The following is a 56,063-nucleotide window of genomic DNA, read 5'->3' as shown; positions in this document are numbered from 1 at the left end:
GAAGCCGCACAAACCGGCGGCGAAGCTGGCTGGCGGCGCGCCCAGTGCGTATTCGAGCGCACTGGCGAGCGCCGTGCCGCCGAGCGCATAGGCCGCCGCACGTCGCGACGACCACGCGAGGCCCGCAAGCAGCACGAGACCGGGCAGCGCGCCGGTGGCGAACACCGTTTGGGCGACGCCGCTGAGCACGCCTGCCAACGCGTCAGACGCGTCAGACGCGCCGCTGATGGCCGTGGCGGGCGATCCGGCTGCCACGCGTTCGCCGCCTGCGCCCAGCGTCATCCAGAGCCACGTCGCGGCCAGGCAGGGGGCCGAATACACGGCCAGGCGCGCGCGGCCCAGCGCGCGCACGAGCGGCGTGCCCAGCCAGGCGCTGAACGCCGCTGCGAGCAGCGCGAGCGCGAAGGCCGTGGCGGTATCGGCGGCGAAGGTGAAGGCGGCGAGGCCCGCGAGCGCACCGTTGAAACCGGCCAGACCGTCGCGGATCGCATCGAATGGCGCACGGCCGAGCAGCGCGCAGACATTGGCGGCCGTCGCGCCGATCAGCGCCGCGCAGGCCAGTCGCAGGTCGCAGAGCGCGAGCGCCGCGAGCACGCAGGCGCCGGTGCCCGCATGCTTTTGCAGCACGATCTGGCCGAGGCTGCGCAGCAGCGTGCGTAAGGGCTCGGCGAGGCTGGCGGCGGAGTCGGGCGAAGCGGCGCGGGCGGGCGCGTGGGTGGACATGGTTGGCAAGGACGGAAGCGGAGCAGATCGACGATGCAGCGCCGTGCGCGCCGCATCGCGCAGGATAGGCGAAGCGGGCCCGCTTGCGCATGCGCGGGTGTTGATAGTCGCTATTTGCGGGCCTGAGCTACGATAGCCGCCATTGCCGAACAGCAGAGTTGGGATCGATCAGTGTCTACTTAACAGTCACTAGGCAGCGGAGACGAACCATGCGTGAAGTGCGTTGGGCTTCGGAGGAAGGCGAGGGCATCGAGCATCTGGCGTTCGATGCGAGCGGCGGGGTGATCCGCGCGGAAAGCGTGGTGGTCGGGCAGCGTTACGGCAAGGCTTACGGCCTGTGCTACACCGTGCACTGCGATATGCGCTGGTGCGTGACCTACGCGGCGTTTCGCGTGATGGGCGGTGCGAGCTTCGCGATGCACGGCGACGGCCGCGGCCATTGGCGCGACGCGCAAGGACGCGCGCTGGACGAGATCGAGGGCTGCATCGATATCGATATTGCCGCCACGCCGTACACCAATACGCTGCCGATGCGCAGGCTCGGCCTCACGCGCGGCGAGCGCCGGCCGATCGAAGTGGCGTATATCGCCGCGCCGGAACTCGTGCCCACGCGTGTCGCTCAGGCGTATGTCTGCATCGAGCCGGATCGGGAATATCGCTACGAAGGCATTTTTCGCGACTTCACGGCGAACCTGAAGATCGACGCAGACGGGCTTGTGCTCGACTATCCCACGCTGTTTCGCCGTTTGCCTGCGCTGGCGTGATTACGGCGTCTGTTGCGTGGCGGCGGCATCGGGCGCATCGGGTGCATCGGCGGCGCGTTGATCGCTCTGCACGATATGCAGTTCGCGCGTGCGCAGCGGCAGCGCGAACTGTGCGTCGTTGAGCGTCTGGCGCACCTTGCGCGACAGTTCCCAGCGCATTTCCCAGAACGTGTCGATATTCGACCAGACGCGAATGTTCAGCACTGCGATGCTATCGTCGAAACGCGTCACCATCACTTGCGGCGCGGGCGCGGCCAGCACGCGCGGATCGGCCAGCGCGAGCGTGCGCAAGGCCTCGATGGCGCGGTTCACGTCGTCGCGCACGGAGATTTCCACTTCCAGATCGAGACGGCGCGTGGGATTGCGGCTGAAATTGCGGATCGAATTGCTCCACAGCGCGCTGTTCGGCACGTATTCGCAGATGCCGTCGGGCTTGGTGAGGCGCGTGGTGAAGAGATTGACTTCCTCGACGGTGCCCGCGACATTCCCGCCGCCGCCATCGATATAGTCGCCCACCTTGAAGGGGCGCAGCAGCAGCAACATGATGCCGGCCGCGATATTCTGCAGCGTGCCTTGCAGCGCGAGGCCGATCGCCAGACCGGCGGCGCCCAGCACGGCCACGATGCTCGCGGTCTGGATGCCGATCTGCGACAACGCGCCGATGATCGCCACGAGGCGCACGCCCCACACGGCGCTGTCACGCGCGATCGGGCGCAGCGTGGCGTCGATGCTGCTCTGGCGCGAGAGCCAGTGGGCCACGCGCCGGGAGATCCACCAGCCGATCCAGATGATCGCCACGGCCGCGCACAGGCGCAGCGCGAAGGCGGTGAGCGCGTCCCAGAGGAAGCTCCAGTTGGTCGGATGAACGTGCACGAGTAGCGATTGCATGGGCCGAAGGTCCTCGAAGTATGCGGCCGGGCCGGCGCGCAGCCGGCTCGTGGAGAGGACCTATTTTACGGGCGCACGTACGGATTAGCGCTTCGTCGCGACGATAAAGAGGCGTGGGAACGGTAGCAGGACCGTGCCATCGGCCAGAGCAGGATAGGCCTGTGCAATTGCCTCGCGATAGCGCGCCGTGAAGGCGGCGCGTTCGTCGTCACTGGCGAGGGCAGCGAGAAACGGCCGCAAGGCACTGCCCTTGAACCACTCGACGACGGCATCCGGGCCGCCCGCGAGCGGATGGTGATAGGTCGTGCGCCACACCTCCACGCGTGTGCAAAGCGGCGCGAGCAGCGCGTAATAATGCCGGGCGTCGAAGCGGGCGGTGCGCTCCACGCCTTTGAGTTGTTGCGCCCAGGGCCCGGACGCCGCGATGTCCCGCAACAGGCGATGCGCCGGTTCGTCGAGATTGTCGGGCATCTGTACCGCCAGATGTCCACCCGACGCGAGTCGCTGAACCAGTTGCGCGAACAACGTGTTGTGATCGGGCAGCCATTGCAAAACGGCATTCGCGAGGATCAGATCGTAACCGGGCGCATCGCGCTGCGCGCCCGCGCTCCATTGCGCGATATCGGCGAGTGTGAAGCTGGTTTGCGGCAGGCGCTGGCGTGCCGCATCGAGCATATCCGCCGATGCGTCGAGCCCGCTCACTTGCGCTCGAGGCACATGAGCGATCAGTAGTTCGGTGGAATTGCCCGGCCCGCAACCGATGTCGATGGCGCGCCGGACCGCCGTTGCGGGAACGGCAGCCAGCAGGTCGCGCACGGGCCGCGTGCGCTCGCTTTCGAACTGCACGTATTGCTGCGCGTAGCCGTTGCGGCCGGTATCGGTTGCGCCCGTCATGGTGTTCTCCTGATGGCTGCTGCGTCGTGGGATGCGCGTATTCTGGCCGCCGGCGGGAAATCAGTAAAATGAAATAAGTTGACCGATTGATTCAAAATTCTGATGAAAATTGACACGCTCGGCGTGCAGGCATTCGTGGCGATTGCCGAAGGCGGCAGCTTCCGGCAGGCCGCGCAAACGCTCAATGTCACGCAAACAGCTATTACGCAGCGCCTGCTCAAGCTCGAATCGTATCTGGGTGTCGTGCTGATCGAGCGCACCACGCGGCATTGCGCGCTCACGGAAATCGGCGCGCGTTTTTTGCCGCAGGCGCGTCGGCTGCTGGGCGAGCTTTCCGATGCGCTCACCGAAATCCGCGAGACCGGCATGAGCCAGCGCGGCGATGTGTCGATCGCCTGTGTGCCGACCGTCGGCGTGCAGTATCTGCCGCGTGTGTTGCGGCGCTTTTCGGCGAGCCGTCCGCACGATCGCGTGCGCATACTCGATCACGCGTCGGCGCATGTGCGTGCCGCGGTGCTGCGACGCGAAGCGGAATTCGGCATCGGCGTGGCGGGCGAGCAGCATCCCGAACTGGCAAGCGTGCCGCTCACCACCGATCCTTATGTGCTGGTTTGCCGCGACGATCATCCGCTTGCGAAGCGCAGACGTGTGAAATGGTCGGCATTGGGCGCGCACGCCCTGATTTTTGCGGGCGAGGTGAGCGCGAATCGTGGGCTGCTCGATGTGGCGCTCGAAACGAATGGCGTGAATCTGCGGGCGTTTTACGAGGTGCAGCGCAGTTCGACTGCGCTGGGTCTGGTCGCGGAAGGTTTAGGCGCGGCGGTCGTGCCGCGCCTCGCGGTACAGAAAGACGTTTTTCCGATGGTGCGCGTGATCGAACTGATCGAGCCGGCCGTGTCGCGCACACTGGTGCTGCTCACACGCAAGGCGGCGCATCTTTCGCCCGCGGCGCAGGCGCTCTACGACATGCTGCTGGACCAGTGAACGACGTGCAAACGGTGCACGCGGCACGGTGATTGCGCAAGACTTGTTCGTGCAGGCGCTGTTTGCCTGCGTCGTTCTGCCTTTCCAGTCAAGGAGGCATTCAAGGAGGAATCGATCATGAACAAGGCAAGCAGCACGTTAATCGCGGCGCTCGCCGCATTGGCCATGTCGGGCGGCGCCTATGCGCAGACGAGCGCGGGCTCGAACGGCAGTACCGGCAGCACGGCCAGCCCCGCGACGAATCAGATGAACGGGACATCGAGCGGCTACGGCATGCCCGGCGCAGCACGGTCGGACAGCGGCATGGGCAGCAACGCGCCCGGCTGGAACCAGCAGAACAACATGACGAATCAATCGACGACGCCCACGCCGCCGCCCAAGACCAACAACACGCTGGCGACGCCTAGCGTGGTCTCGCCGGTGGGCCATCAGTAAATGCCATCGGTAAATCAGTAAGCCGCAGACGCTGGGGTTTTCCCCGCCGTTCTCCTTTATCGGTCGCATGAAAGCGCCGCTGCGCCGCAAACGCAGCGGCTTGTTGTGTTATCGAATCGGAACCTTATTTTTCTGAAATTGAGTGACATATGATATTGAAGTGCGGCGAGGCAGAAGCCGCTAAAATTCGGGTGTAGCCGTTCGCATGCCATTCACTCTCTCGCAGCCGGGAAAGAACCATGAATCTAGCGGACTTTATCGAAGCGGATCTCGACGGAATCATCGACGACTGGACCGACTACGCGCGCGCCATCAGCCCAGCGGACAGTCATCTCCAGGACGTGCAGTTACGCAATTCCGCGCGCGAACTGCTGCTGGGAATCGCCGCCGATATGCGTGTCTCGCAGAGCGCCGCGCAACAGGAAGCAAAATCGCACGGCGAGCGTCCCGATCCAGACTCGACATTCAATCAGATTGGTCGTGGCCACGCCGATGACCGGCAGGCGCACGGCTTTGGCATCAACGCGCTGGTGGCCGAGTATCGCGCGCTGCGTGCGAGTGTCCTGCGCCGTTGGCAACGTACCGGCTCGCTCGACATCACCGCGTGTCAGGACATGATCCGCTTTAACGAGGCGATCGATCAGATGGTGGCGGAGTCGGTCCGGCAATTCGCGCAGCGCACCGAACGCATTCGCGATCTGTTCGCCGGCGTGCTGGCGCACGATATGCGCTCGCCCGTGGGGGCGATCCTGAATTCGGCGCAAGTGGTGTTGCGCGATGAAAATCTCGCGCCGCTGAGCTTGCGGGCAACAACGAATCTGCAACGCAGCGCGGAACGTCTGAAACTGCTGATCGACGATCTGTTTGTTTTTACGCGCGTGCGTCTGGGCGATACGTTGCCGGTTGAATTCACGCAGCAGGATTTTGGCCGACTGTGTCGCGGGGTGGTCGATGAAGTGCTGGCGGCAAGGCCCGATGCGCAAATCGAAACGCAAACGGCGGGCGAATTGACGGGCGTGTGGGATGCTGCCCGCATGAATCAACTGATTGCCAATCTGGTCACGAATGCGGTTCAGTACGGCAGTGGGATGGTGCGCGTGAAAGCGGCCGGCGACGGTCAGCAAATCGTGCTGACGGTTTCGAACGAAGGCGCGCCTATTCCGGCGAGGGCGTTGCCCACTCTTTTCGATCCCTTGACGCGCGCCGATCCACTCAATGATTCAGCACGCGCATCATCGGGCGTTGGCCTTGGGCTCTATATTTGCCGCTGCATCGCGCAGGCTCATCACGGCACGATAGGCGTCGAATCGGATGAACACGCCACGGCATTCACCGTGAAGATTCCGCGCTTCCCTGCTAAAGCGTAATAACGGCATTCGACGTTTGATTCGTGATCCGGATTAATTGTCGGGCGAACTGGCTGAGCCGTCGCCCAGCGTGCGCTGCATGAGCGCCGTATCGCGCCACGCGCCGTGCTTGAACCCCACCGCCCGCAACGTCCCCACGGGCTCGAAACCCAAACTCGCATGCAGCGCCAGCGAACCGCCTTGCGGGTCCGCCACCACAGCGATCATCTGCCGCCACGGCCCGGCCTCGCAACGCTCGATCAGCGCCGCGAGCAACATGCGGCCCAGTCCACGGCCGCGAAAGGCTTCGTCGATATAGATGGAATCTTCGACGGTATAGCGATACGCCGGTCTCGGCCGATACGGCGTGGCGTAGCAATAGCCGGCCACGCGCGCGTCGATTTCGGCGACGATCCACGGCAGGCCGTGTTCGCGCACGGCGGCGTGACGGCGCAGCATTTCGTCGAGCGAGGGCGGCGTTTCCTCGAATGAAGCGGCGCCGTATTGCACGTGATGCGCGTAGATGGCCGCGATGGCGGGGAAGTCGGCGGGCGTGGCGTCGCGCAGCAGCGGCGCGGCAGTGTGCGGTGCGTTCATGATCGGCATGCGGATTGGGTGCGCCGCGCGGTGAGCGCGGCGCTCGCGTCCACTATGCCCTGCGCGCGTGCCGAAATGAAGCGCGTCAAAATTCGCGCATCGGCGAGATCAACCCGCGCGCGCCGGGGCGACCGTGGCGCGTCCGAAACGCCGCGCGCCCGCCACGCAGGCGATCACGATAGCCGTCACCGCGATCATCGCGGGCGGCACGGCTTCGTGGAGCAGCAACGCGGCCAGCACGAAGCCGAAAAACGGCTGCAGCAACTGCAACTGGCCGACGCCCGCGATGCCGCCCAGCGCCAGGCCGCGATACCAGAACACGAAGCCGATCAACATGCTGAACAGCGACACATAGCCGAGTCCCCACCACGACGCCGCGCTCACGGACGCAAACGAGGCGGGCATGAGCCACCACGCGAGCGGCGCCATCACCGGCAGCGAAATCACGAGCGCCCAGCAGATCACCTGCCACCCGCCGAGCCGGCGCGACAGCCGCGCGCCTTCCGCATAGCCCAGCCCGCAGACGACGATGGCCGCGAGCATCAGCGCATCGCCGATGGGCGAAGCGTTGGCGCCGTGGCGCAGCGCGAAGGCGACCACAGCGGCGCTGCCGAGCGCGGAAAACAGCCAGAACGCCGCTTGCGGACGCTCGCCGCCGCGCAGCACGCCGAACAGCGCCGTGGAAAGCGGCAACAAGCCGACGAACACGATCGCATGCGCCGAGCTGACATGCTTGAGCGCCAGCGCCGTGAGCAGCGGAAAACCCACCACCACGCCCAGCGCCACGATCACGAGCGGCCAGACTTCGCGGCGTTCGGGCCGCGCCGCGCGAAACAGCACGAGCAGCAAGGCGCCGAGCACGCCCGCGAGCGTCGCGCGCGCGCCGGTCAGAAAGAGCGGATCGAGGCCGAGCACGGCCAGCCGCGTGGCCGGCAGCGAGCCGCTGAAGATGAGTACGCCGGCGAGGCCGCAGAGCCAGCCATCGGTGGAGGCATCGAGGGTTTTGCGCATGAAGTCAGTATGAGGGATGGCCTGAGCCGATCGGCCGATCATGCGCGCGCGCGGGCAAACCGGTAAGCTAAGCATCAGTACAATTTCGACAAACTGTATTGAATACGGAGCAGTACAGATGGAAGACACGCACCCGACTGTGTACCAGACAGCGCATGCGGCGCTCACCCGCGTCGAGCAGGTGATGCAGGCCGTGCGCGAGCGCATCGCCACGCGCGCGCTCGCGGCTGGGGCGCGCGTGCCGTCGATCCGCATGATGAGCGAGCAGATGGGCGTGTCGAAGTCGACCGTGGTGGAGGCTTACGAGCGTCTGGTGGCCGAAGGCGCGCTGGCGGCGCGGCGCGGTTCCGGGTTCTTCGTGGCGGGCCACGCTGCTGCGTTGGTGCGGGCAACCGGTAGCGCGCCCGGCCCGAACATGGACCGTGAAATCGATCCGCTCTGGCTCACGCGCCAGTCGCTCGAAACCGATGCGCGTGCGCTGCGTCCTGGCTGCGGCTGGCTGCCCGCCTCGTGGCTGCCGCAGGACGCCGTGCGCCGCGCCTTGCGCGCCATCGCCCGCGACCCGCGCGCGCAACTGACCGATTACGCCACGCCGCTCGGCTCGCCCGCGCTGCGTCAGCATCTGGCATGGCGGCTCGGCCAGCACAGCATCGACGCCGCGCCCGAACAGATCGTGCTGACCGACGGCGGCAGCCAGGCGCTCGATATCGTCTGCCGCTTTCTGCTCGAACCGGGCGATACGGTGGTGGTCGACGATCCGTGCTACTTCAATTTTCAGGCGCTGTTGCGCGTGCATCGCGTGCAGGTCGTGAGCGTGCCGTACACGCCCACCGGCCCCGATCTGGCGGCGTTCGAGCGCGTGCTCGCGGCGCACCGGCCGCGTCTTTACGTGACGAATTCGGCGATCCACAACCCGACCGGCGCGACGCTCGCGCCCACGGTCGCGCACCGGCTGCTCAAGCTCGCGGAAGAACACAATCTGCTGATCGTCGAGGACGATATTTTCGCCGACTTCGAGACCGATCCCGCGCCGCGCCTCGCGGCCTTCGACGGCCTCGCGCGCGTGGTGGCGATCGGCAGTTTCTCGAAGACCATGACGGCGGCCGCGCGCTGCGGCTATATCGCGACGCGTGCGGACTGGGTCGAACCGCTCGTCGATCTCAAGCTGGCGGTGTCGTTCGGCAATGGGGAACTGGCCGCCGATCTCGTGCAGCGTCTGCTGGTGGACGGCACGTATCGGCGCTATCTGGATGGCCTGCGCGCGCAACTGGCGGATGCCATGGGCGACACGCTGCGGCGACTGGCATCGGCGGGCTTGACGGCGTGGACGCGCCCGCAGGCCGGCATGTCGTTGTGGGCGCAACTACCGGATGGACTCGATGCCGCGCAGGTCGCGCGCGAGGCGCTGGCGGACGGCGTGGTGCTCGCGCCGGGCAATGTCTTCAGCGTGTCGCGCAATGCCGGCAGCTTTCTGCGTTTCAACGCTTCGCAGTGCAACCGGCCCAAGGTCTACGAGACCTTGCAACGCGCGATGGAGCGCGCTGCTACGCCCGCTTGAGCGAAATCGCCAGCGGGCGGCGCAACACAATCGCGCCTCGAAACATCAAGGCTCGTGACGCAGATAGCCTTCCTTGCTCGGATCGCGCATGCGCCACGAAACGATCAGCGAGATCGCGCACAACGCGCTCACGTACCAGTAGAACGTGGTTTCGCTGCCGATCGACTTGAACCACAGCGCGACGTATTCCGCCGTGCCGCCGAACAGCGCGTTCGCAACCGCATACGAAAGGCCCACGCCCATCGCGCGTACGGCGGGCGGGAACATTTCGGCCTTGATGAGCCCGCTGATCGACGTATAGAAGCTGACGATGGCGAGCGCAAGCGTGATGAGCCCGAATGCGGCGAATGGGCTCGACACATCCTTGAGCGCGTGCATCAACGGCACCGTGCCGATGGTTGCGCACACACCGAAAAGTATCATCGACTGACGACGGCCGATGCGATCCGAAAGCGCGCCGAACAGCGGCTGCATCAGCATGTAGACGAACAGCGCGCCGGTCATCACGTTGCTGGCGGTTTTCGCGTGCATGCCCGCCGTGTTGACGAGGTACTTCTGCATGTAGGTCGTGAACGTGTAGAAGATCAGCGAGCCGCCGGCGGTGAAACCCACCACCGTGAGGAACGCGCCCTTGTGCTGCCACACGCCGCGAATCGTGCCGGCGTCTTTGCTGTGGCGCGATTCGCTGGTCGAGGTTTCGTCGAGCGATTTACGCAGATAGAGCGAGATCAGCGCGGCCGCTGCGCCCACGACAAAGGGAATGCGCCAGCCCCACGCCTTGAGTTCTTCGGTCGAGAGCGTCTGTTGCAGGATCACGAGCACCAGCAGCGCGCAAAGCTGGCCGCCGATCAGCGTGACGTACTGGAACGACGCGAAGAAGCCGCGGCGGCCTTTCAGCGCTACTTCACTCATATAGGTCGCGCTGGTGCCGTATTCGCCGCCGACCGAAAGGCCCTGGAACAGGCGCGCGATCAGCAGCAGCAGCGGTGCGAACGCGCCAATTTGCGCGTAGGTCGGCAAAACGGCGATGACGAGCGAACCGCCGCACATCATCAGCACGGAAATCATCATCGCGGTGCGGCGGCCGTGGCGGTCGGCGATACGGCCGAACAGCCAGCCGCCGATCGGGCGCATCAGGAAGCCTGCCGCGAACACGCCGGCGGTGTTCAGCAACTGCGTCGTGGTGTTGCCGCTCGGGAAGAAGGCGGGCGCGAAATAGAGCGCGCAGAACGAGTAAATGTAGAAGTCGAACCACTCGACCAGATTGCCCGATGAGGCGCCGACGATGGCGAATACGCGGCGGCGGGTGTCGTGCGCGTCCGGGACGACGGGGGGAGTCTTGACGTCCATGAGGGGTCTCCTTTTGTCTGTCTGTCATAGCGCCGGCCGCTGCGATATTGCGGATATTGCGGCAGGGCAATGGCGGATTGTAATTTATGGAATGGAAAATGAAAGAAAAAGCCCGGCACGCAGGCCGGGCAGGGGATAAAGGGGACGATCGGGCGGCTATCGAAACCGCCGCCGATGTGCGCTTATTGATGCGTACGCAGCGGCGCGTTGCGCATGAACCACGAGAGCGCGAAAGCCAGCACGACCACGCACGCCGCCGCGAGATAAACGGTATGCAGCGCGCCTGCGAAGGCGTCGAGATACTGCGCGTGCAGTGCGGGCGGCAGATGGCGGATAACTTCGGGCGTGAGCGGCTGGGGCAGTTCGACATCGGCGCTGATGAGGGCGGCCAGGCGCGTATGCAGCCCGTGCGAGAACACCGCGCCGAACGCGGCCACGCCCACCGAGCCGCCAATCGAGCGGAACAGCGTCGCGCCCGAGGTCGCCACGCCCATGTGGCGAAACTCCACCGTGTTCTGCACGGCCAGAATCAGCACCTGCATCACCATGCCGAGCCCGCAGCCGAGCAGCCCCATGTACAGATACATATGCGAGAGCGGCGTGGCGATTTCGAGCCGCGCGAGCAGCATCATCGCCACGGCCACGCAGGCGGTGCCGGCGATCGGAAACGCGCGGTACTTGCCGATCTTGCTGATGATGCGGCCTGCCACCATCGACATGATCAGCACGCCGCCCATCATCGGCAGCATCTGCACGCCGGCCTGCGAAGGCGTCGAACCTTTGACGACCTGCAGATACAGCGGCAGGAACGTGACCGAGCCGAACAGCGACACGCCCACAATGAAGCCGATCAGGCTCGACAGCACGAAGGTGCGCTCGCGAAACAGCGCCAGCGGCATGATGGGTTCGACCGCGTGTTTTTCCTCGTGGATGAAGCCCGCGACAGCGACCACGCCCATCAGCAAGGTCAGCCAGAGTTGCGGCGAATTCCACGGCAGCAGCGAGCCGCCTTCGCTGGTAAAGAGGATCAGGCAGGTGAGCGCGGCGGCCAGCCAGCCCGCGCCCATATAGTCGATCACGTGTTTGACCTGCGCGACGCGCGGCTTGAACACGGCGCCGATCACCACCAGCGCAAGCGCGCCCAGCGGCAGGTTGATATAGAAAATCCAGCGCCAGGACAGATGCTCGACGAGAAAACCGCCCAGCAGCGGCCCGACCACGGTGGCGAGACCGAACACGCCGCCAAACATGCCTTGATACTTGCCGCGCTGCGCGGGTGGAATGACGTCGCCGACGGCCGCCATCGTCACGACCATCAGGCCGCCGCCGCCGATGCCTTGCAGCGCGCGCAGCGCAATCAGTTGCGGCATGTTCTGCGCGACGCCGCACAGCGCCGAGCCGATCAGAAAGATGACGATGGCCGTCTGCAGCACGATCTTGCGGCCGAACAGGTCGCCAAATTTGCCGTACAGCGGCACGACGATGGTGGACGTGAGCAGGTAAGCGGTCACGACCCACGAAAGCCGGTCGAGCCCGCCCAGTTCGCCGACGATGGTGGGCAGCGCCGTCGACACGATGGTCTGGTCGAGCGCGGCCAGCAGCATGACGAGCAGCAGCGCGGGAAACAGCAGGCGCAGCGGCGGGTGAGACTGCGCGGCGCTATCGGCTAACGCAGGCTCGTTCGCGGTGGGCTGAGTGGTGGTTTGCATCGGGGAATCTCCAGCCTTGTGAAGCTTTGAAGGCATCGGGAATCTTGAAATTAATTAACGCGACGATTAATATTAGGATAATTCCGGTTGCCGGTCAAAGCCATTAGAAGTAACGAGATGAAAGAGTCGAACGAAACGAAGGTGAAGAAGCCGGCTGTTCACGCCGATGAGGCTGCGGAACACGTTCAGGCACCCAAAACCGCGGTGCGCCGCCCAGGGCGTCCGAGCGGCAGCGCGGGCGGCGGGGCCGAGCAGCGCGAGCGCCTGCTGGACGCCGCGCTGGCGCTGTTCGCGCGCCAGGGCATTCTCGATACGACGCTGGCCGCCATCGCGCGCGAGGCGGGCGTGACGTCGGCGATGGTGCACTATTACTTCAAGACGCGCGACCAGCTGATCGACGTGTTGATCGACGAGCGTTTCATTCCGCAGCGCGCCGCGTTTGGCGGCTGCTTCGAGGCGCATCCCGACGATCCCGTGGCGGCGCTCACGGCGCTCACGCGCCGCTTTGTCGAAGTGGGGCAGGCCAATCCGTGGTTCGCGCCGCTGTGGGTGCGCGAGGTCATCAGCGAAGGCGGGCTGTTGCGCCAGCGCATGCACGAACGTTTCGGCCAGGCGCAGCAGCATCGCGTGCACGAAGCCATCGTGCGCTGGCAGCGCGAGGGCAAGCTCAACCCGGCGCTGGAGCCGTCGCTGCTGTTCCAGTCGCTGCTCGGCCTCACGCTGCTGCCGCTCGCCACCGCGCCGGTCTGGCGCAACGACGTCGTGCCGCGCACCGTCGGCGCCGAGGAAATCGCCCGTCACGCCGTCGCGCTCATCACCCAGGGCATACGGCCTGCTTAGGGCGTAGACCCGCCGCAGACCCCGCGTAGTCCCGGGCTGGCGCCGCGCGTGTCGCGTGGTACGCTGCGCCTCGCAAGCCGGGGCGCGCAGCGCACGGCATTCCCTTCGTCGAGGTCCGTCTGTCTCCGAAAAAATCCGCTTCCGCTCCCGTGATCGTCTGGTTTCGCGACGATCTGCGTCTGGCCGACCAACCCGCGCTCGCGCACGCCGCTGCGACCGGGCAACCGCTGATCTGCCTCTATATCCATGATCCGCAGGCCGCGGGCGAGCGCGCGCCCGGCGGCGCGATGCGCTGGTGGCTGCACGGCACGCTGGCGGCGCTCGATGCCGCGCTGCACGAGCAGGGCGGCCGCCTCCTGATCATGGAGGGCGCGCAGGACGAGGTGATCGACGCCTGTATCGCGGCGACCGGCGCGACCGGCGTGTTCTGGAACCGCCGTTATGGCGGCAAGGAGCGTGAAGCCGATGCGGCGCTCAAGGCGCGTCTGCGCGACAACGGCCTGACGGTCGAAAGCTTCAACGGCGCGCTGATGTACGAACCGTGGACGGTGCTCAACCAGTCCGGTGAGCCGTTCCAGGTCTACACGGCGTTCTGGCGCGCCTGCCGCCGCGTGGGCGACCCGCCGCCGCCCGAACCCGCGCCGGAACGGATGATTTTTCAATCGCTACCGGCAGGACTTACCCGCAACGCATCGAAGCTCGCCGATCTCGGCTTCCTGCCCCAGAAGCCCGACTGGGCTGGCGGCATGCGCGAAGCCTGGCAGGCGGGCGAAGAAGCGGCGCTGGAGCGCCTGCGCACCTTTCTCGCCGACGATCTCGAAGCCTACGCCGACGAGCGCGACGAACCGAGCGTCGCGGCCACCAGCCGGCTTTCGCCGTATCTGGCCGTTGGCGCGATCTCGCCGCGCCAGGCGTTCGCGGCGCTCAAGCATGCGCAGCACGGCCGCCATGGCGGCTCGCCCACGCGCCGCGAAACCAGCGCCGAAAAATTCCTCAGCGAACTGGGCTGGCGGGAATTCTGTTACTACCAGCGCTTCCACTGGCCCGATCTCGCCGAACGCAACCTGCGCGCGGCCTTCGACGCCATGCCGTGGCGTCGCGACGCCAAGGGGCTGCGCGCCTGGCAGCGCGGGCTGACGGGGTATCCGCTCGTCGATGCCGGCATGCGCGAGCTGTGGCACACGGGCTGGATGCATAACCGCGTGCGCATGGTGGTGGCGTCTTTCGTCGCCAAGCATCTGCTGATCGACTGGCGCGAAGGCGAGGCGTGGTTCTGGGACACCCTGGTGGACGCCGATGGCGCGAGCAATCCCGCCAACTGGCAATGGGTCGCGGGCTGCGGCATGGACGCGGCGCCGTACTTCCGCATCTTCAATCCGGTCCTGCAGGGCCAGAAGTTCGATCCGCGCGGGCTGTACGTGCGCCAATGGGTGCCCGAACTCGCGGGTCTGCCCGACAAGATGATCCACCAGCCCTGGAAGGCCAGCGAAGCACAGCTGGCCGAGGCTGGCGTGCGCCTGGGCAAGGACTATCCGCTGCCGGTCGTCGAGCACGATATGGCGCGCCAGCGGGCGCTCGAAGCGTTCGCGAAAACCGGCAAAGGCAAACATCTCGCCGCCGATGACGACGAAGAAAAGCCCAAGCGCAAAGGAAAGTCATAGAAATAACCGGGCTGCGCGGCTGTCATCGGCGTGACGCTGGCGGCAGTTATCGTGCGCGCGGCTGAACGCACGGCATCAATATTGCTCTAATGGAGCGCCCGGTCACGCAGAAGCAGGTGTCCGGGACGGGTTGCCATGCGAGCCGCGCCGCCTGCCCGGCCGCGTGGCAAGCCAAACAGACAGAACGGCATTCAAGCAAACACAATGAACGCAGTACACAAGCTCGACCAGACGACCATCGTGCTGGTCGAAGACGACCCGCAGAGCCGGGACTCCCTCACTTCGCTGCTGGAAGCGGAAGGTGCCCGGGTCGTAGCGGTGGAGGACGCCGAAACCGGCGTCGAAGCAGCACTCAGCCTGCTCCCCGATGCCGTAGTGTGCGATCTCGATCTGCCCGCGATGGACGGTTTCTACCTGATCCAGCGCCTGCGCGACCACGAGATTCGCGGCGATCACGCACCGGCGGTTGCCGTGGCGCTGACCGGCCACACCGACGAAAGCTGGCGCTTGCGCAGCATCGGCGAGGGCTTCCAGCACTTCATGACCAAGCCGGCCAAGCCGGAGGCGCTGGTCGCGTTGCTCAGCGACGCGATCGACGCACGCCAGTCGTCCTGATGGTTTGACGGAGCGCGGCGGCGCGTGAGGCGGCTTCGGCTTCGGCCTTGCCTCGCTGCCTGCGCGTTGCGCCATTCACGCGTGGTTTGAATGCCGCGCGGGAAATGCGCAACCTGGACGCTGCGATTCAGCCCTTAAATTCAGCCGCTAGATATGGAAGGAGTTGAGGCGATCAGGAGTGTGCGGCGGCGCTTGCGCCTTGCGCGCCGGCCTGCTCGTTCGCCTGGCATTGCGCGCAGACGCCTTTCAATTCGATCCCGTCGCCCGAGAGCCGATAACCCGCCGCCTCGATCTGCGCGACCAGCGCCTGGCGCAGCTTCGGCTCGTGCAGTTCGGTGACGTTGCCGCATTGCTGGCAGACCACCAGAATGCCGTGCTGGCATTGCGTGAGATCGTGGCAGACGGCGAATGCGTTGATCGATTCGATACGGTGGATCAGCCCGGCCGAGAGCAGGAAGTCGAGTGCGCGATAGACCGTCGGCGGCGCCGATCCGGGATGGATCTGGCGCATTTCGTCGAGCAGGGAATAGGCCTTGGTCGCGCGGCCCGACGTCATCAACAGTTCAAGCACCTTGCGGCGGATCGGCGTGAGCTTCTCGCCGCGTTCGCGGCAATAGGCTTCGGCCAGCGCGAGTGCGCTTTCGAGCGATGCCGCACTCGACGCACCCTGTTCAATCGTGACGTTCGTGCCGCCCGCTGCGTGACTGTGGCCGTGCGCATGCGCGTGATCGTGCGCCGCGTGGGCGTGATCATGATCGTGTGCGTGGTCGTGCGCCGCGCTGTGCGCATGCAGGGCCGAGGTGTCCGGGGACGGTTTTGCTGTCTTCATGCTGCGATTATACGGGGCACGCCGCGCGCGCGCCCGGCGTGCCGGGCGCGGCTTCGTTGCGCCGCTCAGGTGAGCGGCAGGTCGATGTACTTGCGGAAACCCTGGCGCTGCGCCAGCCGCTGATACCAGCGATCGAGATTCGGCAAGGTGGGACGCTCGACGCCTTCAAGGCCGTACCAGCGCCGCGCGAACGAACCCAGCACGATATCGGCGAGCGTGAAGCGCTCGTTTTCCAGGAAGAAGCGGCCTTGCAGATGCTGGTCGAGCAGCGTCCACAGCGCGGCCGTACTGGCGAGATCGGCTTCGATCTTCGCGGCGTCGCGCTGTTCGGGCGGCGTGCGCACGAGTGCGAGAAACAGCGGCCGCTCGGCCGGCGCGAGTGTGCCGATCGACCAGTCGAGCCAGCGCTCGATCCCGGCGCGCGCTTTCGGCTCGGCCGGATAGAGCATGCTCGACGGGCCGTATTCCATCGCCAGATAGCGCAGGATCGCGTTCGATTCCCAGAGCACGAAGTTGCCGTCTTTCAGCGTCGGCACCTTGGCGTTCGGATTCATGGCGAGATAGTCGGGCTCGTCGAGATGGCCGAACTTGCCGCCCGCATCGATGCGCTCGAACGGCAGCACCAGTTCGTCGCAACACCACAGCACTTTCTGGACGTTCACCGAGTTGGCGCGTCCCCAGATTTTGATCATCCGGTGCACTCTCCTTTGCAGCAAAAATCAGGGTAAAAGGCGCTCGTCAACAGCGCGCAATACGCTTCCATGGGGATACGTTCTAACCAGCATAGGCGCTGGGCGTCACGGCGCAACGAACGCGAACGTCCTAACCCCAGGCCGACGCGCCGATCATCGTGCCCACGCGCGCCTGCGCGTTCCACCAGATCACGCGCAGCAGCGGCGCCTGTTGCGCGATATAGATGGCCTGGACCGGGTCGCTTTCGATGAAGTGCGTCACGCCGCAGCGCACGGCCGCAGCGGCCTTGTGCGCGGCGGCGCCCGACGGCGTGTCGTCGTGTTCGCCCGGCGTGCGCATCATCAGTTCCAGATGGCCGAAGCCATGGCGATCGAGCCACGCCTGGGTGCGTTCGCGGTCGACTTCCGGGCGGCCCGTGATGATCGCGCGGGCGCGTTTGATGTCGATATCGGGAATGCGGTCGAGCGGCAGCAGCGCGTCGCGCTCGGCCAGGGCGGCTTCGAGATCCTCGTCGTAGCGCATCAGCGGAATATCGGGCAGCAGGATGCCGTCGAGATCGATTGCGTAGACGGTGTACTCGTGGTCGTCGGCCATCGAGGCGCCTTCGCGCGCGCCCTCGCGCACCCAGTCGGCGCGATAGCGGTCGGTGTAGGCCTGACGCTCCCAGGGGAACAGCGCGAAATAGCCGCTCGCGTCGATCGAATAATCCGGGCGCAGGCGGCTCAGATCGTCGTAGGCGCCGGTGAGCGTGCGTACCACGATGCCGTGTTCGCGCAGGAACGCGATGCAGTCGACCAGCGTGTGGCCGCGCCCGGCGATGTCCTCGCAGAGCAGCACCTTGGCGCCCGGTTCGGGCATCGGCAAGGTGGAGTCCCAGCGCACTTCGCGCGTTTCGCGCGTGTAGCGCAGGAACGCGACGCTTGCGCCGGTGGCGTGCGACACCATCAGCGCGAGCGGCGCACCGCCGCGCAGGATGCCCACGACGACATCGAATTTCTCCTCGATCAGCAACGGTTGCAGCGATTCGACCCAATGGTCGAGCTGTTCGTAAGTGAGCGGAACGACGGGTTTATTCATTTGATGGCAAATGCAGCACGATGACGGTCAGATGCACGACGCTCGATAATGTGTGAGCGAAGAACACGTCTATTGTCGGATCAATGTTTGACGATATTATGCCTATGCTTGCCGTCTCATGCAGACCGGCGAGGCTCGCGCGCCCAGACTGGCCAAGCCGGCCAAGATGGGGCGCGATCGCGAAAGCCGATGACCACACGACCATCACGCGCCAGGGGGCGAGCAGATGCAGGATCGCATTGTCCTGGAGAACAGGCAGGAAACGAATCGCGACGAAAGCCGGCACCCAGACCGGCCCGCAAGTGTCGAACGCAGGCGCTTCAATCTCGCGCTGGCGGGCCTGCTGAGCGCGGCTGCCTTGCCGTTGCCGCGCACGGCGCGGGCGGCGGCGGGCGGCGCGCTCGCGCTCGACGTCGACGGCCAGGTGCGCGTGACCAATAATGCTGCGCACACGGCCTATCATTTCAGCGAAGCCGATCTGCTCAAGCTGCCCGTGCACGCGATCTCGACCGCCACGACCTGGACGCCGCGCTCGACCTTCACGGGCCCGCTGCTCACCGACGTGCTGAAAACCGTCGGCGCTTACGGCAGCCAGATCGAAATCCACACCATCGACGATTACACCTGTCTCGTGCCGATGTCCGATGCCGCGCGCTTCGGCGCCGTGCTGGCCTACGCGATGAACGGCCAGCGCCTTAAGGTGAGCGACTTCGGCCCGCTGTTCCTGATCTATCCGCGCGACCAGTTCCCGCTCGAACTCGACGGCGCGGCCGGCGATTCCAAGTTCGCCTGGCAGATCGTTTCGATGACCATCAAGGCCTGAGTTTTACATCGATGAGTTCGACGATGATGCATCGTCCGCTGCGGCGCTTTCTTCATGTGCTGATCTGGATCGTCGCGCTCGCGCCGCCGGTGATGGCGGTCGGCTATCTGCTCTACGCCAATCTGCTCAATCCCAAGGTCGTGCAGCGTCTCACCGGCAACTACGACGGTCTCTACTGGGACGCCGCGCAGATGCAGATCGCCTACGCGCGCTTCGAAAGCCAGTTGCTGATTTACGCCGATGGCATCGATCGCGATCTCGACAAGGTGCGGCTGCGCTACGAACTGCTGCAATCGAAGCTCAACGTGATGAAGGGCTCGACGCGCACGCTCGCGGGCATGCCCGACCTGATGCAGCGCCAGCAAGCCGATCTCGCCGTGATCGACGCGACCATCGCGCCGTTCGACGCGCAGATCGCCACGCTCGCCGAAAACCCCGAGCGCGCCGTGCCGATGCTCACCGCGCTCGACACGCACTGGACCGACGTCACCGATCTCGCGCTCAACCGTCGTTTCGCCGATGTCACCGAGCGCGAGGCGATCCGCCGCGACTTCATCGCCAAGCGCCGCGAACTGTTCGCGGCGGGCCTGGTGTTGCTGATGCTGTCGGCGGCGGCGGCCGTGCTGCTGGTGATGAACGGCTACCGGCGCACGCGTCTGATTCGCCAGCAGCACGCGGCGCTGGAGGCCGAACATCAGGCGAGCCGCGCCGCGCGCGAGGCGAGCATGGCGAAGGACGCGTTCCTCGGCATGATCAGCCACGAGTTGCGCACGCCGCTGCATGCGATCGTTTCGTCGATCGAATTGCTGGGCTTCAACTCGCATTCGGAAGCGGACCGCAAGGTGATCCAGCGTCTCGAAACGGCCGCGCGCCAGCTCGAAGCGCAGATGAAGGATCTGACCGATTACGCGCGTCTTGGCGCGGGCAAGCTGGAACTGCGCCAGGAGGAGTTTTGTCCGCGCGAACTCCTGCAGTCGATCGTCGATGAAAACGAGCAGGCGGCGCGTGCGCGCGGGCTGGCGTTCGATCATGCGTGGCGCGGTTTGCAGCGCTGCGTGGTGGCCGATCCGCACCGCATCCGCCAGATCGCCAACAACCTCGTGACCAACGCGATCCGCTATACGGAGCGCGGTTCGGTGCGTATCGAATTCGCCGCGAGCGACGAAGGTGCGCACGGCGCGCAGGCGCTCGCGATCAGCGTGAGCGATACCGGGCCGGGGGTGTCGGCGGCGCAGATTCCGCTGATCTTCAAGGAATTCACGCAGCTCGATTCGTCGCGTGCGCGGCGCTATGAGGGCGCGGGGATGGGGCTGGCGATCGTGCGCGGGCTGGTCGATCTGTTCGGCGGCACGATCGAAACCGATAGCCGCGTGGGCGAGGGCACGACCTTCACGGTGACGATTCCGGTCACGGCGGTGCCGCCGCCCGTGGCCGAAACGCTTGCGCCGCCGGTGCGCGAGGAAAGCGTGCCGCCGCAGGTGCTGGTCGTCGACGACAACCCGCTGGTGCGCGAGTCGCTGTGCGAGATGGTGGCGCATATGGGCTACGCGGCGCTGGCCGCAAGCGACGCGGATGGCGCGCTCGCCAGCCTCGACGCCACGCCTTGCGATGTCGTGCTGCTCGACCTGCATATGCCGGGCCGCGATGGCTATGCGTTCGTGGCGGGGCTGGATGCGCGCGCGGGTGCGCAGGCGCGCAAACGTCCGCGCGTGATTGCCGTGAGCGCCGATGTCACGGCGCTTTCACCATCGGCTCAAAGGGAGAATCGGGCAGAGAATCCGTTCTTCGACGCGCTGCCGAAGCCCGTGCACTACGAAGTGCTGCGCGCGGCCTTGCAGCGCGCGTTCAATGCGCCGCATGCGCAGCAGGATGAGCGCGCGCTCTAGCCGCGGTTTTCAGGCGCGACGTGTTTAGCTGCGATTCAGTCGCTTGGAGAGATCGGCGACCAGAATCGCCATACGCGCGGGCTTCTCATAGCAGGCCACGTTGTAGTGGCGCACCACCTGGCTGATTTCCGATTCGCTGGCCTTGCCGGTCAGCAGTTCGCCGGTCAGCACGAAGATCGGCGCTTCCGGGTTCTCGGACGCGCGCACCTGGCGGATCGCCTCGGCGGCGGTCTGGCTGCCGAACAGCCAGTCGATCACCACGCCGTCGAACACGTTGTTTTCGAGCGCCTGCGTGAATGCCGCGAGGCCGTAGAGCGCATGCGCCGCGTAGCCGCTGTGCTCCAGGTAATCGCGCAGATTGTCGGCGGACGCCTGATCGTCGTCGACCACGGCGATCAGCGGCTTGTCGGCCTCCGCGCGGCGCGGGTAGATCTCGATCTTGTGGACTTCGCGCGTGTTCTGATAAAGCGCGCCGTCCGGGCGCACCACGCGCCATTGGCCCTGCTTCTCGTACGCGACGAAGTCGGGGCGCGTGCCCGCTTCCACCGGCGCGCCAATCCACGCCGTACAGGCAAGCTCCACCGCGCTCACGCACAGCAGCGCATCCTGCGCGGTCGCGCCCACCATGCCGGGATCGAGCAGTTGCGCGCCGAACAACTGGCCCGCCGGCTCGCCGAATGCTTCGGCTACCCTGGTGATCTGCGCGAGCGTCCACGGGCTGTTGCCGCGCAGCTTGCGGTGCCCTTGCGAAAAGCTCAGCTCGAGAATCCGGCATAGCTCGGTCGTCTGCTGACGCTTGCCGATTCCATGACGGCTCATCAGCTCGCGTACGCGCTCCGCGACCGCGGCCGAGTCGGTTGTGTGTGCAACGTTCGACATACTGCTAATGGGGTGATGGAGTCGGAATTGGGCTAATTATCGCGTGCCGCAGTGCCGCCGCCGGGACGAATAATCCTGACAGAGCAAGGGCGCACAATATTCTAAACGCATCATTTGACAATCGCTCAAGCTTTTGTATGACAACATTAAGGGTCAAATCAAGTCGATGCAAACACCCGCTCGCAGCCTGGTAAAAGCCCGTAGACACGCATCCCGCGAACGTCACGCGTGTCTGCGACAATGAACTTTGTACGCGCATTTCACGAGCCGGGGCTCGGGTTTGTCCTTTCAGGCCGATTACGGTCGCATAACGACATTGGGATGGGAAAGCTTGAACGAAATCAATATGCAGGCATCGCGCGAACACGTAGCCGGGCAGCGCCGCTCCGGCGCTCATGAGCGGGAAATCCGCCATTTTGGCGTACCGTATTACAGCCAGTGGGGCAGCCCGGAGTGGGTGGCGCGCATCGTCGAGGACGCGATCGATCCTTGCGACGATCCGGCCTGGCGTGCGAGCGGCTTCGCGACTGCCGACCAATACCGCTTCTGGGCAAAGCGCCTGTGCGGTTTGACCTGCTTCGAATCCGCGCTCGATTACTGGGGCATCGATCACGCCCCGCGCGCGGCCATGCTCGAAGAAGCCTTGCGTCACGACGTCTACCGCATGCGCGACGATGGCGGCGTGGACGGCATGATCTATCACCCGTTCGCCGCGTGGGCGGAATCGGCCTACGGCGTGCGCGTCGAAGTGATCACCGATGAAGACATCAAGGCGAGCGCCGCGCGACTGAGCGCCGATACGCTGGCGATCGTTTCGGTGAGCCCGGAGATCCGCTATCCCGAACGCGCCAACGACAGCCAGGGCGGCCATCTGATCCTGCTGCACGGCCGCAGCGATGGCGGCGTGTGGTTCCACAATCCGTCGGGCGTGGCGCCGTACCAGGCCGATGCCTGGTTGCCCTACGAAACCGTGGCGCGCTTCCACGCGCGGCGCGGCATGGCGCTCACGCGCATCGTCGAAGACAATCTGGCCGAATAAGCGGATACGGCGCGGCGGTTTGCACGCAACCGCCGCGCCGCTTTCCTTTGCTCGATATCAAGCCGGCTGCAATCCCCCCAGCAACTGCCTCACGCGCGACAGATCGCGATTGAGCGCGCCCGCGTCTTCGAACAGCTCGGCAAGCCAGTCGATAAACACGCGCACGCGCGGCGCAAGCTGACGCGACTTCACGAACGCGACCGACACCGGCGTCGGCAGCGGCTTCCACTGCGGCAAGACCTCGACCAGCGCGCCGCTGTCCAGATACTGCTGTGCGGCCAGCAGCGGCGGCTGCACGAGCCCGTAACCCTGCAAGCCGCAGGTGAGATAGGCGAATTCGTCGGACACGTGCACGAAGCCGTCCACTTTCACCTTGGTCGGACTGCCGTCCACCTCGAAGTCGAACTCGTACGGGCGCCCCGTGAGCGGCGACAGAAAATTCACCACGGGATGCTGCGCGAGTTCGTCGAGCGAGGCGGGCGCGCCATGACGCGCGAGATACGCGGGACTCGCGCAGGTCACGTGTTCGAGCAGGCCGAGCCGGCGCGCGGCAAAACCCGAATCCGGCAATTCGCCGAGCTGGATGCTGCAATCCACGCCTTCGCCGACCAGGTCGACGTTACGCAGACTCACGCCGATCACCAGATCGATCTGCGGATAACGCGCGTGGAATTCATCGAGCGCGGGCAGCACGATCGCGTTGGCGATCAGCCCCGGCATTTCCACGCGCAAACGCCCGCCGATGGCATCGGGCGACTGACGCACGCTGGCTTCGGCGTCGTCGATATCGGCGAGGATTTGCGCGGCGCGTTCATAGTAAGCGGCGCCTTCCGGCGTGAGCGAAAGGCGGCGCGTGGTGCGCACGAGCAACTGCGTGCCCAGCAGCGCTTCGAGACTCTGCATGAGCGTGGTGGCGCTGGCGCGCGGCATGTCCAGCGACTGCGCGGCTTTGGTGAAGCTATTGGTGTCGACGATGCGCACGAACGTACGCATCGCCTGGATGCGGTCGATCACGGGCGAGCTCCTTCAATGACGGGCTTGAAAACTGAGCTAAAACGGCTGGAACGATTTCCGCGAAATTTCAACGCCGTGCCGTGGAATGCCTCTGGGCATTCGCGCGAAACGGCGGAAAAGCGCTGAGCCGCGCTGCGTCGGGAAACGCTTCGCGACGCCGGCGTCTCGCGGAAAGCGACGCGCGGCAGCGGTGACCGTGGATGAACGGTTGGTGCTTCGTTGGAGGGCGGCGCACGCGGACGCCGGCTCGACTACAAGCGGTACTGCGCAGGGACTGCGGGAGGCCGCGAAGATCGGCCTCGAAGCGGGGGCTGGCGGGCCGTCCGGAATGGACGGCCCGGCGGGGCAGGGCGTTACGTCTTCGGTTGCGCGCTTACTTGCGCATCGAGTCGATATCGATCACGAAGCGGTACTTCACGTCGCTCTTGAGCATGCGCTCGTAGGCGTCGTTGATGTCCTGCATCTTGATCATTTCGATATCGGACGTGAGGCCATGCTTGCCGCAGAAGTCCAGCATTTCCTGGGTTTCCGCGATGCCACCGATCAGCGAACCCGCCAGACGGCGGCGCTTCATGATCAGGTTGAACACTTGCGGCGACGGGTGATCGTGCTCCGGCGCGCCGACCAGCGTGAGCGTGCCGTCGCGCTTGAGCAGTTCGATGAACGGGTTCAGATCGTGCTGCGCGGCCACCGTGTTGACGATCAGGTCGAAGCTGTTGGCGTGCTTCGCCATCTGCTCCGGGTCCTTCGAAATCACGACTTCGTCGGCGCCCAGGCGCAGGCCGTCTTCGATCTTCGAAGGCGAGGTGGTGAACAGCACGACATGCGCGCCCATCGCGTGAGCGATCTTTACGCCCATGTGGCCAAGACCGCCGAGACCGACGATGCCGACCTTCTTGCCCGGGCCCGCGCCCCACGTGCGCAGCGGCGAATACGTGGTGATGCCGGCGCACAGCAGCGGCGCGGCTGCGGCGGCGTCGAGGTTGTCCGGCACGCGCAGCACGAAGGCTTCGTCGACCACGAGTTGCGTCGAATAACCGCCGAAGGTGACATCGCCGCTCACGCGGTCGTTGCCGTTATAGGTGCCGACAAAACCGTTTTCGCAATATTGCTCGAGACCTTCTTCGCAGCTCGAACAGGTGCGGCACGAATCGACGAGACAGCCCACGCCGACGAGGTCGCCCACCTTGTAGCGCGTCACGCCCTTGCCCACTTCCGCGACGCGGCCGACGATCTCGTGGCCCGGCACGACCGGGAACAGCGTGTTGCGCCATTCGTTGCGCGCCTGGTGCAGGTCGGAGTGGCACACGCCGCAGAACTGCACGTCGATACGCACATCGAGTTCGCGCAGGTCGCGGCGCTGGAATTCGAAGGGAGCGAGCGGCGAGGCAGCATCGCGAGCGGCATATCCGTAGGTCGGGTACATATCGTGTGACTCCTGAATCTGGGTTGCCTGAAAAACAGCGCGGAAAATTCACTACAAACGCAGCGCAAATACCGCAGCGCAACGCGTGGCGGCGCTGGACGGTTCGGGTGTTGCGGCAGGGTTCCCATCGTAAGGATCGGAGCCCACCCAGGGAATACCTGAATCTATCGAAGACTTGCCTGTTTCTCCTGGCGAACAGCGCAGTCGTGCATTCGGTGATAGATTGGCAAGCCTGTTTCTCCGCCTTTGTCGATGAATTTAGGGGCGCTTCTGTCATGAAAAACGCACATACCACCGACGCGCCGCTTGCGGCCAGCCCGGTCTCCACAGCAGTTTCCCTGCCCAGTCATCAACGCGATCCGGTCGCCGTCCAGAACGAAGACGCGATGCAGCGCCGCGTCGTCGATCTGCTGATGCAACTCACGCAACGCGACGGCGCGCATCAGAGCGCCATCGAAGGCGTGCGCCTGTTTCGCGGCAGCCAGGCGCACCCGCGCCAGCCGGTGATGTACGAGCCGAGCATTTTTATCGTCTGTCAGGGCCGCAAGCGCGGTTTTCTCGGCGATCAGACCTTTATCTACGACGCGCAGCAATATCTGGTGCTGTCCGTGCCGCTGCCGTTCGAGTGCGAAACCGAGGCGACGCCGGAAAAGCCGCTGCTCGCGATTTCGGTGCGCGTCGATCTGACCATGGTCGCCGAATTGCTGATGGCGCTCGACGACACGCGCGGCAGCGCCGTGGCGGAACCCGTGGGCATTTACGCCACGCCGCTCGACGCGCCGCTGTCGAACGCCGTGCTGCGTCTGCTCGAAGCGCTCGCGCAGCCGAGCGACGCGCGCATTCTCGGCCCGGCGATCGTGCGCGAGATCTGCTACCGCGTGCTGACGGGCGAGCAGGGCGACGCGATCCGCGCGGCGCTCACGCATCAGCATCACTTCGGCCGTATCGCCAAGGCGCTGCGCCGCATTCACGCCGATTACCGCGGCGTTCTGGATGTGGTGACGCTGGCCGCCGAAGCGGGCATGAGCCTCGCCGTGTTTCACGCGCACTTCAAGGCCGTCACGCAGACTTCGCCGATGCAGTACGTGAAGACCACGCGCCTGCACCACGCGCGCATTCTGATCGCGCACGACGGCATGAACGTGAGCGCGGCGGCCACGCGCGTGGGCTACGAGAGCGCCTCGCAGTTCAGCCGCGAATTCAAGCGCCTGTTCGGCTGCAGTCCCGCCGACGAAATGCGTCGCGCGCGCACCGCGGCCGAAGCCGCCGCGCCGCGCGTGGAAGTGGTGGCGCGTTACGCCACCGCCGCCTGAGCGTTCGCCGAATGCGCGCCGATAATTCGCATGACTGAGGATTGATGCCGATATGAACGCCAGCGTGCCCGCCGAAAAAATCCGCCTGCTTGTGCTGATTCCGCTCACCGAAGCCGACCTTGCCGCGCTGGCGCAGCATTTCGACGTGCACTACGCGCCCGACGCGACGCAGCGCGAAGCAGCGGTGGCGCAGTTGGGCGGCACGGTGCGTGCGGTCCTCACGAACGGCACCACGGGCCTGAGCGCCGACGAAATCGACGCAATGCCCGCGCTCGAACTGGTGGCGGCGCTGGGCGCGGGTTACGAAAACATCGCGCTCGATCACGCGCGCTCGCGCGGCATTGCGCTGTGCAACGGCGCGGGTGTGAACGCCGATTGCGTCGCCGATCACGCCATGGCGCTGCTGCTCGCCGCCGTGCGTGCGGTGCCGCAATACGACGCCGCGTGCCGCGCGGGCGTCTGGCGCGACGCCTTGCCGATGCGGCCTACGCTCACGGGGCGGCGTCTGGGGATCGTCGGTTACGGGCATATCGGCGCGAAAATTGCGCGGCGCGCAGCGGGCTTCGATATGACGATCGGTTATCACAACCGCCGTCCGCGCGAAGATGCCAATGCGCGTTATTTCGATTCAACACTCGCGCTGGCGCAGTGGAGCGATTGCCTCGTCATCGCGACGCCCGGCGGCGCGCTCACGCAGCATCTGGTCGATCGCGCGGTGCTCGATGCGCTTGGGCCAGAAGGTTTCCTCGTCAACGTTTCGCGTGGCAGCGTGGTGGATACGGCGGCGCTCGCTGCGGCGCTGACAGAAGGCGCGCTGGGCGGTGCGGGACTCGACGTCTACGAAGGCGAGCCGGAACCGCCGCAGGCGCTGATCGCGCTGCAAAACATCGTGCTTACGCCGCACGTGGCGGGCACGTCGCCCGATGTGCGCGCGGCCACGGTGCGCAATTTCATCGACAACGCCACGCGCTGCTTTGCAGGCGAGGCCTTGCTCACGCCGCTTTAAGATCGCCTTAAAGCGCTTCCCGCCGCAACCGGCGCGCCGTTTTTTACCGCCATCGCCTGGCGTTTTCCCGCCCTGGACGGCGCTATGTACGGTGGGGCACGGCCGTGCGCGCGGCCATGCCGTATCATGGCGACCTGAGCGACCTGTACTCGATAGCCGCTTCGCCCGTTGCCTCGCGCGCCGCGCATGGACGGCCGACTTCCCCGCCCGGGAGCCGCGTTAATGCACACTTTGATCGAGGCTTTGCAAGGCACAGCAGATCTCGTAGTCAACCGTTTCTACGAGGAGCTGGCTCGCCTGCCCAAATCCCGGCGCATTCTGGAAATGCTGTCGGAGCACGAGCTCGCCCAGCTTAAATCGAAGCAGATCCAGAATCTCCTCGCCATCGCGCAGCCTGGATTGACCGCGAAGGCGCATGCCGACATGGCGATGCGCATCGGCCGCATTCACGCCATCGTCGGGCTCGACAAGGAAGAGCTGGTGCGCAGTCGCGGCATCCTGCAGGAACTGATTTTCAAACTGATCGGACGCAACGTGAGTAGCCAGGCGCTGGCTCTGTACGCGCGCCGCCTCACCTCCGATACCGCCTGGCAATTGAAAGCGTACCAATCCGTCGAAGACTCGCAGCAGGACGTACTTCAGCGCATCACGCGCATCGTCTGGGAAGCGGGCAGTTATACCCATTTCATCGATCAGGTCGTGGCGACACTTGCCGCGCACGACGAAGTGACCGCCTGTGCGATCGGCCGCCCCGATGAAGCCGGCATGTTCCATTTCGAGGCCGGCACTGGCGGAACCGGCGGCAAGCACGGCGACGGCCTGCTCGACGTGCTGATGGCGCAGGGCCACGAGATCAGCGTGCGCGCCGATCATCCGCAGGGGCAGGGCGCCGTGGGGCGCGCATGGCGCAGCGGCAATCCCGAGCGCGTGGTCAATTATCAGACCGATCCGCTGGTGGCGCGCTGGCGCGATATTGCCGAACGCGAAGGACTGCGCTCGGCCGTGGCGCTGCCGCTGGCCGCGCCGGGACAGACGCCGATTGCGATCCTGATGCTTTACAGCGCGTATCCGGGCGGCTTCGTCGGGCCGGATCAGGTTGCCTTTGTCGAGCTGTTGCAGACGCTGCTGGGCTGCGCGGTGACGCGCCTGCAGACGCACGATGGCCTGCACGTGGCGGCAGTGCCGATGAGCGTGCGCCAGCATTGGGCCGCGCTCGTGCGCACCGGCGCGCTGGAAATGCACTATCAACCGCTCTTGAGCCTCGCGAGCGGCGAGTGCGGGAAGGTGGAAGCGCTCGCGCGGCTGCACGACGGCGAACGCCTGCTTACGCCCGATGAATTCCTCTTTGCGCTGGCCTCCGACGATCTGCTCGAACTGTTCGCGCGTGGCCTGCAGCAGGCGCTTGCCGATCGCGCGCGCTGGCTCGCAGCGGGCCACGATCTGGAGATGTCGATCAATCTGCCGCCGGCTGCGCTCAACGACATCCGCTATTTCGACGCGACGCGCGACATGCTGGCGGAATATGCGTGCCCGAGCGGGCGCCTCACGCTGGAAGTTCTGGAGAACGAAGCGTTATCGCTCAATCAGGGACAGCGGGCGATCCTCGCGAAGTTTCGCGCCTTGGGCGTGCTGCTCGCGCAGGACGATCTCGGTTCGGGACATAGCGGGCTGACGCGGCTGCGCGAACTGCCGTTCGACTGGATCAAGATCGATCGCGAGATCGCGCATCTGGGCGGCGCGCGACTGGGCGGCGATGCCGCGCTCGACGCGCTGCGGGTGGTGTATCAGGTGACGCGGCTCGGGCATTCGCTCGGCAAACTGGTGCTGGCCGAAGGCGTCGATGCCGCGGATCTGCTCGAAGCGCTCGCGGTTCTGGGCGTGGATGGCGCACAGGGTTATGTGATCGCGCGGCCGATGCCTGCGGGCGAACTGGCGACGTGGATCGGCGGCAAGCCGCGCACGACCGATGCGGCGGCGGCTGCGAGCGTGCTGGCGCGACTGGCGCGCTTCGTGGTGTGGGAGGAGCGCGTGCGCATGATCGCTACGACGCTGGGCGCGGCGCGCGATCTGCTGGCCGATTCCGCTGCGACGGCTGCACGCGATCCGCTGGTGGAAGCGCTGGTGGGTCTCGGCGATATTTTGCCTGCCGGTGCGACGCGCGATGCGATCCAGCGCGATCTGCTGCGCGCGTTGCCGGGCGGACGCACGAGCGCCGCGTGGCAGCGCGCGCTCGCGCGCCTCATGCTGGCGATCGAGGCGGCGGCGCAGGAGGCGGGGGTGGCGGCGCATGTGCATTGAGCACCTCGCTCACCCACACGTCCCAATCTCCCCACACGCCGTACAAAAATCGCATCCATCCTTGCGGATCACCGCATTCGCGCTGCACGAACCGCATTTACGCCCGAACATCGCGTGAGGCGTGGCGAGCGTGGCATCGGCGGGCAGCGCATTCGGGCCGTCCAGCACCTGATCGCCGGCACGTGCCGACTCTTCAACTGTTTCCGCCAAACGCGTGGAAGAAACCGCCTCGCGCTTTTGCGCCAGCAAGCGCGAAGGCACTTGCTTTCCCTCCGCATCGAGAAACCCGCGCCGATGCAGAATCTGCTGGATCGCATACGCAATCGCCGCGACTTCCGAGTCGTGCCACAAGGGCGTGCGCTTGCCGTCGAGCCGCTGCGTTTCGCCGTAGCGTACCTGCCCGCGATCCCACGACACCTTGCGCAGATCCTGCAGATTGCGCGCGACAAAACCGCCGCGCGCGGCCAGTGACAGCGAACGCATGGTCGCCGTGATCCATTGCTGCGATTCGTCGCGCTGGCCCACGGGAATGAAGAATTCGATCGGCCGCTCGATCGTCACGGTTTCGCCGCCCACCTGGCCGGTCACTTCGAGAAACGATACCGCCACGTAAAGCGACACCTTGCCCGTCTGCGTCAGATATTCGATTTTCTCGATCACGGCGGGCAACTCGCCCTTGGGCCGATGATCGATCGCCACGCGCAGCGGATCGAGCAGCGCGTCGCTTTGCGCATCGGCGGGCGTGTTCTCGTTCGTGGGCAACACTTGCAGCACCGCGCCCAGCGTCTCGTTCGGCCGATACGTCGCGAGCCCCTTGAGCCCGCGCCGCCACGCGTCCAGATAGAGATTCTCGAAGGCCTCGAACGGATAGTCGGCGGGCACGTTCACCGTTTTCGAAATCGAGGTATCGACGAAAGGCTGCACCGCCGCCATCATCGCCACGTGTTCCTGCGCGCTCATCTGCAGCGCGTTGACGAAATAGTCGGGCAGGGTGTTCACGTCGCCGCCCATCGTGCGATAGAGGCGCCACGCGTGATCTTCCACGGCGAAGGTTTCGCGGCTGCCATCGGCCATGCGGCGCGTGCGCTGGTAAGTCCACGAGAAGGCCGGCTCGATGCCGTTCGAAACGTTGTCGGCGAAAGCGAGGCTCACGGTGCCCGTTGGTGCGATCGAGAGCAGATGGCTGTTGCGGATGCCGTGCTGGCGGATCGCCGCCTGCAGATCCTCGGGCAGGCGCGAGGCGAAGGTGCCGGGCGCGAGATAGGTATTCGCATCGAAGAGCGCAAACGCGCCGCGCTCGCGCGCGAGTTCGACCGACGCGCGATAGGCCGCGTCGCGCATCGTTCGGCCCACGCGCGCGCCGAACGCACAGCCTTCTTCCGAGTTATATCGGATACCTAACATAACCAGCGTATCGCCCAGGCCCGTAAAGCCGACGCCGATGCGCCGCTTGGCCATCGCTTCCGCGTGCTGTTCGGGCAAAGGCCAGAGCGTGACGTCGAGCACATCGTCGAGAAAGCGCACCTGTGTGGTTGTGCGTGCAACCAGTCCTTCCCAGTCGAACGAAGCGGCGGCATTTTTCCCGCCGCGCAATGAGGCGAACGGTTCGCGCACGAAACGCGTGAGATCGAGCGGCCCGAGATTGCAGCAGCCGTAAGCGGGCAAGGGCTGCTCGCCGCAGGGATTGGTCGCGCGGATACGCTCGACGGCGCGCAGATTGTTGTCCTCGTTCATGCGCGAGATGAACACCACGCCCGGCTCGGCGATATCGTAAGTCGAGCGCATGATCGTGTCCCAGATCGCGCGCGCGCGTTTCTCCGCGTAGATCCAGAAGCCGTCTTCGCGTTGGCGCAGATCGCCTGCCGCGCGCAGCGCGGGCGAGGGTTCGGCGCGATGGACCAGTTGCCAGGTGTCGTCGTTTTCGACGGCGCGCATGAAGGCGTCGGTCACCGCCACGGAGACGTTGAAGTTGTTCCAGCGTCCCTTCGAGTGCTTGGCTTCGATGAATTCGGGCAGGTCCGGGTGATCGCAATCGAGCACGGCCATCTGCGCGCCGCGCCGCGCGCCCGCGCTTTCGACGGTGCGGCACGAGGCGTCGAACACGTCGATGTAGCTGCACGGCCCGGATGCGCTCGATCCCGTCGAATGCACCAGCGCGCCGTGCGGCCGGATCGCCGAGAAGTTGTAGCCCACGCCGCCGCCGCGCCGCATGGTTTCGGCGGCCTGCAGCAGCGCCACGTAGATGCCGGGGCGGCCTTCGTCGTCAACGTCCTGGATGCTGTCGCCCACGGGTTGCACGAAGCAGTTGATCAGCGTGGCTTCGATGCCCGTGCCCGCCGCGCTCATGATGCGTCCCGCGCCCAGGGCGCCGTGCCGCAGGTTATCGACGAAGCGCGCCTCGATTTCCGCACGCAGCGCGGGCGGCTCGGCCTGCGCGATGCCGTGGGCGACGCGCCGATAGATGTCGTCGGCGCTGCGTTCGTCGCCCTTCGCGTACTTTTCCAGCATCACATCGAGCGAGAAAGGCTGCGCGTCGGGGCGCGGGATCATTGAGTCGGACTGCGGACGCGAATGTTCTGCCATGGCCGGTTCCTTGCGATCGGGTCGTGCTGCGTTAGCTCAGAGTAGCGCAGAGGCAGCGCGCGTGCCCGCACATTTGCCGATGCCCGCATCGGCGCAATGGGTAAACTGGCCGCGCCGCTTGGCATGAGCGCTTTGCACGAATTCCGGGTCAGGAGGAGACATGAACGACCACGCGCCCAGCGTCGTCTACCGCGACCGCGTGCGCGCCGAATGGGTCGATTACAACGGCCATCTGCGCGACGCTTTTTACATGCTGATCTACAGCCTGGCGACCGATGCGTTGCTCGACGCGATCGGGCTCGACGCCGCGCAGCGCGAGGCGCGCGGCCGGTCGATGTACACGGTGGAAGCGCACGTGAACTATCTGCGCGAAGTTCGGGAGGGCACGCCGCTGCGGGTGGAGGTGCGGGTGCTGGAGCACGACGCGAAGCGCGTGCGGGTCTATCTGGAGATGTTCGCCGACGATCGCGAAGCAGGCGATGAAGCGGCGCCGGTCTGCGCGAGCGAGCAGCTTTTGCTGCATGTGGACCCGAAGGTCCCGCGCGCCGTGCCGTTCGATCCCGACGTGCTCGCGCGCGTGGCTGCGCTGGGCGAAGCGTCCGCGGGCATGACGGCGCGCTATGCCGGGCGCTCGATTTCGCTCGATGCGGTGCGGCAGGCGCTGGGCTGGCAGGTCACCGGCTGAAGCCGCCAGGGCTGTGGCGGTGGCCTTCGAGCGGCTGAAGCGCAGGGAGTCGTCCGTGGTCGCCTTGAGGCGCTTGCGATCGTCTGGATCGCGATTATTACGGGAATCTCACCTAATCGCTCAGTCGCTATCTGGCCAGAATGTGCCGGAATGTTGCCGTGCTGGTGCCATGCCGGAGCCGTCTTGAGACGGTATGGAGCGCTCTTGAACGCCTCAGGCTGCTTCGCTGTACGGCACGTTGGCGACCAGATCGCAGAACACTTCGGCTGCGATCATCACCGACGCGTTCAGCGGCGCAGGGCGCTCGGCCGGTTTGAACACAGCGTCGCCGCGGCGGATCTTGCGGCGCGACACGGCGCAGGTGCCCGACGTATGCGCCGAGCGGCGGCGCCAGCGCTGCTCGCCATAATGACAGCGGCCGGGTTCCACCCAGCGGATCACGAGCGCGGAATCCGTTTGTTCGAGGATTTCGATGCGTTCACCGTTGGCTCCGTCAAGCGCGAGGCACGCTTTTTTCTTCATTGTCGGCTCCGTAAGTGGGGTTGCCGCGAATGTATTCCTCTAAAGCGTCAAGTGCCATTGTGTCGCCGTTGAAACACCATTCCAAAAACGGCAACAATCGATCTGGCACATATACGGGTTAACGAAGGAATGCGGGTTTGCGGGCGATCGAAGGCCGACCCTGCGAATTTGTGCAACGCAGTGTTGTGCGAGGCGCGACATGAAAATCGGCCTGTAAGGCGGGATGGGAGCGGGGTTGGAACGCTGAAAGGCGATGCGAATCAGATGGAAAGCTGCCGTAAGGCCTGGTACTTGCTTCGCGTTTCCGGTCTGTCGCCCTTATGCTGGCGGCTTGGATGGCAGCGGTTTTGCTGCGCCGCACTGGCTGTCTTGTCGAATTTTCACGAGGTTACATGATTCATCGTCCGCCTGCTCCGAACTCCGCAAACGAGCAAAAACTTCAGCGCGCCGCCTCGGCTGCGCTGTACGCCGTGCTCGTCCTGATCGCGCTGTGGGTCGTGCGCGAATTCCTGCCCGCCGTCGCGTGGGCGAGCGTGCTCGCCATCGTCCTCTGGCCGGCCTATCAGGCCATCGAGCGGCACAGCCTGTTCCGGGGCCGCACGACGTGGCTGGCGACCGTTCTGACGGTCGCTGTCGCCTTGCTGGTCGTGTTGCCGATTGCGCTCTCGGCGATCCAGGCCGGCGGCGAGGCGCACGATCTCTACCAGTGGGTGCGCACGGCGCAGGAGAACGGCGTGCCGGTGCCCGATTTCGTCGCGCATCTGCCGTTCGGCAGCCGCCAGGTCAACGACTGGTGGCAGGCCAATCTGACGCAACCGCTCAAGGCATCGCCGGCGATGAAAAACCTGCACGGCGACGCCATCGTCACGTTCGGGCGGCATTTCGGCGCGCGCGCGGTCCATGCGTCGATGACCTTCGGCTTCATGCTGGTGACGCTGTTCGTGATCCTGCAGGCCGGGCCGAAGCTTTCCGGCACGGTGATGCGCGGCGCGCGCCGCGCGTTCGGCGCCGATGGCGCGCAATTGCTCCAGCGCATGGCCGCCGCCGTGCGCGCGACGGTGACGGGGCTCGTGGTGGTCGGGCTGGGCGAGGGCGTGCTGCTCGGCATCGCGTACATGTTCGCGGGCGTGCCGCACGCGGCGTTGCTCGGCACCATCACGGCCATCGCGGCGATGCTGCCGTTCTGCGCGCCGCTGGTGTTCTGCGGCGCGGCGCTGTGGCTGGCGGCGCAGGGCGCGGTGGTGGGCGCCGTGGCCGTGGCGGTGACGGGCCTCGTGGTGGTGTTCGTCGCCGAGCATTTCGTGCGGCCCGTGCTGATCGGCAACTCGACGCGTCTGCCCTTCCTGCTCGTGCTGTTCGGCATCCTGGGCGGCGCGACCACGTTTGGCCTGATCGGCATCTTTATCGGCCCCGCGCTGATGACGGTGCTGATGGTGCTGTGGGCGAACTGGGCGGAATAAGGCTCGATGCGCCGCAAGGCGCGTTCAGCGCACGCAGGCGAGCGTGTACTTGAGCGCGGCGGGCAGCAGTTCGCGCCAGACCGGCCAGACATGCCCGCCATCGACGATACGCAGCGCCGCCGGATTGCCCGCCTCGCGCAGACGCGTGTAGAGCAGCGACGATTCGGCCTGGATCACGAGATCGTCGTCGCCCGAGGCGATGAAGAAGGGCACGCGCCACGGACGGCCGAAATAGCCGCTCCACTGCGCCGGATAGTTGAGCGTGCGCCAGATGTGCGAGTCGAACTGATGCTCGCCGAACACGCCCACGCGGCGCGCCGACGAAGCCGGCGGCGGATCGCCCGAGTAGATCGCGGGCGAGAGCAGCATCGTCCCGCAGAACATATCGGGATGCTCCAGCGTGTAGCGCAGCGCGCCGAAGCCGCCCATCGACACGCCGCCGATCGCGCGGCCGTCGCGCGTATCGTCGACGGCGAAGTGCGACTCGATCTCGGGCATCAGGTCCGAGAAAAACGCCGTCTCCATCTTTTCCTTGCGATCGACGTACCAGTCGGTGCCGCCTTGCGGCATCACGATCACGACGGGCGGAATCTCGTGGTGGGCGATCAGCGTGTCCGCGGCGTTCTGCAGCGCGCCTTGCGTGACCCAGTCCATCGGCTCGCCGTTGTTGCCGTGCAGGAGGTAGAGCACGGGATAGCGCGGGCCGTCGGCGCGATAGCCGGTGGGCAGATAGATCACGTAGGGCCAGTCGCGCTCGAGCGCGTTGGCGTGGAAGGTGCGCGAGGCGATCGTGCTGGCAGCGGCGGGGTGCGCAGCGCTCGCTAGAGCTACCAGGGCGGCCAAGGCTGCAAAAGCGGGGCGCAGGACGTTCAGCGAGGCGTTCAGCAGGACACTCGGCAGGGCGGCGAGCGGCGCGGTGCGTGGAAGTCTGCGCATGGCAGGTAAGCCAGTTCGGAAGCGGGATTCTGGAGGCGCGCCAGCCTGGCGCGCCGGTGGCGTGGGCCGTCATCCTAGCAGCGACGCGTGACGCCAGGAAGTGGGGCCACTGCGGGGATTACTGCCGGGGCCACTGCCGTGTGGCCTCGATCGCCGTTGCCAGCGCCGCCGTGCGGCGCGGCGGTGTTCAGGCCGATGCCTTGGCGCGCGACGGCAGCAGACGCTTGAGCGGATCGGACGCGCGCGCGACGACAAACAGCGCGGTCAGCGCGATGGCGTCGGCGGCCAGACCGGCGGGGATGTCGAGATAGCCGTCCGTGTACCAGTAGAGCACCGAATCGACGGTCAGCGAGATCACGGCGCCCGCCACGAACGAGAGCATGCCCTTGCGGCCGACGAGGCCGATCCACGGCAGCGCAACCGCCAGTTTCTTCGCCCAGCCCAGCCGGATCGCGTGCGCGGTGAGCCATGCGATGCCGAAGAAGTTGAGCGCGCGGAACCACGCGAGATTGCGCTTGAAGTCGGCGTCGAGTGCCGTGTTGCCCAGATGCAGGCGATAGATCGCGGCCGCGGCGACCACGGCGAGCGCGATCATCGTCACGATCGCACCGAACTTCGGCCGTGCCGTGACGCTCTGGAACACCGGCTGCGCCTGCGCGATCACGCCGCCCACGAACAGCAGTTGCCAGGCGAAGGGATTGAAGTCCCAGTTGACGTCGTCGACGTGCGGGAGATACGGCGCGAGATGCGGCGCCACGCCCCACAGCGCGAGGCTGAACGCGGCCAGCAGCCACGGACGCGAGCGCGCGAGCGGCAAGGCAAGCGGCGCGGCCAGCGCGAAACACGCGTACATCGGCAGCACGCCGGCCAGATACGGCTGGCGGCGCAGCAGCACGATGTCGCGCAGCGCGGATGCGGGCGCGAGCGTGAGGTCGTCGAGATCGGTGGTGGCGAGATTCGGCGCATCCACGTTGCAGGCGACGAGGATCGCCGTGACCAGCAGCATGAGCAGCGCGGTGATGACGAAGGCTCGATAGATCTCGAACGCGCGCTTGATGAAGCGCTGGCGCGCGGCGGCTTCGGTGCGGCGCGCGCAGAGCGCGGCCCAGGCCGTGGCCGTGGCGAAGCCGCCGAGGAACACGAATACTTCGGCGGCGTCGCACAGCGCGTAGGCGTGCAGCGTAACGCGCGACAGAATGCTGCCGCCGATGTGGTCGACAACGATGATCAGCAGAACGAGCCCGCGAAAGAAGTCGAGCTCGAGAAGACGATTGGATGACTGTGACATGGGTTTGGCGCTGCCCGGCTGGCACGCCGTCTGGCGCGCACGGCCGGGTTGGCGCATGCAAAAAACTGCTGCGAGGGCCCGCTGCCGGAGCGAAGGCTCGACGGCGGCGGCTGCGCCAGGCAGCGTGAAAAAGTCGGTGAAGACGGAATGTAGCCCGCGTAGGACGAAGCCTGCAGGTTGCCCAGGAAATGACCCGATTGACTCGATGAGGTTCCCGTGGGGCGGATTCTACCGGGAATGTTCGCAATACTACCTTAATTTCAAAGGGCTTTCAGTCCGCCGGGCCGTATGGCGGCTATCTGTCGATCGTGCACTGATCGGGCGTTGATCGAGCGCTGCCCGTTCGGATAAGGCGTTCAAGTTCTCGCTCAGCCTGCCGATATGCAGAAGAGATAAGAGGGCAGGATCTGGTGCGATTTCAGGGCTGGGCAGGCACGCATGCAGCCGTAAAGATTCGGGCGCGCAAGAGTTGTATCCAAGTGTTGTCGCCCGCCTGCTGCTCATGAAATGCGCATTACAATGCCGCAGCGCTTTTGAGATGAGAATGCCGCTATCGTGCGTTGATATTGCGCGAAGTGCGGCGATTCTGGTCGATAAAGCCCGTAATTTGCATGAAATCGAAAGCAGTGGTGCGCATGCGTAGCGGATTGAAAAAGCAGGGCGGGAGCGCGTTTGAACGCAGCAGACCGCGATTTGCCGACCGCAGCGAGTGTGCCGCCGCTGGTAACAAGGAGTTTCGAATATGAACGAGGATCGTTCGGCGCACGCCGCTTCCGGTCTGACACGTTGGTGGGCTGGCCTCGCAGGCTTTGGCCTTTCATTGATGCTGGGCGCTTGCGCTAACGTTAGCGACCCCCAGGCACCGCAGCCGCAAGCCGATCCTTCGGCGGCCACGAGCCCGGCCGGCGATGCTGCAGCGGCCGCCGCGCAGGCGGCCAGTGCGCCGGTCAAACGTACCGTCACCAAAACCACCTGGGTGCGCGTGCGCCGCGGCGATTCGCTGCAGCGTATTGCCTCGGCGCATAACGTTTCGGTCAAGGATCTGTGCGCCTGGAACCGCATGAAGCCGAACGGCCGGTTGCGCGCCGGCCAGTCGCTCAAACTCGTTTCGACGCAGACCATCATCGTGCAGCAGGCCGCGCCCGCGCAGGCTGGCGGCGCAGCGACGGCGAACGCGGCGCAAAGCCGCGCAGTGGCCGCCGAAGTCGCACGTCATGCGGATAGCGTGGCGCTGATGTGGCCGGCACAAGGTCGCGTGGTGGAACCGTTCGAGCCCGGCACGACGCGCGGTATCGAGATCGCGGGCAAGGCCGGCGATCCTGTGCTGGCCGCCGCCGACGGCAAGGTGATGTATGCGGGGACGGGGCTGAACGAATACGGCAGCCTGATCATCGTCCAGCACAACAAGGATTTTCTGACGGCCTATTCGCACAACCGTCGCCTGCTGGTGAAGACCGGCGACACCGTGCATCGCGGCCAGCAGATCGCCGAAATGGGCAACGAGAACAACGACCGCGTGGCCGTGCTGTTCGAAGTGCGCCGCGACGGCAAACCGGTCGATCCGATGCCGTATCTGCCGACGCCGCAGAGCTGAGCGTCCGATTTCCGAAAATGCCCTGACACAGCGATGTGTCAGGGCATTTTCTATTCAGCCGGCACCTCTGGCTTCTGAGCCTGGCTTCTTAAAACGCATCTCCCGGCACCCGCACCCAGCCTTCCATCAGCACGCGTGCACTGCGGCTCATGATGGCCTTGGTCACGGTCCACTCGCCGTTTTCCTGACGCGCTTCTGCGCCCACGCGCAGCGTGCCCGACGGATGGCCGAAGCGCACGGCGTTGCGTTCGCCGCCGCCTGCCGCCAGATTCACCAGCGTGCCGGGAATGGCGGCGGCTGTGCCGATGGCCACGGCCGCCGTGCCCATCATCGCGTGATGCAGTTTGCCCATCGACATCGCGCGCACCAGCAGATCGACATCGTCGGAATCCACGCGCTTGCCGCTGGATGACGTATAGGCCGCGGGCTTCGCGACGAAGGCGATCTTCGGCGTGTGCTGGCGCGTGGCGATCTCATCCAGATTCTTGATCAGCCCCATGCGCAGCGCGCCGTGCGCGCGCAGCGTCTCGAACTTCTCCAGCGCCTTTGCATCGCCGTTGATGGCGTCCTGCAATTCCGTGCCGGTGTAGCCGATGGCATCGGCGTTCACGAAGATCGTCGGGATGCCGGCGTTGATCATGGTCGCCTTGAGGGTGCCGAAGCCGGGCACTTCCAGGTCGTCGACGAGATTGCCGGTGGGGAACATCGCGCCGCCTGCGCCGTCTTCATCGGCGGCGGGGTCGAGGAATTCGAGTTGCACTTCGGCGGCGGGGAAGGTCACGCCGTCGAGTTCGAAGTCGCCGGTTTCCTGTACCTGGCCGTTCGTGATGGGCACGTGCGCGACGATGGTCTTGCCGATGTTCGCTTGCCAGATGCGCACGGTTGCGACGCCGTTATCGGGCACGCGACCGGAGTCGATCAGGCCGCTGCTGATCGCGAACGGACCGACGGCCGCCGAGAGGTTGCCGCAGTTGCCGCTCCAGTCGACGAAAGCTTTGTCGATGGCGACCTGGCCGAACAGATAGTCGACGTCATGATCGGGGCGGGTGCTTTTCGCGACGATCACGGTCTTGCTGGTGCTCGAAGTTGCGCCGCCCATGCCGTCGATCTGCTTGCCGTACGGGTCGGGGCTGCCGATCACGCGCATGAGGAGCTGGTCGCGCGCGGTGCCGGGTTGCTGTGCCGCTTCGGGCAGATCCTGGAGGCGGAAGAACACGCCTTTGCTGGTGCCGCCGCGCATATAGGTGGCGGCAATCTTGATCTGTGCTTGATGGCTCATGAAAATCCCAAGTGTTTTGCCTCCCCGCTCCCAGAGGGAGAGGGGTTGGGGGAGAGGGGGCGAGTGGTCTGGCTAACCGTAGCCGAAATCACCTCAAGCACCCCATCGACGTTCTGCAATATCTCGTTGTTCCAGAAGCGCAAGACGGTGTGGCCGCGGTGTTGGAACCAGGCGTCGCGTGCTGCTTCGCTCGCGCGGCCGTTGTGGTGTCCGCCGTCTGCTTCGATGACTACGCGCGCGCCGCAATGCATGAAATCGACGATGTAAGGGCCGATGGGATGCTGTCGGCGAAACTTCTCGCCGCAGAGGCGGTGAGCGCGGAGGTGACGCCAGAGCAGGCGCTCGGCTTCGGTCATGTTTTTGCGGAGGTGGCGTGCTTGCGCTAGTTGGTTCATTGGATCACGCTCCCCCCTCTCCCCAACCCCTCTCCCCTGGGAGAGGGGCTTTCTCGTGGTGGTTATGCTGACTGTGACGATTCGAGGAAGTCTTGTGCGAAGCGCTGCAGTACGCCGCCTGCTTCGTAGATCGATACTTCTTCCGCCGTGTCCAGTCTGCACGTTACCGGCACTTCAACGCGTTCGCCGTTTTTGCGCTCGATTACCAGCGTCAGGTCCGCTCGGGGTTTGCGCTCGCCAATCACGTTGAACGTCTCCGTGCCGTCGATGCCCAGCGTCGTGCGGTTCGTGCCCGCCTTGAATTCCAGCGGCAATACGCCCATGCCGATCAGGTTCGTGCGGTGAATGCGCTCGAAGCCCTCCGCCACGATCGCTTCCACACCCGCCAGTCGCACGCCCTTCGCCGCCCAGTCACGCGACGATCCCTGGCCGTAGTCCGCACCCGCAACAATAATCAGCGGCTGCTTGCGGTCCATGTACGTTTCGATCGCTTCCCACATGCGCACTACCTTGCCTTCCGGCTCCACGCGAGCGAGCGAGCCCTTCTTTTGCACGCCGTCCACGACGGCCATCTCGTTGATCAGCGTCGGGTTTGCGAAGGTCGCGCGCTGCGCCGTCAGGTGGTCGCCGCGGTGCGTTGCGTACGAGTTGAAGTCCTCTTCCGGCAGACCCATTTTCGCGAGGTATTCGCCCGCCGCGCTGTCCAGCAGGATCGCATTCGACGGCGAAAGATGGTCGGTCGTGATGTTGTCGCCCAGCACCGCCAACGGTCGCAATCCGCGCAACGTGCGTTCGCCCGCCAACGCGCCTTCCCAGTACGGCGGCCGGCGGATGTAGGTGCTTTGCGCGCGCCAGTCGTACAGCGGGTCCGTGGTTTCGCCGCTGGCGGCCGTCACCGCGAACATCGGTTCGTACACCTTGCGGAACTGCTCGGGCTTCACGCTTTGCGCCACGATTGCGTCGATTTCCTCGTCGCTCGGCCAGAGGTCTTTCAGATAAACCGGCTGGCCGTTCTGATCCTTGCCAAGCGAGTCTTTCTCGATGTCGAAGCGGATCGTGCCCGCAATCGCATACGCCACCACCAGCGGCGGCGAGGCCAGAAACGCCTGCTTCGCGTACGGATGAATCCGCCCGTCGAAGTTGCGGTTGCCCGAGAGCACCGCAGTCGCGTACAGGTCGCGATCGACAATCTCCTGCTGGATCTTCGGATCGAGCGCGCCCGACATGCCGTTACACGTCGTACACGCAAATGCGACGATGCCAAAGCCCAGCTTCTCCAGATCCGGCAGCAGCTTCGCTTCTTCCAGATACAGTTCGACCGCCTTCGATCCCGGCGCCAGCGAGCTCTTCACCCACGGCTTGCGCGTGAGGCCGCGCGCGTTCGCGTTGCGCGCCAGCAGCGCCGCCGCGATCACGTTGCGCGGGTTGCTGGTGTTCGTGCAACTCGTAATCGCGGCGATGATGACCGCGCCATCCGGCATCTGTCCCGGCGTGTCTTCCCACTTGCCCGCGATGCCGCGCTCGGCCAGCGCAGAAACCGGCAGGCGCTTGTGCGGGTTCGACGGGCCCGCCATATTGCGCACGACGCTCGACAGATCGAACGTGAGCGTGCGCTCGTATTGCGCGTTCGCGAGCGCATCGGCCCACAGGCCAACGGTCTTCGCGTAGGTTTCCACCAGCTTCACCTGCTCTTCCTCGCGGCCCGTCAGGCGCAGATAGTCGAGCGTCTGGTTGTCGATGAAGAACATCGCCGCCGTGGCGCCATATTCGGGCGCCATGTTCGAGATTGTCGCGCGGTCACCCAGCGTGAGGCTCGACGCGCCTGCGCCGCGAAACTCCAGATACGCGCCCACCACCTTTTCCTTGCGCAGGAATTCGGTGAGCGCGAGCACGATGTCCGTGGCCGTGATGCCCGGCTGGCGCTTGCCCGTGAGCTCCACGCCGACGATATCCGGCAGGCGCATCCACGAAGCGCGGCCCAGCATGACGTTTTCCGCTTCCAGCCCGCCCACGCCGATGGCGATCACGCCCAGCGCATCCACGTGCGGCGTGTGGCTGTCGGTGCCCACGCAGGTGTCGGGGTAGGCGACGCCGTTGCTCACGCCGATCACCGGCGACATCTTCTCCAGATTGATCTGGTGCATGATGCCGTTGCCCGGCGGGATCACGTCGACGTTCTTGAACGCTTTCTTCGTCCAGTTGATGAAGTCGAAGCGGTCTTCGTTACGGCGATCTTCGATCGCACGGTTCTTCTCGAACGCCTGCGGATCGAAGCCGCCGCATTCCACCGCGAGCGAGTGATCGACGATCAACTGAACCGGCACGACCGGATTGACCTTGGCAGGATCGCCGCCTTGATCGGCGATGGCGTCGCGCAGGCCCGCGAGGTCGACCAGCGCGGTTTGTCCGAGGATGTCGTGGCAGACCACGCGCGCGGGATACCACGGGAAATCGAGGTCGCGCTTGCGCTCGATGAGCTGTTCGAGCGAAGCGGCCAGGGTAGCGGGCTCGCAGCGGCGCACGAGGTTTTCGGCGAGCACGCGCGAGGTGTAGGGCAACGTGTCCCAGGCGCCGGGCTGGATGGCCTCGACGGCTTCGCGCGCGTCGAAGTAATCGAGCCGGGTGCCGGGCAGGGCTTTGCGATGGGCGGTATTCACGGCTGGGGGACCAATAGTTTGAATAGGGTTGCGGCGGCACGAGGCCTGGGCGATGACTCCACTCTATGCGAGCGCGCCGCCGTCTTGCAGTCGTCCAGACGGCCTATGCCATCCGGACGACTGGCGAGCACGAAACGCGCGTATCAGCGCTTGCCGATCGGCACGAACTTCAGGTTTTCCGGCCCGGTGTAATTGGCGCTCGGGCGGATGATCTTGTTGTCGACGCGCTGTTCGATGATGTGCGCGCTCCAGCCTGCCGTACGCGCAATCACGAACAGCGGCGTGAACATCGCGGTCGGCACGCCCATCATGTGATACGAAACCGCGCTGAACCAGTCGAGGTTCGGGAACATCTTCTTGACGTCCCACATCGTCGATTCGAGACGCTCGGCGATATCGAACAGCTTCAGGTTCGACTGTTCCTTCGAGAGCTTCTTCGCGACTTCCTTGATGACCTTGTTGCGCGGGTCCGAGATCGTATAGACCGGATGGCCGAAGCCAATCACGACTTCCTTCTTCTCGACGCGCGCGCGGATGTCGGCTTCCGCCTGATCCGGGTCTTCGTAACGCGACTGGATTTCGAACGCCACTTCGTTCGCGCCGCCGTGCTTCGGGCCGCGCAGCGCGCCGATCGCGCCAGTGATGGCCGAGTAGATATCCGCGCCCGTGCCCGCGATCACGCGGCCGGTAAAGGTCGAGGCGTTGAACTCGTGTTCGGCGTACAGGTTCAGCGAAACGTGCATCGCATCGACCCACGACTTCGACGGCTCCACGCCATGCAGCAGATGCAGGAAATGGCCGCCGATCGAGTCGTCGTCGGTTTCCACTTCGATGCGCTTGCCGTTGTGCGAGTAGTGATACCAGTACAGCAGCATCGAGCCGAGCGAAGCCATCAGGCGATCGGCGATATCGCGCGCGCCCGGCAGGTTGTGATCGTCCTTTTCCGGCAGCACGGTGCCGAGCACCGACACGCCCGTGCGCATCACGTCCATCGGATGCGCCGAAGCCGGCACCCATTCGAGCGCCGCCTTCACGTTCGCGGGCAGGCCGCGCAGCGCCTTGAGCTTCGTCTTGTAGGCGGCCAGTTCGGCGGTGTTCGGCAGCTTGCCGTGCACCAGCAGATACGCGACTTCCTCGAATTCGCAGGCCGTGGCCAGATCCAGAATGTCGTAGCCGCGATAGTGCAGGTCGTTGCCGGTGCGGCCCACGGTGCACAGCGCCGTGTTGCCCGCCGCCACGCCCGACAGCGCAACCGACTTCTTCGGCTTGAAACCGCCGGCGCTTTGCGTGGTGTTGTCCGTTTCGCTCATGGTGTCTTCCTCTCTCGATCTGATAGGCAAATAGTGGGGCGCGCTATGCGGCGTTACTTCTTCGATGCGAACAGCGCGTCGAGCTTGTCTTCGTATTCGTGATAGCCGAGGTATCGGTACAGATCTTCACGCGACTGCATCGTCGATACGGCGGCTTTCTGCGTGCCGTCGCGCTTGACCGTCTCGTAGAAGTTCAGCGCGGCCGCGTTCATGGCGCGATAGGCGCCGCAGCAGTAAAGGGCGATGTCCACATTCGCGCTCTTGAGTTCTTCGGTCGTGAAGAACGGCGTCGAGCCGAATTCGGTCAGGTTCGCGAGAATCGGCACCTTCACGGCGGCGCGAAAACGGCGGTAGTCGTCGAGCGTTTTCATGGCTTCGGGGAAGATCATGTCCGCGCCCGCTTCCACGTAGGCGACGGCGCGCTCGATGGCGGCGTCGATGCCTTCCACGGCGGCCGCATCGGTGCGGGCCATGATGACGAAGCCGTCGTCGGTGCGCGCGTCCACGGCGGCCTTCACGCGGTCCACCATTTCGTCGGTCGGCACGACTTCCTTGTTCGGGCGATGGCCGCAGCGCTTCTGGCCCACCTGGTCTTCCATGTGCACGGCCGCGACGCCCGCCTTGATGAAGGACTTGACCGTGCGCGCGATGTTGAAGGCGCCGCCCCAGCCGGTGTCGATATCGACCATCAGCGGAATGTCCACGGCGTCGGTGATGCGGCGCGCGTCGATCAGCACATCGTCCATCGTGCTGATGCCCAGATCGGGTACGCCCAGCGAGTTGGCGGCCACGCCGCCGCCGGACAGATAAACGGCCTTGAAGCCGGTCTGCTCGGCCAGTTTGGCGGCGTAGGCGGTGATCGCGCCCACGACCTGCAGCGGTTGTTCGGCAGCCACGGCCGCGCGGAATTTCGCGCCGGCGCTTGCGGGGGTTTTGCTGTTCATGCGTGAAGTCTCCGAAGGAATCGACGCTCTTACTGCAGATACCGTGCCAGCGCGAAGGCGGTGGCCACTGCGTTCTCTAAGACGTTGATTTTGCGCCCGAACGCCGCCGATGGGGTTCTCGCCCCGATTTCTCCTGTGAAATCTGGATTTCAAATTTGAAATCGAAGCGCGATAATGAAATCCACGTGAAATCCTGCTGCCGTGCGCGCCGCCCGAGCCGTCCATGAATCCGATCAACCGTTTTCCCACCGCCTCCGAACCGTTCCGCCCGCGCGTCTGGGCGATGGGCATCAGCCGTCTGCGCGATCTGTTTCGCGACATCGCGGGCGAATACGACGAACTCGCCGATCTGCGCGTGGTGCCGCGCGGCTTCGAGGAAGCGATCGCCGAAATCGCCGCAGCCGGGCCGAATCAGCGCCCGGACGTGGTGGTGGCGGCCGGCTCGAACGGCACGTATCTGAAGTCGCGCATCGACGTGCCCGTGGTGCTCGTGCAGCCCACCGGCTTCGACGTGATGCAGGCGCTCGCCCGCGCGCGCCGCGAAGCCGATCTGGTCGCGCTCGTGACCTATGGCGAGACGCCGATGGAAGTGCGCCGCTTCGCGAGCGCCTACGGCATCGACGTGGTGTTCGCCTCCTATCGCACCGTGCAGGACGCGGAAGCCTGCGTGCTCGATCTGCGCGATCGCGGCGTGGGCGCCGTGGTGGGGCCGGGCCATGTGAACGATCTGGCGGCGCGTTTCGGTCTGGTGCCGTTCTTTGTCTATTCGCGCTCTTCGGTGCGCGCGGCCTTCGACAATGCGCTCGAAGTCGTGCAGGCGACGTGGCGCGAAACGCAGCGGCGTCAGCGGCTGGACAGCGTGCTGCAGCATCTGCGCGACGGCGTGGTGGCGCTCGATGCGCGCGGGCGCGTGGAGGCGATTAATCAGCGCCTCGCAGGCGTGCTCGGCATCGATCCCGCGACGGCGGCGGGCCAGTCGCTCGCCACGCTCGCGCCCGACATCGCCTTCACACTGCCCGACGCCGATGGCGAATCGCTCGAAACCTTGCGCGGCGTGAGCTATGTCGTGCATCGCGGCCCGCTGGTCGATAACGGCGTCACGACGGGCGCCGTGCTCACGTTTCAGGAATCGCGCGCGGTCGAGCGGCTCGACCGCACCTTGCGCTCGCGCCAGCGCACGCAGCAGTTCGTGGCGCGTTATCGGATCGGCGATCTGAGCGGCGCGACGCCGGGCATCGCGCGCGTGCGCCAGCTTGCGCAGCGCTACGCGAAATCCGATGCGACCGTGCTGATTCGCGGCGAAAGCGGCACCGGCAAGGAGATGGTCGCGCAGGGCATTCATCGCGAAAGTCCGCGGCGCGATTTTCCGTTCGTCGCGATCAATTGCGGCGCGTTTCCAGAGGCGCTGCTGGAGAGCGAACTGTTCGGCTACGAGGAAGGCGCGTTCACGGGCGCGCGGCGCGGCGGCAAGGTCGGGCTGATCGAGGCGGCGCATCGCGGCACGCTGTTTCTCGATGAAATCGGCGAAATGCCTTTGCCGCTGCAAAGCCGTTTGCTGCGCGTGCTGCAGGAGCGCGAAGTGGTGCGGCTGGGCGCGACGGAACCCACGCGCGTCGATGTGCGCGTGGTGGCCGCGACGCACCGCGCGCTCACCGAACAGATCGAGAGCGGGGCGTTTCGCGCCGACCTGTTTTATCGGCTGAATATTTTGAATCTGGCGATTCCGCCGCTGCGCGAACGGCTCGACGATATCGTGCCGCTGGCGGCGGAATTGCTGCTGCAATCGGCGCGGCGCGAAACGCGCGTGGCTTTACGCTTTCGCACGCAGGACGATGCGGCGCGCGCGCTGGGCGCGATTGGCGGCGCGCTGGCGCGTCACACGTGGCCGGGCAACGTACGCGAATTGCAGAACGTGGTGGAGCGCATGGTGGTGGAACTCGCGGATTCCGAAGGCGATGTGCTCACGCCCGATGTCTTGCGCGCGATTGCGCCGGAGGTGTTCGAGGCGCCGCGGGCCATCGCGCCGCGGGCCACGGAACGCGTGGCGCAAACGCTCACGTTGCGTGAGCGCAGTCTGAACGTGGAAGCCGATGAAATCCGCGCGGTGCTCGACGCTTGCGGCGGCGATCGCGACCGCGCGTGCGCGATGCTCGGCATCAGCAAGACGACGTTGTGGCGGCGCTTGAATCCGGTGAAAAACGCGGCAAAAAGCGCGGCGAAAAACCCGCTGAAGAAAGCCGCGCGCGAAATCGATCAATAGCGCGGCCTTCGGCGTTCAATCCCGCTTCAGTTCTTGATCCCGTTCAGCAACTGCGCGACGACGCCGTGCAGTTGCAGCACGGTGGGACTTTTCTGCAGCAGCGCCTGATAGCGCTCGAAAAATTCCGCCGATTCCTGACCGGCGAACAAGGCCGCCACGCCCTCGGCCGCGCCGACGCGGTCTTCCGGTTTGGCGTCCTTCGCATCGAGCGTTTCGTCCACATTGGCGATGACCGTCGAGAGCGGCATCAGCCAGCGAAATCCCGTGCCGTTGATCAGCACCTGCAGGAATGCGGCGGGCGTGGTCGGGCCGAATTCGCGCTCGTATTCGGCGCGTTCGTGATCGAGCATCGCCTTGTGCAGATTGAGCAGCGGCTTGCGGACTTCGGAAAGAAATTGAATCGCGCGGGCTTCGTCCATCGTGGCGGCTCCTGGTTGTGCTGCGTGTTGACGCGGCCTGGTACGTGAAGTTGCGTATATGCGTGCGAGATCACGCGGCTTCAAGGCCAGTTCAGGGCCCGCTCTAGACCCGCTCAAGACCAGCAATAGCGGGCAGGTCCGTCGAACCGGTCCAGCCGATCGGACGATGGTAGCGCAACGCCGCCGCGCACGTCGTTATGGCGCGGCCGTGCACGGGACAGTGCACTTAACAGCGCGCGAATAAAGTCGGCGCTACACTCGGCCAGTCCTCGCAAGGCCGCAGTCGCGCGCCGTACGCGCAAATCTCCACGATTTGCGCGCGAAGTCGCAACAACGCGCATGCATGGCCTTCGATTGATCGAACGCAGTCAACAATCATCGACAGTCCCCACACCGGAGAGCCGCCTCATGTCCACGCTAAACATCAACGGCGAGACCCACACGATCGACGCGCCACCCGACATGCCGCTGCTCTGGGTGCTGCGCGACATCGTCGGGCTGACCGGCACCAAGTTCGGTTGCGGCATTGCGCAATGCGGCGCCTGCACGGTGCATCTGGACGGCGAGCCCACGCGCTCCTGCGTGCTGCCGGTCGCGGCGCTCGAAGGCCGCAAGATCACGACGATCGAGGCCGTGGGCGCGACCCCCGCCGGGCAGAAAGTGCAGAAGGCGTGGCGCGAGATCGACGTGGTGCAGTGCGGTTACTGCCAGTCGGGGCAGGTGATGTCGGCGGCGGCGCTGATCGCCGCCAACCCGAACCCCACCGATGCCGATATCGACGCCGCCATGGCCGGCAATATCTGCCGCTGCGGCACCTATAGCCGCATCCGCGCGGCCATCAAGCAAGCCGCGAAGGAGGCCTGAGCGATGTCACAAGGTCTCCTCGATGCGCAGAACGGCGCTGCGCGTGCATCCGCTATCGCGACGATTTCCCGGCGCAGCTTCCTCAAGCTCGGCGCGGCGGCCGGCGGCGGGCTGCTGCTCGGCTTCAGTGTCGGCGCGGGCGCGCAGGGCGATAGCGCCGCGCGTAAATCGGTGGTCGGCGGCGACGGCAACGAGACGCAGCAGGACGGCGTTTTCGAGCCGAACGCCTTCGTGCAGATCGACCGCGGCGGCAAGGTCACGCTGATCATCCCGAAGGTGGAGATGGGACAGGGCGTCTACACGTCGATTCCGATGCTGATCGCCGAGGAACTCGAAGTGCCGCTCGACAGCGTGACGATCGACCACGCGCCGCCCGACGCGAAGCTGTTCACCGATCCGCTGCTGGGCGGCCAACTGACGGGTGGCTCGACCTCGATCCGTTACGCCTGGGAGCCGATGCGCCGCGCGGGCGCGACAGCGCGCACGGTGCTGATCGCGGCGGCTGCGCAGCAATGGCAGGTCGATCCCGCCGCCTGCCACGCGAAAAATGGCGAAGTGCTGCACGACGCGAGCGGGCAGCGCGCGTCTTACGGCCAGCTTGTGGATGCGGCGGCGAAGCTGCCCGCGCCGCAGAACGTCGCGCTCAAAAATCCCAAGGATTTCACCATCGTCGGCAAGCCCACGAAGCGGCTCGATTCGCCGGAAAAAGTCGATGGTTCGGCACTGTTCGGGCTCGACGTGCGCCTGCCCAATATGGTCTACGCGGCCATCGTCAATTGTCCGGTGTTCGGCGGCACGCTCGTGCGCGTGGACGACACGCACGCGAAGCAGATTCCCGGCGTCACGCAGATCGTCAAGATCGATAACGGCGTGGCCGTGATCGGCGCGCATACCTGGGCCGCGAAGCGCGGCGCGGCGGCGCTCGTGATCGAATGGAACGAGGGCACGGCGGCGAATCTGTCGATGAAGCAGATCGTCGGCGATCTGGCCAATGCCGCGCAGCAGCAGCCCGGCGCCGTCGCGCGCAAGGACGGCGACGTGCAGCAGGCCTTTGGCGGCGCCAAAACGCGTGTCGATGCGGTCTATCAGCAGCCGTTTCTCGCGCACGCGACCATGGAGCCGATCAACTGCACCGTGCACGTGCGCGCCGACGCCTGCGAAATCTGGGTTGGCACCCAGGTGCCCACGCGCGCCGTGGACGCGGGCGTGGCCGTGACGGGCCTCAAGCCCGAGCAGATCGTGCTGCATAACCATCTGCTCGGCGGCGGTTTCGGGCGGCGGCTCGAAGTCGATGCGATCACCCAGGCGCTCAAGGTCGGCAAGCAGCTGAGCACGCCCGTGAAGGTGTTCTGGACGCGCGAGGAAGATATCCAGCACGACATGTACCGGCCGTTCTACTACGACCGCATTTCGGCCGGACTCGACGCCAACGGCAAGCCGGTGGCGTGGCAGCATCGCATCGTCGGCTCGTCGATCATGGCGCGTTTTGCGCCGCCCGCGTTCAAGAACGGCATTGACCCGGACGCCGTCGAAGTGGCCGCCGATCTGCCCTACGACCTGCCCAATCAACTGATCGAATACGTGCGCCAGGAACCGCATACGGTGCCCACGGCCTTCTGGCGCGGCGTCGGGCCGACGCGCGGCACCTTCGTGGTGGAGAGCTTTATCGACGAATGCGCGGCGGCCGCGAAGACCGACCCCGTGCAGTACCGGCGCAATCTGCTGGGCAAGTCGCCGCGCGCGCTGGGCGTGCTCGACGTGGCCACGCGCGCGGCCAACTGGGGACCGCCGATGCCGAAGGGACAAGGGCGCGGTGTTTCCGTGATGCACGCGTTCGGCAGCTTTTTCGCGATGGTCGCCGACGTGACCGTGAGCAACGGCGAAGTGCGCGTGAACCGCGTGGTGGCGGCTGTCGATTGCGGCATGGTGGTGAACCCGACGACCATCGAAGCGCAGGTGCAGGGCGGCATCGTGTTCGGGATTTCGGCGGCGCTGTTTAGCGAGATCACGATCGAGCGCGGGCGCGTCACGCAGCGCAATTTCACCGATTACCGCATCCTGCGCATCGACGAATCGCCGGTGATCGAAGTGCATATCGTGCCGAGCGCCGAAGCGCCGGGCGGAATCGGCGAGCCGGGCACGGCGGCGCTTGCGCCCGCGGTGACCAACGCGATCTACGCGGCCACCGGGCAGCGGCTGCGGCATCTGCCCGTGGGCCGTCAGCTCATGAACGCCCAAACCGCCTGAGGAGGACGACGATGAAGCCATTCAACGCATCCTCCCGCGCGCGAGGATTTGCTGCTCACTGCCTGGCCGTTTCGGCGACCGCGATCACCGTGGCGCTCGCGCCCGCCTATGCCTGCGCAGCCGATTCCAGCGCCGATGCCGCCACCATCCAGCGCGGCGCCTATCTCGCCCAGGCGGGCGATTGCGCGGCCTGCCACACGGCGCCCCACGGCAAACCGTTCGCCGGCGGCCTGCCGATGAACACGCCGCTCGGGCGCATCTACACGACCAACATCACGCCCGACCCGGACACGGGCATCGGCGGCTATACGCAGGACGATTTCGCGCGCGCCTTGCGCGAAGGCGTGGCGAAGGACGGCCACAACCTCTATCCGGCGATGCCTTATCCGTCCTACGCCAAAGTACGCGACGACGACGTGGCCGCGCTCTACGCCTACTTCATGCATGGCGTGCAACCGGTCAAGGCGGCCAATCGCGACAGCGACATCAAATGGCCGATGAACATGCGCTGGCCGCTCAAGCTCTGGAACATCGTGTTCCTCAAGAAGGGCGCTTATCAGGACAAACCGGACAAAGACGCCGCCTGGAATCGCGGCGCGTATCTGGTGCAAGGGCTCGGTCACTGCGGCTCGTGCCATACGCCGCGCGGCATCGGCTTCAACGAACAGGCGCTCGACGATAGCGGCAGCGAATTCCTGAGCGGCGCGCTGCTCGACGGCTGGTTCGCCTCGAATCTCACGGGCGAGCACAACACCGGGCTTGGCCGCTGGACCCAGGCCGATCTCGCGCAATTCCTCAAGACGGGCGCGAACCAGCACGCGTCGGCGTTCGGCGCGATGACGAGCGTGATCAACAACAGCACCCAGGCGCTCAATGACGCCGATGTCAGCGCGATCGCCGGTTATCTGAAGTCGCTGCCGGCGGCGGGCGGCAGTGGCGCACCGGCCTATGCCTACGATCCGCAGGCGACCAGAGTGTCGCTCTCGCGGCCCGCGAACGATGCGGGCGCGCGCGTCTACACGGCGTACTGCATGCACTGCCACGGCGCCGACGGACGCGGATTCGCGCCGATGTTCGCGCCGCTGGCGGGTAATCCGAACGTGCTGGAAAAGGAGGCCGCGTCGCTCATCAACGTCACGCTCAACGGCACCGACGACCTTGTGATCCGGGGCATTCCGGCGCCGTATCCGATGCCCTCGTATCGCGACCAGTTGAACGACCAGCAGATCGCCGATGTGCTGAGCTTTATCCGCGCGGGCTGGAACAATCGCGCGGGCGCGGTGAGCGCGGGCGATGTCGCGAAACTGCGTAGCGCGACGCAACCCGAAGCGCAGACGGCGCAGGCACAAGGAGCGACGCAGTGAAGCGCGCGGCGGCCGGCGTTGCGCTGTCCGCCGCGTCTTTGGATGTGCCGTCGCCATTGCCGATCGTGCCTTTGCGGCGCAAGGATTTGCCGATTGAGACCGCTGCGCTCGCGCGCTACATGGTCGGCAAGATGCTGGTTCACGACCTGCCGGAGGGGCGCGTGGCGGGGCGGATTGTCGAAGTCGAAGGCTATCCGCCCGGCGACTCCACGGGCCATGCCTTCATCGGGCGGCGTGGGTGGAACGCGTCGCTTTTCCTCGCGCGCGGGCACGCTTATGTGCGGCTGACTTACGGCCTGTCCTGGATGCTCAACATGGCGAGCGAAGCGCAGGACGTGGGCGCGGGCGTGCTGTTTCGCGCCGTCGAACCGCTCGAAGGTCTGGAGCTGATGGCGGCGCGCAGGCCGGGCGTGCCGCAGCGCGATCTCACGCGCGGGCCGGGACGGATGACGCAGGCGTTCGGGATCGGCGCGAGTTTCGATGGCGTCGATTTATGCAGCGGCGAGGGATTGTGGATAGGACGCCTTGACGTGCCGGCGCGGGCAGTGGGCGTGACCACGCGCATCGGTTTATCGCGTGAACAGGATAGACCGCTGCGTTTCTACGAGATCGGCAGTCCTTACGTCAGCGGACCGCGCAAGCTGCTGGCGTCGACCTGAAAATACGATGCGATCCGATTTTTACGCCGATTTTTGCATCCGGCGGATTGTTGCTTTCTACGGAACTGTATTTTGGAGAAATAAGTATTTCCCCTGGTCGCTTCGCTTCATAGACTGTTAAGCACTGGCCCGATGGAGCGCTGCTCCAACGAGGCCCGGCACAACAAGCGATGGAGGTAAATACCATGAAGACCCGTACCCTTATTCAGGCCGCGATCGTCGCGGCGTTCGTGGCCGCACCGGCTTTGTCGTTCGCGCAGTCGGTGGACCAGAACAATGCTCCGAAGACCCGCGCCGAAGTGCGCGCCGAGTTGATCCAGATCGAGCAGGCCGGCTACAACCCGGCCACCGCTAACGACTCCAATTATCCGCATGACATCCAGGCTGCCGAAGCGCGCGTTTCGCAGCAGGAAGGCGTCGCGCAGACCCAGCCGACGGCCGATACCGGCTACGGCGGTGCATCGATGGGATCGTCGCAATCGGGTAGCCAGCCCGCCACGCTTGCGCCGCAGCAGCGCACGTATTTTGGCAATTGAGCGGGAACTGAGCCGTAACTGACTTCGATCCGACATACCGGCGTGACAAAACAAGCGGCCTGCTTTGCGCAGGCCGCGTATGACCGTAACGGTCGCATTCCAACTCACACTTTCGCGTGATTTTTCATGCGTGGAACCTCCGCCGCCGTAAGGTGGCTTCGCCCAACCCGCCCCCGGATTGGGCTTTTTTCGCTGAAATGTGTGCGTTGGAGCGCGAAAAGCGCAGCGGATGCGCGCTCAGGTGCCAGGACCGCCGGTGATGTAATGCTCGAGTTGCGAAATGGTGAACTGCTGCTCGGCGATGATTTCCTTCACCAGGTCGCCGATCGACACCATGCCGATGAGCTTGCCGTCTTCCATGACCGGCAGGTGGCGCATGCGCCGTTCGGTCATCAGCGCCATACAGTCGTAGGTGGTTTGCTCGAGCTGCACGAAGCGCACGTGCGGGGTCATGATGTCGCGCACGGCGGTCGTTTTCGACGAGCGGTCCATCAGCACGATCTTGCGCGCGTAATCGCGTTCGGTCACGATGCCGACGATCGCCTCGCCATCGACGACGACCAGCGCGCCGATGTGCTTTTCGGCCATCAGGCGGATCGCGTCGAAGACCGAATCGTTGACGCCGATGGTGTAGACCGCTTGTTCCGGCTTGGATTTAAGTACCTGTGCAACGCTCGTCATGGGGCGACTCCAGTTCGTCCTTCTTTTCGTTCGATCCGTTCGGTCATAGCCGGGAAGAAAGCCATCGAGGCCTATGCAGTATAGGCTGACGGCCGCGCGGGCGGCGTCGGGGTATGCGCGGGGTTGGCCGTTGCGCGGCGCTGTGCGGGGCCCGATCCCCCTGGCGGCGTAGGGCTGCCCGAGGTGCGCGGGGCGAGCCGGGTCAAATGGCGGTACACTCCGGTTCCGAACTTCAATCCGGCCCTGCGCCGGTTTCTGCCAGTCATTTGTTCCAGATCATGCCTACGCTTCAAGAGCCGTCCTGCGCTGACGGCGACAACGCCAACGAATGCGTCGTACTTGACGCGAGCGCCACGCTGCCGACCCGTTACGGCACCTTCGAGTCCTACGTCTATCGGGTCAAGGATGGCGGCGCCGAACACTGCGCGCTCGTGATGGGCGACGTGGGGAGCGGCGAGCCCGTGCTGGCGCGCCTGCATTCCGAATGTCTGACCGGCGATGTGTTCGGTTCCTACCGCTGCGACTGCGGCGAACAGCTCGATCTCGCACTGCGCTATATCGCGGCCGAAGGCCGTGGCGTGCTGCTTTATCTGCGTGGCCACGAAGGGCGCGGCATCGGCCTGTCGAACAAGATCCGCGCGTACCAGCTGCAGCAGCAGGGCCGCGATACCGTCGAGGCGAACCGCGATCTCGGCCTGCCCGACGACGCCCGCGAATATGATTCGGCGGCCGCGATCCTGCGCCTGCTCAAGGTCAATTCGGTGCGCCTGATGAGCAACAATCCGAAGAAGTTCGACACGCTGTCGAAGCACGGTATTCCGGTGGTCGAACGCGTCGCGCTGGCGATTCCGATGCGCGAGGAAAACGAGCACTACATCCGCACGAAGCAGGTCAAGTTTGGCCATTACTTCGAGGAAAACGAGTAATACGAATTGCGCGGTGCGCGCCATCCGGCCTACGCCGTTTGGCCTGGTGTTCCGCGCATGCGGAACGGAATATGCTCACTCCCATGCACGAATGCAGACAAACAAAAGGGGAGAGTATGAGTCACCGTTCCACGCCGCCGCCGCGCCGTTTCGGCGCGCCGCTTGCGGCCGTTACTGCCGTTTTCCTTGCCGCTGGGCTTTCGCTCGGCTCCGCTGAGGCTTACGCGCAAAGTCAGGCCTATACCAGCGAACCTGTCGATCTCTACGCCGGGCCATCCGGCGACTACCCCGTCGTGACCGAACTCGGGCCGAATGTGCCTGTCACGGTGATGGGCTGCGTCAGCGATTATTCATGGTGCGACGTGGCCATGCCGGGCATGCGCGGCTGGGTCTACGCGGGCTATCTCACCTACCCGTATCAAGGCGGCTATGTGCCGCTGGAAGGGTATGGGGCGGCGATCGGCTTGCCTATCGTGACGTTTTCCATCGGCGCCTATTGGGGCAGTTTCTACCGCGACCGCTCGTGGTATGGCGACCGCGAGCGCTGGTCGCACGTGCCGCCGCCGGGATATGGCGGCCATCCGTCGGGGCCGCCGCCCGGGCCGCGTGGCGGGCCTCAGGGCGGGCAAGGCCGGCCACCCGCGCCGCAAGTCGGTGGCGGGCGTGCGCCGGGTGGCGTTGCGCGAAGGTTCGCTGGTCGTCAATTCGTCGCAGGGCGGCGGCACCAAGGACACCTGGGTGCTGGAGCGACAGGCGAGCTGAAACCTATACACTCATCAGCAATCCGAATTAACTG

Annotated in this window: 48 protein-coding genes and 1 pseudogene; 25 read left to right on the top strand and 24 right to left on the bottom strand. The window is 65.5% G+C overall.

The features are described 5' to 3' along the window. A partial coding sequence (locus G3N59_RS33485; RefSeq protein WP_205987121.1) for an urea transporter occupies positions 1-723 on the bottom strand: 723 nt, incomplete at its 3' end. Positions 724-932: 209 nt separating this feature from the next. On the opposite strand from G3N59_RS33485, the gene G3N59_RS33480 reads away from it, so the two are divergent. Then, positions 933-1,487 carry a putative glycolipid-binding domain-containing protein gene (locus G3N59_RS33480; protein WP_205987120.1) on the top strand — a complete coding sequence of 185 codons (555 nt, stop codon included), beginning with the start codon at positions 933-935 and terminating at the stop codon, positions 1,485-1,487. Here the strand turns inward: G3N59_RS33480 and G3N59_RS33475 are convergent, their stop codons facing one another. Both G3N59_RS33475 and tam read right to left on the bottom strand, forming a co-directional pair. Then, on the bottom strand, positions 1,488-2,375 hold the full coding sequence (locus tag G3N59_RS33475) for a mechanosensitive ion channel domain-containing protein (protein WP_205987119.1): 888 nt from the start codon (positions 2,373-2,375) through the stop codon (positions 1,488-1,490). 84 nt (positions 2,376-2,459) lie between these two features. Then, positions 2,460-3,269: a trans-aconitate 2-methyltransferase gene (tam, locus tag G3N59_RS33470; RefSeq protein ID WP_205987118.1), complete on the bottom strand. Its 810-nt coding sequence runs from the start codon at positions 3,267-3,269 to the stop codon at positions 2,460-2,462. Between the two features lie 102 nt (positions 3,270-3,371). On the opposite strand from tam, the gene G3N59_RS33465 reads away from it, so the two are divergent. The 3 genes from G3N59_RS33465 to G3N59_RS33455 all read left to right on the top strand — a co-directional run bounded on the left by G3N59_RS33465 (position 3,372) and on the right by G3N59_RS33455 (position 6,055). Then, positions 3,372-4,253 (top strand): LysR family transcriptional regulator, encoded by an 882-nt coding sequence (locus tag G3N59_RS33465; RefSeq protein ID WP_205987117.1) that lies wholly within the window; start codon positions 3,372-3,374, stop codon positions 4,251-4,253. Between the two features lie 117 nt (positions 4,254-4,370). Then, positions 4,371-4,688, top strand: a complete 318-nt coding sequence (locus G3N59_RS33460) for a hypothetical protein (protein ID WP_205987116.1) — start codon at positions 4,371-4,373, stop codon at positions 4,686-4,688. A 239-nt stretch (positions 4,689-4,927) separates the two neighbouring features. Beyond that, entirely contained in the window at positions 4,928-6,055 is a 1,128-nt protein-coding gene (locus G3N59_RS33455) for a sensor histidine kinase (RefSeq protein ID WP_205987115.1), read from the top strand. Between the two features lie 33 nt (positions 6,056-6,088). Here G3N59_RS33455 and G3N59_RS33450 read toward each other — a convergent pair whose 3' ends face one another. Next, a complete protein-coding gene (locus tag G3N59_RS33450; protein ID WP_205987114.1) occupies positions 6,089-6,640 on the bottom strand; it encodes a GNAT family N-acetyltransferase in 552 nt (183 codons plus the stop codon). Positions 6,641-6,739: 99 nt separating this feature from the next. Continuing rightward, positions 6,740-7,642, bottom strand: a complete 903-nt coding sequence (locus tag G3N59_RS33445) for a DMT family transporter (RefSeq protein WP_205987113.1) — start codon at positions 7,640-7,642, stop codon at positions 6,740-6,742. Between the two features lie 118 nt (positions 7,643-7,760). Between G3N59_RS33445 and G3N59_RS33440 the strand changes: the two genes are divergently transcribed. Beyond that, a complete protein-coding gene (locus G3N59_RS33440) occupies positions 7,761-9,200 on the top strand; it encodes a PLP-dependent aminotransferase family protein (protein WP_241024706.1) in 1,440 nt (479 codons plus the stop codon). Between the two features lie 45 nt (positions 9,201-9,245). On the opposite strand, the gene G3N59_RS33435 is transcribed toward G3N59_RS33440, so the two are convergent. Both G3N59_RS33435 and G3N59_RS33430 read right to left on the bottom strand, forming a co-directional pair. Next, the gene (locus G3N59_RS33435) at positions 9,246-10,550 is read right to left on the bottom strand and encodes an MFS family transporter (protein WP_205987112.1); all 1,305 of its coding nucleotides are present in this window, start codon (positions 10,548-10,550) and stop codon (positions 9,246-9,248) included. Between the two features lie 182 nt (positions 10,551-10,732). Continuing rightward, on the bottom strand, positions 10,733-12,259 hold the full coding sequence (locus G3N59_RS33430; protein ID WP_205987111.1) for an MDR family MFS transporter: 1,527 nt from the start codon (positions 12,257-12,259) through the stop codon (positions 10,733-10,735). A gap of 117 nt (positions 12,260-12,376) precedes the next feature. Here G3N59_RS33430 and G3N59_RS33425 point away from each other — a divergent pair, with 117 nt between their 5' ends. From G3N59_RS33425 to G3N59_RS33415, 3 genes are all read left to right on the top strand, one after another. Further along, complete coding sequence (locus G3N59_RS33425) at positions 12,377-13,099, top strand: TetR/AcrR family transcriptional regulator (protein ID WP_205987110.1); 723 nt, start codon at positions 12,377-12,379, stop codon at positions 13,097-13,099. 98 nt (positions 13,100-13,197) lie between these two features. Further along, positions 13,198-14,760, top strand: a complete 1,563-nt coding sequence (locus G3N59_RS33420; RefSeq protein ID WP_205987125.1) for a deoxyribodipyrimidine photo-lyase — start codon at positions 13,198-13,200, stop codon at positions 14,758-14,760. A 204-nt stretch (positions 14,761-14,964) separates the two neighbouring features. Continuing rightward, a complete protein-coding gene (locus G3N59_RS33415; RefSeq protein WP_240161245.1) occupies positions 14,965-15,375 on the top strand; it encodes a response regulator in 411 nt (136 codons plus the stop codon). Positions 15,376-15,547: 172 nt separating this feature from the next. On the opposite strand, the gene G3N59_RS33410 is transcribed toward G3N59_RS33415, so the two are convergent. The 3 genes from G3N59_RS33410 to G3N59_RS33400 all read right to left on the bottom strand — a co-directional run bounded on the left by G3N59_RS33410 (position 15,548) and on the right by G3N59_RS33400 (position 17,974). Next, a complete protein-coding gene (locus G3N59_RS33410) occupies positions 15,548-16,204 on the bottom strand; it encodes a Fur family transcriptional regulator (RefSeq protein ID WP_205987108.1) in 657 nt (218 codons plus the stop codon). A 65-nt stretch (positions 16,205-16,269) separates the two neighbouring features. Continuing rightward, complete coding sequence (locus tag G3N59_RS33405; protein WP_205987107.1) at positions 16,270-16,896, bottom strand: glutathione S-transferase; 627 nt, start codon at positions 16,894-16,896, stop codon at positions 16,270-16,272. Positions 16,897-17,026: 130 nt separating this feature from the next. Continuing rightward, entirely contained in the window at positions 17,027-17,974 is a 948-nt protein-coding gene (locus G3N59_RS33400) for a phosphoribosyltransferase (RefSeq protein ID WP_205987106.1), read from the bottom strand. A gap of 226 nt (positions 17,975-18,200) precedes the next feature. On the opposite strand from G3N59_RS33400, the gene G3N59_RS33395 reads away from it, so the two are divergent. After that, positions 18,201-18,797, top strand: a complete 597-nt coding sequence (locus G3N59_RS33395) for a molybdopterin-dependent oxidoreductase (protein ID WP_205987105.1) — start codon at positions 18,201-18,203, stop codon at positions 18,795-18,797. Between the two features lie 11 nt (positions 18,798-18,808). Further along, on the top strand, positions 18,809-20,683 hold the full coding sequence (locus G3N59_RS33390) for an ATP-binding protein (protein WP_241024704.1): 1,875 nt from the start codon (positions 18,809-18,811) through the stop codon (positions 20,681-20,683). Positions 20,684-20,707: 24 nt separating this feature from the next. On the opposite strand, the gene G3N59_RS33385 is transcribed toward G3N59_RS33390, so the two are convergent. Then, complete coding sequence (locus G3N59_RS33385) at positions 20,708-21,562, bottom strand: helix-turn-helix domain-containing protein (protein ID WP_205987104.1); 855 nt, start codon at positions 21,560-21,562, stop codon at positions 20,708-20,710. 346 nt (positions 21,563-21,908) lie between these two features. On the opposite strand from G3N59_RS33385, the gene G3N59_RS33380 reads away from it, so the two are divergent. Continuing rightward, positions 21,909-22,601 (top strand): C39 family peptidase, encoded by a 693-nt coding sequence (locus G3N59_RS33380; RefSeq protein WP_205987123.1) that lies wholly within the window; start codon positions 21,909-21,911, stop codon positions 22,599-22,601. A 57-nt stretch (positions 22,602-22,658) separates the two neighbouring features. On the opposite strand, the gene G3N59_RS33375 is transcribed toward G3N59_RS33380, so the two are convergent. Then, a complete protein-coding gene (locus tag G3N59_RS33375) occupies positions 22,659-23,615 on the bottom strand; it encodes a LysR family transcriptional regulator (protein WP_205987103.1) in 957 nt (318 codons plus the stop codon). Positions 23,616-23,988: 373 nt separating this feature from the next. Beyond that, complete coding sequence (locus tag G3N59_RS33370; protein WP_205987102.1) at positions 23,989-25,041, bottom strand: NAD(P)-dependent alcohol dehydrogenase; 1,053 nt, start codon at positions 25,039-25,041, stop codon at positions 23,989-23,991. A gap of 386 nt (positions 25,042-25,427) precedes the next feature. Between G3N59_RS33370 and G3N59_RS33365 the strand changes: the two genes are divergently transcribed. The 3 genes from G3N59_RS33365 to G3N59_RS33355 all read left to right on the top strand — a co-directional run bounded on the left by G3N59_RS33365 (position 25,428) and on the right by G3N59_RS33355 (position 29,658). After that, complete coding sequence (locus tag G3N59_RS33365) at positions 25,428-26,354, top strand: AraC family transcriptional regulator (RefSeq protein WP_241024711.1); 927 nt, start codon at positions 25,428-25,430, stop codon at positions 26,352-26,354. A 52-nt stretch (positions 26,355-26,406) separates the two neighbouring features. After that, positions 26,407-27,360 carry a 2-hydroxyacid dehydrogenase gene (locus tag G3N59_RS33360; RefSeq protein ID WP_205987100.1) on the top strand — a complete coding sequence of 318 codons (954 nt, stop codon included), beginning with the start codon at positions 26,407-26,409 and terminating at the stop codon, positions 27,358-27,360. 222 nt (positions 27,361-27,582) lie between these two features. Continuing rightward, a complete protein-coding gene (locus G3N59_RS33355; RefSeq protein ID WP_205987099.1) occupies positions 27,583-29,658 on the top strand; it encodes an EAL domain-containing protein in 2,076 nt (691 codons plus the stop codon). Positions 29,659-29,667: 9 nt separating this feature from the next. On the opposite strand, the gene G3N59_RS33350 is transcribed toward G3N59_RS33355, so the two are convergent. After that, entirely contained in the window at positions 29,668-32,241 is a 2,574-nt protein-coding gene (locus tag G3N59_RS33350; RefSeq protein WP_205987098.1) for an adenosylcobalamin-dependent ribonucleoside-diphosphate reductase, read from the bottom strand. 160 nt (positions 32,242-32,401) lie between these two features. On the opposite strand from G3N59_RS33350, the gene G3N59_RS33345 reads away from it, so the two are divergent. Then, the gene (locus tag G3N59_RS33345; protein WP_205987097.1) at positions 32,402-32,926 is read left to right on the top strand and encodes a thioesterase family protein; all 525 of its coding nucleotides are present in this window, start codon (positions 32,402-32,404) and stop codon (positions 32,924-32,926) included. A gap of 213 nt (positions 32,927-33,139) precedes the next feature. Here the strand turns inward: G3N59_RS33345 and G3N59_RS33340 are convergent, their stop codons facing one another. Beyond that, a complete protein-coding gene (locus G3N59_RS33340; protein ID WP_205987096.1) occupies positions 33,140-33,448 on the bottom strand; it encodes a DUF3331 domain-containing protein in 309 nt (102 codons plus the stop codon). Positions 33,449-33,840: 392 nt separating this feature from the next. Between G3N59_RS33340 and G3N59_RS33335 the strand changes: the two genes are divergently transcribed. Next, entirely contained in the window at positions 33,841-34,908 is a 1,068-nt protein-coding gene (locus G3N59_RS33335) for an AI-2E family transporter (protein ID WP_205987095.1), read from the top strand. 24 nt (positions 34,909-34,932) lie between these two features. Here the strand turns inward: G3N59_RS33335 and G3N59_RS33330 are convergent, their stop codons facing one another. Beyond that, the gene (locus G3N59_RS33330) at positions 34,933-35,844 is read right to left on the bottom strand and encodes an alpha/beta hydrolase-fold protein (protein WP_205987094.1); all 912 of its coding nucleotides are present in this window, start codon (positions 35,842-35,844) and stop codon (positions 34,933-34,935) included. A gap of 187 nt (positions 35,845-36,031) precedes the next feature. Then, positions 36,032-37,132: an OpgC domain-containing protein gene (locus G3N59_RS33325; RefSeq protein ID WP_205987093.1), complete on the bottom strand. Its 1,101-nt coding sequence runs from the start codon at positions 37,130-37,132 to the stop codon at positions 36,032-36,034. Positions 37,133-37,874: 742 nt separating this feature from the next. On the opposite strand from G3N59_RS33325, the gene G3N59_RS33320 reads away from it, so the two are divergent. Further along, positions 37,875-38,726 (top strand): peptidoglycan DD-metalloendopeptidase family protein, encoded by an 852-nt coding sequence (locus G3N59_RS33320; RefSeq protein WP_205987092.1) that lies wholly within the window; start codon positions 37,875-37,877, stop codon positions 38,724-38,726. A gap of 88 nt (positions 38,727-38,814) precedes the next feature. Here G3N59_RS33320 and prpF read toward each other — a convergent pair whose 3' ends face one another. From prpF to prpB, 5 genes are all read right to left on the bottom strand, one after another. Next, on the bottom strand, positions 38,815-40,005 hold the full coding sequence (gene prpF, locus G3N59_RS33315) for a 2-methylaconitate cis-trans isomerase PrpF (RefSeq protein WP_205987091.1): 1,191 nt from the start codon (positions 40,003-40,005) through the stop codon (positions 38,815-38,817). Continuing rightward, positions 40,002-40,400, bottom strand: coding sequence for an endonuclease domain-containing protein (locus G3N59_RS33310; protein WP_205987090.1), 399 nt, complete (start codon positions 40,398-40,400; stop codon positions 40,002-40,004). Before G3N59_RS33310 ends, prpF begins: the two co-directional genes overlap by 4 nt. 62 nt (positions 40,401-40,462) lie before the next feature. Next, positions 40,463-43,057, bottom strand: a complete 2,595-nt coding sequence (gene acnD, locus G3N59_RS33305) for a Fe/S-dependent 2-methylisocitrate dehydratase AcnD (RefSeq protein ID WP_205987089.1) — start codon at positions 43,055-43,057, stop codon at positions 40,463-40,465. Between the two features lie 143 nt (positions 43,058-43,200). Continuing rightward, on the bottom strand, positions 43,201-44,367 hold the full coding sequence (gene prpC / locus G3N59_RS33300; protein ID WP_205987088.1) for a 2-methylcitrate synthase: 1,167 nt from the start codon (positions 44,365-44,367) through the stop codon (positions 43,201-43,203). Between the two features lie 53 nt (positions 44,368-44,420). Next, positions 44,421-45,311, bottom strand: coding sequence for a methylisocitrate lyase (prpB, locus tag G3N59_RS33295; RefSeq protein ID WP_205987087.1), 891 nt, complete (start codon positions 45,309-45,311; stop codon positions 44,421-44,423). A 223-nt stretch (positions 45,312-45,534) separates the two neighbouring features. Here prpB and prpR point away from each other — a divergent pair, with 223 nt between their 5' ends. Next, positions 45,535-47,571, top strand: a complete 2,037-nt coding sequence (gene prpR / locus G3N59_RS33290) for a propionate catabolism operon regulatory protein PrpR (RefSeq protein WP_205987086.1) — start codon at positions 45,535-45,537, stop codon at positions 47,569-47,571. A 26-nt stretch (positions 47,572-47,597) separates the two neighbouring features. Here the strand turns inward: prpR and G3N59_RS33285 are convergent, their stop codons facing one another. Next, complete coding sequence (locus tag G3N59_RS33285) at positions 47,598-47,990, bottom strand: hypothetical protein (RefSeq protein WP_205987085.1); 393 nt, start codon at positions 47,988-47,990, stop codon at positions 47,598-47,600. Between the two features lie 408 nt (positions 47,991-48,398). On the opposite strand from G3N59_RS33285, the gene G3N59_RS33280 reads away from it, so the two are divergent. The 5 genes from G3N59_RS33280 (at position 48,399) to G3N59_RS33260 (ending at position 53,660) form a co-directional block, all read left to right on the top strand. Beyond that, the gene (locus G3N59_RS33280) at positions 48,399-48,854 is read left to right on the top strand and encodes a (2Fe-2S)-binding protein (protein WP_205987084.1); all 456 of its coding nucleotides are present in this window, start codon (positions 48,399-48,401) and stop codon (positions 48,852-48,854) included. A 3-nt stretch (positions 48,855-48,857) separates the two neighbouring features. Beyond that, the gene (locus G3N59_RS33275) at positions 48,858-51,101 is read left to right on the top strand and encodes a xanthine dehydrogenase family protein molybdopterin-binding subunit (protein WP_205987083.1); all 2,244 of its coding nucleotides are present in this window, start codon (positions 48,858-48,860) and stop codon (positions 51,099-51,101) included. 11 nt (positions 51,102-51,112) lie between these two features. Beyond that, a complete protein-coding gene (locus tag G3N59_RS33270; protein WP_205987082.1) occupies positions 51,113-52,465 on the top strand; it encodes a cytochrome c in 1,353 nt (450 codons plus the stop codon). Next, positions 52,462-53,124, top strand: coding sequence for a DNA-3-methyladenine glycosylase (locus tag G3N59_RS33265; RefSeq protein ID WP_346777976.1), 663 nt, complete (start codon positions 52,462-52,464; stop codon positions 53,122-53,124). Before G3N59_RS33270 ends, G3N59_RS33265 begins: the two co-directional genes overlap by 4 nt. 185 nt (positions 53,125-53,309) lie before the next feature. Beyond that, a complete protein-coding gene (locus G3N59_RS33260; RefSeq protein WP_205987081.1) occupies positions 53,310-53,660 on the top strand; it encodes a DUF4148 domain-containing protein in 351 nt (116 codons plus the stop codon). A 237-nt stretch (positions 53,661-53,897) separates the two neighbouring features. Here G3N59_RS33260 and G3N59_RS33255 read toward each other — a convergent pair whose 3' ends face one another. Continuing rightward, positions 53,898-54,341, bottom strand: coding sequence for a CBS domain-containing protein (locus tag G3N59_RS33255; RefSeq protein WP_205987080.1), 444 nt, complete (start codon positions 54,339-54,341; stop codon positions 53,898-53,900). A 278-nt stretch (positions 54,342-54,619) separates the two neighbouring features. Between G3N59_RS33255 and ribA the strand changes: the two genes are divergently transcribed. Both ribA and G3N59_RS37200 read left to right on the top strand, forming a co-directional pair. Further along, a complete protein-coding gene (ribA, locus tag G3N59_RS33250) occupies positions 54,620-55,267 on the top strand; it encodes a GTP cyclohydrolase II (protein ID WP_205987079.1) in 648 nt (215 codons plus the stop codon). A gap of 71 nt (positions 55,268-55,338) precedes the next feature. Then, positions 55,339-55,614: pseudogene (locus tag G3N59_RS37200) on the top strand (hypothetical protein); the annotation flags it as partial. Positions 55,615-56,063 lie beyond the last annotated feature (449 nt).

It is taken from the genome of Paraburkholderia sp. Ac-20340, assembly GCF_017104965.1.
Taxonomy (GTDB): Bacteria; Pseudomonadota; Gammaproteobacteria; order Burkholderiales; family Burkholderiaceae; genus Paraburkholderia.
Note: the sequence above shows the minus strand (reverse complement) of the source record. Positions and strands in the feature narration are given on the sequence as shown.

Coding starts and splice junctions, on each gene's coding strand:
- G3N59_RS33480 (WP_205987120.1), top strand. CDS start 933: ATGCGTGAAGTGCGTTGGGCTTCGGAGGAAGGCGAGGGCATCGAGCAT.
- G3N59_RS33475 (WP_205987119.1), bottom strand. CDS start 2,375: ATGCAATCGCTACTCGTGCACGTTCATCCGACCAACTGGAGCTTCCTC.
- tam (WP_205987118.1), bottom strand. CDS start 3,269: ATGACGGGCGCAACCGATACCGGCCGCAACGGCTACGCGCAGCAATAC.
- G3N59_RS33465 (WP_205987117.1), top strand. CDS start 3,372: ATGAAAATTGACACGCTCGGCGTGCAGGCATTCGTGGCGATTGCCGAA.
- G3N59_RS33460 (WP_205987116.1), top strand. CDS start 4,371: ATGAACAAGGCAAGCAGCACGTTAATCGCGGCGCTCGCCGCATTGGCC.
- G3N59_RS33455 (WP_205987115.1), top strand. CDS start 4,928: ATGAATCTAGCGGACTTTATCGAAGCGGATCTCGACGGAATCATCGAC.
- G3N59_RS33450 (WP_205987114.1), bottom strand. CDS start 6,640: ATGCCGATCATGAACGCACCGCACACTGCCGCGCCGCTGCTGCGCGAC.
- G3N59_RS33445 (WP_205987113.1), bottom strand. CDS start 7,642: ATGCGCAAAACCCTCGATGCCTCCACCGATGGCTGGCTCTGCGGCCTC.
- G3N59_RS33440 (WP_241024706.1), top strand. CDS start 7,761: ATGGAAGACACGCACCCGACTGTGTACCAGACAGCGCATGCGGCGCTC.
- G3N59_RS33435 (WP_205987112.1), bottom strand. CDS start 10,550: ATGGACGTCAAGACTCCCCCCGTCGTCCCGGACGCGCACGACACCCGC.
- G3N59_RS33430 (WP_205987111.1), bottom strand. CDS start 12,259: ATGCAAACCACCACTCAGCCCACCGCGAACGAGCCTGCGTTAGCCGAT.
- G3N59_RS33425 (WP_205987110.1), top strand. CDS start 12,377: ATGAAAGAGTCGAACGAAACGAAGGTGAAGAAGCCGGCTGTTCACGCC.
- G3N59_RS33415 (WP_240161245.1), top strand. CDS start 14,965: ATGAACGCAGTACACAAGCTCGACCAGACGACCATCGTGCTGGTCGAA.
- G3N59_RS33410 (WP_205987108.1), bottom strand. CDS start 16,204: ATGAAGACAGCAAAACCGTCCCCGGACACCTCGGCCCTGCATGCGCAC.
- G3N59_RS33405 (WP_205987107.1), bottom strand. CDS start 16,896: ATGATCAAAATCTGGGGACGCGCCAACTCGGTGAACGTCCAGAAAGTG.
- G3N59_RS33400 (WP_205987106.1), bottom strand. CDS start 17,974: ATGAATAAACCCGTCGTTCCGCTCACTTACGAACAGCTCGACCATTGG.
- G3N59_RS33395 (WP_205987105.1), top strand. CDS start 18,201: ATGCAGGATCGCATTGTCCTGGAGAACAGGCAGGAAACGAATCGCGAC.
- G3N59_RS33390 (WP_241024704.1), top strand. CDS start 18,809: ATGAGTTCGACGATGATGCATCGTCCGCTGCGGCGCTTTCTTCATGTG.
- G3N59_RS33385 (WP_205987104.1), bottom strand. CDS start 21,562: ATGTCGAACGTTGCACACACAACCGACTCGGCCGCGGTCGCGGAGCGC.
- G3N59_RS33380 (WP_205987123.1), top strand. CDS start 21,909: ATGCAGGCATCGCGCGAACACGTAGCCGGGCAGCGCCGCTCCGGCGCT.
- G3N59_RS33370 (WP_205987102.1), bottom strand. CDS start 25,041: ATGTACCCGACCTACGGATATGCCGCTCGCGATGCTGCCTCGCCGCTC.
- G3N59_RS33365 (WP_241024711.1), top strand. CDS start 25,428: ATGCAGCGCCGCGTCGTCGATCTGCTGATGCAACTCACGCAACGCGAC.
- G3N59_RS33360 (WP_205987100.1), top strand. CDS start 26,407: ATGAACGCCAGCGTGCCCGCCGAAAAAATCCGCCTGCTTGTGCTGATT.
- G3N59_RS33355 (WP_205987099.1), top strand. CDS start 27,583: ATGCACACTTTGATCGAGGCTTTGCAAGGCACAGCAGATCTCGTAGTC.
- G3N59_RS33350 (WP_205987098.1), bottom strand. CDS start 32,241: ATGGCAGAACATTCGCGTCCGCAGTCCGACTCAATGATCCCGCGCCCC.
- G3N59_RS33345 (WP_205987097.1), top strand. CDS start 32,402: ATGAACGACCACGCGCCCAGCGTCGTCTACCGCGACCGCGTGCGCGCC.
- G3N59_RS33340 (WP_205987096.1), bottom strand. CDS start 33,448: ATGAAGAAAAAAGCGTGCCTCGCGCTTGACGGAGCCAACGGTGAACGC.
- G3N59_RS33335 (WP_205987095.1), top strand. CDS start 33,841: ATGATTCATCGTCCGCCTGCTCCGAACTCCGCAAACGAGCAAAAACTT.
- G3N59_RS33330 (WP_205987094.1), bottom strand. CDS start 35,844: ATGCGCAGACTTCCACGCACCGCGCCGCTCGCCGCCCTGCCGAGTGTC.
- G3N59_RS33325 (WP_205987093.1), bottom strand. CDS start 37,132: ATGTCACAGTCATCCAATCGTCTTCTCGAGCTCGACTTCTTTCGCGGG.
- G3N59_RS33320 (WP_205987092.1), top strand. CDS start 37,875: ATGAACGAGGATCGTTCGGCGCACGCCGCTTCCGGTCTGACACGTTGG.
- prpF (WP_205987091.1), bottom strand. CDS start 40,005: ATGAGCCATCAAGCACAGATCAAGATTGCCGCCACCTATATGCGCGGC.
- G3N59_RS33310 (WP_205987090.1), bottom strand. CDS start 40,400: ATGAACCAACTAGCGCAAGCACGCCACCTCCGCAAAAACATGACCGAA.
- prpC (WP_205987088.1), bottom strand. CDS start 44,367: ATGAGCGAAACGGACAACACCACGCAAAGCGCCGGCGGTTTCAAGCCG.
- prpB (WP_205987087.1), bottom strand. CDS start 45,311: ATGAACAGCAAAACCCCCGCAAGCGCCGGCGCGAAATTCCGCGCGGCC.
- prpR (WP_205987086.1), top strand. CDS start 45,535: ATGAATCCGATCAACCGTTTTCCCACCGCCTCCGAACCGTTCCGCCCG.
- G3N59_RS33285 (WP_205987085.1), bottom strand. CDS start 47,990: ATGGACGAAGCCCGCGCGATTCAATTTCTTTCCGAAGTCCGCAAGCCG.
- G3N59_RS33280 (WP_205987084.1), top strand. CDS start 48,399: ATGTCCACGCTAAACATCAACGGCGAGACCCACACGATCGACGCGCCA.
- G3N59_RS33275 (WP_205987083.1), top strand. CDS start 48,858: ATGTCACAAGGTCTCCTCGATGCGCAGAACGGCGCTGCGCGTGCATCC.
- G3N59_RS33270 (WP_205987082.1), top strand. CDS start 51,113: ATGAAGCCATTCAACGCATCCTCCCGCGCGCGAGGATTTGCTGCTCAC.
- G3N59_RS33260 (WP_205987081.1), top strand. CDS start 53,310: ATGAAGACCCGTACCCTTATTCAGGCCGCGATCGTCGCGGCGTTCGTG.
- G3N59_RS33255 (WP_205987080.1), bottom strand. CDS start 54,341: ATGACGAGCGTTGCACAGGTACTTAAATCCAAGCCGGAACAAGCGGTC.
- ribA (WP_205987079.1), top strand. CDS start 54,620: ATGCCTACGCTTCAAGAGCCGTCCTGCGCTGACGGCGACAACGCCAAC.